Here is a 53,591-nt window from a genome sequence, read left to right as displayed (position 1 = left end):
GCGCTGGCGGCGGCGCGCTGCATCGACGCGGGCTTCCAGTGCGCGCTGATGGCGCCCACCGAAATCCTCGCGGCCCAGCATTTCGGCAAGCTCGTCGGCTGGCTCGACCCGCTGCTGGCCGAGCGCGGCCTGCGCGTGGCGTGGCTCACGGGCAGCCAGAAGAAGAAGGAGCGCGACGAGATGTCGGCGGCCGTGGAAAGCGGCCAGGCCGCGCTGGTCATCGGCACGCACGCGGTCATCTCGGAGAAGGTGCGCTTCAGGAAGCTGGCGCTGGCGATCATCGACGAGCAGCACCGCTTCGGCGTGGCGCAACGTCTCGCTTTGCGCGGCAAGGCCGGCGGCGACCTCGAGCCCCACCTGCTGATGATGAGCGCCACCCCCATCCCGCGCACGCTCGCCATGAGCTACTACGCCGACCTCGACGTGTCCACGCTCGACGAGCTGCCGCCGGGCCGCACGCCCATCGTCACCAAGCTGGTGGCCGACCACCGGCGCGACGAGGTCATCGACCGCATCCAGTCGCAGATCGGGCAGGGCCGGCAGGTGTACTGGGTGTGCCCGCTGATCGAGGAGAGCGAGGCGGTCGACCTGCGCAACGCCACCGAGACGCGCGACGAACTGGCCGGCACGCTGGGCGAGCCGGTGAAGGTCGGGCTGCTGCATTCGCGCATGCCCACGGCCGAGAAGCAGGCGGTGATGGCCGCGTTCACCGCCAACGAGATCCAGGTGCTGGTGAGCACCACCGTGATCGAGGTGGGCGTCGACGTGCCCAACGCCTCGCTGATGGTGATCGAGCATGCCGAGCGCTTCGGCCTGTCGCAGCTGCACCAGCTGCGCGGGCGAGTGGGGCGCGGCGCGGCGGCCTCGGCCTGCGTGCTGCTCTACGCGCCGGGCGACAGCGGGCGCGTGGGCGAGGCGGCGCGCGCGCGGCTGAAGGCGATGGCCGAGACCGGCGACGGCTTCGAGATCGCGCGGCGCGACCTCGAGATTCGCGGGCCCGGCGAATTTCTGGGCGCGCGCCAGTCGGGCGCGCCGCTGCTGCGCTTTGCCGACCTGGCCACCGACACCCTGCTGCTCGACTGGGCGCGCGAGCTGGCGCCGGTGATGCTGCAGAAGCACCCCGAGCTGGCGCAGCGGCACATCGACCGCTGGCTCGGCACCAAGGCCGAATACCTCAAGGCCTGAAGAGGCTCAGCCCGCCGACTGGCGGCAGGTCAAGTTCAGGCCGGCGGCAGGCCAAGTTCAACCCGCCGGCCGGCGCGTGAACGCCAGGATCAGCCCGAAGCCCACCATCATGCTGCCGCTCACCCGGTTGAACCAGCGCATCGCGCGGCTGCCGTCGGCCAGCCGGCGCATGCGCGCGCCGAGCATGGCGTACAGCGCGATCGCGACCACCTCGAACACCAGGAAGGTCAGGCCCAGCAGCAGGTAGCTCGACGCATACGCGCCCGGCACCACGAACTGCGGAAAGAAGGCGGTGAACACCAGGATGGCCTTCGGGTTGCCCGCCGCCACGGTGAACTCCTGGCGCACCAGCGCGCGCATGGACGGCACGGCCGAGGCCTCGCGCGATTGCACATCGGCCGTGGGCGCCGGCGCGCGCAGCAGCCGAACGCCGATCCACACCAGGTAGGCCGCGCCGATGTACTTGATGACGTCGAAGGCCATCTCCGAGGCCACCAGCACCGCGCCCATGCCCAGCCCGGCGATGGCGATCATGATGGCGAAGGCCACGATGCGCCCGCTGGCCGCGACCACGGCGGGCGACACGCCGTGCTTCGCGCCGTTGGTCACCGACAGCAGGTTGTTGGGGCCGAAGGCCATGTTGATGGCGAAGCAGGCCGGCAGGAAGAGCAGGTAGGCAGACAAGGTCATGGCGTATCCGTCAGCGGAGCAGTGCGGGGAGGAGGCATTATTTCAGCCGACACGCACCACAAGGCAAGCACCATGACCGCGCCACCGGCCCCGGCCTCCCTGAACCCTCCGACTTCCCCGACCTCGCCGAAGTCCCCGACCTTTCGAAAGGCCGTGCAGGCCGACCTCCCCGCCATCGCCGCGATGCTGGCCGACGACGTGCTCGGCGCCGCGCGCGAGAAGCCCGGCGACAGCGCGCTCTATGAAGCGGCCTGGCGGCAGATCGAGGCGCAGCACGGCAACGACGTGTGGGTGGCCGAGCTGCCCGAGGGCGTGGTCGGCTGCCTGCAGCTCATCGTGATTCCGGGGCTGGCCCGCCAGGGCGCGTTGCGCGCGCAGATCGAGGGCGTGCGCGTGGCGTCCACCCACCGCGGGCAGGACATCGGCGAGCAGATGATCGGCTTCGCCATCGAGGCCGCCCGGCGCGCGGGCTGCCGGCTGGTCCAGCTCACCACCGACAAGCGCCGCACCGACGCGCACCGCTTCTACGAGCGCCTGGGCTTCGAGGCCACGCACGAGGGCATGAAGCTCGAGCTGTCCTGATCAGTTGTCGAGGCCGTTCTCGGGCATCTGGCGCGCATACACGGCCAGCACGATGCGCTCGGAGTGAATGAGGTAGTCGTTCAGCGAGGCCGAGCCTTCGGCGAACTTGCCGGCCTCGATGAGCTCGAGCAGCTTGGTGTTCATGTCCACGTAGGGCGCGTGCAGGAACTCCGGGTCCTTCAGCAGGCCGAAGGCCAGCCGCAGCTCCACCAGGATGTGCGCGAACAGCACGTTCAGCCGCTCGCTGTCGGCCAGCTCCACGATGCCCTTGTGGAACTCCATGTTGGCCGTGCCCACGCCCAGCCAGTCGCCAGCGTCGCGGCACTTCAGCGCCGTTTCCACCGCCTCGCGCATGTGCTTCTTGGCCGGGTGCCGCGGGTAGGCCTGCGCCAGCGCCTGGCATTCGATGAGCCGGCGCACCCGGTAGATGTCGATGATCGACGCGATGCTCGGCACCGCCACGAACACGCCGCGGTTGGGTGCGTGCTTGAGCAGCCCCTCCTTGGTCAGCGTGCGGAACACCTCGCGCAGGGTGTTGCGCGAAATCTCGAAGCTGTCGGCCAGCGCGGCCTCCGACAGCCGCTGCCCGGGCGAGAACTCGCCCTTGACGATCTTCTGGCGGATCAGCTCGGCCACCCGGTCGTTGAGCGTCTGCGTGCCGGCGGCCGGCGAGGCGGGGGAAGTCGGGGAAGCCAGTGAATTCATGCCGGAAGTGAAAGGAAGGAAGAGCGGGTAACCGGGGGAACCGCGAGTTTGCAGCAGTTTCGTCCCGGTCCGCCGCAGCTTTCAGGCCATGGCCCCGATGCACCAAACGCAGCCGCGATCAGGGTTTTCATGGGGTCACCGTGGCACTGTTGTTGGGCACACTCACTACGATTGTTCAACAATCTCTAATTAATGAGTGATTCAAACAGTTTTGATTGCTCATTCATTGGCACGAGGTTTGCATCAAGCGGAAGGCCGGCGCTCCCGCGCAAGGTGTCTCTGACTCCATAACGAAAGACCAACATGACTCCTGACATCCCTCATTTGTGGCCGCTGATCGGCGTGGCCGTGATCATTGCGGGCTTCATCCTGCGCTTCAACCCGATGCTGGTGGTGATCGTCACGGCCATCGCGACGGCGGCGGCCGCGGGCTTCGGGCCGGTGGCCATCCTCACGGCCATCGGCAGCGGGTTCATCAAGACGCGCAACCTGCCGCTGATCATTCTTCTGCCGCTGGCCGTCATCGGCCTGCTCGAGCGCCACGGCCTGCGCCAGCACGCGCAGAACTGGATCAGCCGCATCAAGTCGGCCACCGCCGGACGCCTTCTCATCGTGTACCTGGCCGCGCGCGAGCTCACCGCCGCGGTGGGCCTCACCAGCCTGGGCGGCCACCCGCAAATGGTTCGCCCGCTGCTCGCGCCCATGGCCGAAGGCGCCACCGAGACCCGCTACGGCAAGCTGCCCGAGCGCATCCGCCACAAGCTGCGCGCCTATGCCGCGGCCACCGACAACGTGGGCCTGTTCTTCGGTGAAGACATCTTCGTGGCCTTCGGCGCCATCGTGCTGATGAGCACCTTCCTGCACGAGGCCGGCATCGACGTGGAGCCGCTGCACATCGCGCTGTGGGGCATTCCGACGGCCATCGCGGCCTTCATCATCCATTCGTGGCGCCTGCGCCGGCTCGACCAGTCGATCGCCCGCGAGATGGCCGGCGAGAAGGCCCAGGACGCCGTCGCCGCGCCCGTCGCCACCCAGGAAGGCCGCTGATCATGATTCTCTCGATCCAGCACCTGTACATCCTGGTCGGCCTGATCCTCGCGGTCACGGCCATCATGACGCTGACCGACAGGCAGCACCCCAAGCGCTACACCAGCGGGCTCTTCTGGGCGCTGTATGCGCTGGTGTTCCTCATCGGCGACAAGCTGCCGCCGGCCGTGGTCGGCGTGGGCGCCATCGCCATGGCCGTCATTGCCGGGCTGCGCGGCGTGGGCGCGGGCAAGCACCGCGAGCCGACCGCCACCGACTACGCCGCCAGCGCCAGGCGGCTGGGCAACAAGCTCTTCATGCCGGCCCTGGCGATTCCGCTGGTGACGGTGATCGGCACCGTGCTGATGAGCAAGGTGAAGATCGGCGACGCCTTCCTGCTCGATCCCAAGAACACCACGCTGGTGAGCCTGGGCGTGGGCTGCGTCATTGCGCTGGGGCTGGCCTGCTGGCTGACGCGCGAGACCCCCGTGCAGGGCCTGCGCGAATCGCGCCGCCTGACCGACGCGCTGGGCTGGGCCGTGGTGCTGCCGCAGATGCTGGGCATGCTGGGGCTGGTGTTTTCCGACGCGGGCGTGGGCAAGGCCGTGGCGTACATCACCACCAGCTACATCAACATGGACATCCGCTTCGTGGCGGTGGTGGTGTACGTGCTGGGCATGGCGCTGTTCACCATCATCATGGGCAACGGCTTCGCGGCCTTCCCGGTGATGACGGGCGGCGTGGGCGTGCCGGTGCTGGTGGGCGTGTACCACGGCGACCCGGCCGTGATGGCGGCCATCGGCATGTTCTCGGGCTACTGCGGCACGCTGATGACGCCGATGGCGGCCAACTTCAACATCGTGCCCGCGGCGCTGCTGGAGCTGCCCGACAAGAACGCGGTGATCAAGGTGCAGGTGCCGACCGCCGCCGCCTTGCTGGTGGTCAACATCTTCCTGCTGTACTTCCTGATGTTCCGTTGAGGTGCCTCGCATGACCCCTGCCGCCAAGACGCCCCGCGTGCTGCTCGCGGGCTTCGAGCCCTTCGAGAACGACCCGGTCAACCCCGCATGGGAAATTGCCCGCGCGCTCGACGGCTGGGCCTGCGAAGGCGCGGTGGTGCAGGCGCTGCAGCTGCCCTGCGTGTTCGGCCGCGCCATCGACACGCTCGATGCGGCGCTGGCGGGCCTCCTGGAGAAGAAGGCGCCGCTGCCGCTGGTGCTGTGCATCGGGGCGGCGGGCGGGCGCACCGAAATCTCGATGGAGCGCGCCGCGCTGAACGTCGACGACGCGCGCATCCCCGACAACGCGGGTTACCAGCCCATCGACACCGAGGTGGTGCCCGGCGGGCCGGCGGCCTACTTCTCGAGCCTGCCCATCAAGGCCATGGTGCGCGACATGCGCGCCGCCGGGCTGCCCGCGGCCGTGTCGAACAGCGCCGGCACCTTCGTGTGCAACCACATCTTCTATGCGCTGATGCACCGGCTGGCCACCCGGCCCGCGCTGGCGCGCACGCGCGGCGGCTTCGTGCACGTGCCGTACCTGCCCGAGCAGGCCGCGCCGAAACCGGGCGTGGCGAGCATGGCGCTGGCCGCGCAGGTGGAGGCGTTTCGCGTGGGCGTACGCACCGCGCTCACCGTGCGCGAGGACGTGCGCGAGACCGCCGGCCGGCTGCACTGAGCCGCACCGAACCCACATTGACACCAGGGCGCGCGCGACCCGACACCCACACCCACACCGACACCGCGCGCCGGAAAGACAAACGATGAACATCGACTTGAACAGCGACCTCGGCGAAAGCCTGGGCGTGTGGCGCATGGGCGACGACGCGGCCATGCTGTCGCTGGTGAGCAGCGCCAACGTGGCCTGCGGCTTCCACGCGGGCGACCCGGCCGGCATCCTGCGCACGCTGCGCCAGGCCAAGGCGCGCGGCGTGGCCATCGGCGCGCACGTGTCCTACCGCGACCTCGTGGGCTTCGGGCGGCGCAACATGGACGTGGAAAGCGCCGACCTGCGCGCCGACGTGATCTACCAGATCGGCGCGCTCAAGGGCCTGGCCGCCGCGGCCGGCACCACGGTGCGCTACGTGAAGCCGCACGGCGCGCTGTACAACACCATCGCCCACGACGAGCGCCAGGCGCGCGACGTGATCGCCGCCATGCAAGAGGCCGACCCCGCGCTGTGCCTGGTGGCGCTCGCGGGCTCGCCGCTGCTGGGCTGGGCGCGCGCCGAAGGCCTGCGGGCCGTGGCCGAGGCCTTCGCCGACCGCGCCTACACGCCCCAGGGCACGCTGGTGTCGCGGCGCGAGCCCGGCGCCGTGCTGCACGACGCCGACGAAGTGGCCGAGCGCATGCTGCGTTTGGCCGCCGACGGCGTGCTCACGGCCATCGACGGCAGCACGGTGCGCATCGAGGCCGAGTCGGTCTGCGTGCACGGCGACAGCCCCGGCGCGGTCGAGATGGCGCGCCAGGTGCGCGCGCGGCTGGAGCAGGCGGGCGTCACGATCCGTCCCTTCGCCGACAACCTCGAGAGCGCCGCCGCATGACGATGCGCTTCCTGCCGGTCAACCTGAATGCGCTGCTGGTCGAGCTCGACGACCTGCCGCAGACGCTGGCGCTGCTGGCCTCGCTGCGCGCCGAGCCCATCGCGGGCATCGAAGAACTGGTGCCCGCGGCGCGCACGCTGCTGGTCACGTTCCGCCCGGCGGCCATCGGCGCGGACGAACTCGTGAGGCAGATCGGCCAGCGCAGCCTCGACGCCCGCGAGACGCGCGTCGACAAGCGCATCGAGATTGCGGTGCGCTACGACGGCGAAGACCTGGCCGAGGTGGCCGGGCTGCTGGGCATCGCGCCCGAAGAAGTGGTGCGCCGCCACACGGGCAGCGACTACACGGTGGCCTTCACCGGCTTCGCGCCCGGCTTCGCCTACCTTTCCGGCGGCGACGCGAGCCTGAACGTGCCGCGCCGCCAGGTGCCGCGCACGCGCATCCCCGCCGGCGCGGTGGGCCTGGCGGGCAGCTTCAGCGGCGTCTATCCGCAGGCCAGCCCGGGCGGCTGGCAGATCATCGGCATCACGGATGCGCCGATGTGGGACCTGTCGCGCGAGGCGCCCGCGCTGCCCGCGCTCTTGCAGCCGGGCGACACGGTGCGCTTCGTGGACGTCACCGGGCAGCCGCGGGCGGTGCCCGCGCCCGCTGCCGTTCATGTTCCCCAGCCTGTGGTCGCCAACGGCGGCAGCGCCTTCGAAATCCGCGCCGCCGGCCTCCAGGCGCTGCTGCAGGACGGCGGCCGCCACGGCCAGGCGAAGCAGGGCGTGTCCGCCTCAGGCGCCATGGACCGGCGCTCGCTGCAAACGGCCAACCGGCTGGTGGGCAACCCGTCGGACACGGCCTGCCTGGAGATCGCCTACGGCGGCTTCCAGCTCGCCTGCCGCGGCGACGCGGTGGTGGCCCTTGCCGGTGCGGACGGCCCCGTCACGCTCACCCGCGCCGACGGCGCGGCCTGGCCGCTGCCGCGCTACCAGCCGATCGCGCTGGCCGACGGCGACGTGCTCGCGCTGGGCGAGCCGCGCGCCGGCATCCGCAGCTACCTGGCGGTGCGCGGCGGCTTCGACGTGGCGCCGGTGCTCGGCAGCCTCTCGACCGACACGCTGGCGCGCATCGGCCCGCCGGCCGTGGCCGCGGGCGACGTGCTGCCCGTGCGCGCGGTTGCCGCCGGCGCGCTGGTCGGCGCGCCGGAAACGCCGCCGGCGGACCTGCCCACGGTGCAGCAAGAGGTGGTGCTCGACATCGTGCTCGGCCCGCGCACCGACTGGTTCACGCCCGATGCGCTCGCGCTGCTGTGCAGCCAGTCGTGGGCGGTCACGCCGCAGTCGAACCGCGTGGGCATCCGGCTGGCGGGCGAGGTGCCGCTGGCGCGCGCCGTGAATGTCGTTCATGCCGAACTGCCGAGCGAGGGCACGGCCTGCGGCGCGCTGCAGGTGCCGCCCAGCGGGCAGCCCGTGCTGTTCCTGGCCGACCATCCGCTGACCGGCGGCTACCCGGTGATCGCCTCGGTCGCCACCCACCACCTGGACCGCGCGGGGCAGATCCCGGTGAACGCCCGCGTCCGCTTCAACCCCATCGCCGCACCGGGGCCCGCCGCCCCGGGCGCCTCCGGCATTTCGTGAAAGCCTTCCGATGAAAAAACTCCTGATCGCCAACCGCGGCGAAATCGCGGTGCGCATCGCACGCGCCTGCGCCGACCACGGCGTGCAGTCGGTCGCCGTGTACGCCGACGCCGACCTGAACGCGCTGCACGTGCGCATGGCCGACGAGGCCTACGGGCTCGAAGGCGACAAGCCCGCCGACACCTACCTCCATATCGCCAAGCTGCTCGCCGTGGCCCGGCGCAGCGGCGCCGACGCGGTGCACCCCGGCTACGGCTTTCTCTCGGAAAGCGCCGCGTTCGCGCAGGCCGTAATCGACGCCGGCCTCACCTGGGTCGGCCCCTCGCCCGCGGCCATCGCGATGCTGGGCGACAAGGTACAGGCCCGCAAGCTGGCGCTGAAGGTGGGCGCGCCGCTGGTGGCCGGCACGGCCGACCCGGTGGGCAGCGCGGCCGAGGTGCTCGCCTTTGCCGAGACGCACGGCCTGCCGGTCGCCATCAAGGCGGCCTTCGGCGGCGGCGGGCGCGGCATCAAGGTGGCGTGGCGGCTCGACGAGGTCGAGGGCCTTTACGAATCGGCGGTGCGCGAGGCCGTGACCGCCTTCGGCCGCGGCGAGTGCTATGTGGAGCAGTTCCTGGACCGCCCGCGCCACGTCGAGGCGCAGGTGCTGGCCGACACGCACGGCAACGTGGTCGTGGTCGGCACGCGCGACTGCTCGCTGCAGCGGCGCAACCAGAAGCTGGTCGAAGAGGCCCCGGCGCCCTTCCTGAGCGACGCGCAGCGCGCGCGCATCCACCAGTCGGCACGCGACATCTGCGCGGCGGCCGGCTACACGGGCGCGGGCACGGTCGAGTTCATGCTGAGCGCGAGCGGCGCCATCTCCTTCCTCGAGGTGAACACGCGGCTGCAGGTGGAACACCCCGTGACCGAGGAAACCACGGGCATCGACCTGGTGATCGAGCAGCTGCGCATCGCCGAAGGGCTGCCGCTGTCGATCACGCAGACGCCGGCGCCGCGCGGCCATGCCTTCGAGTTCCGCATCAACGCCGAGGACGTGGGGCGCGGCTTTCTGCCGGCGCCGGGGCCGGTGAAGGTGTTCGACGCGCCCTCGGGCCCGGGCGTGCGCGTGGACACGGGCGTGGACGCGGGCTCGCAGGTGCCGGGCACCTTCGACTCGCTGATGGCCAAGCTCATCGTCACCGGCGCCACGCGCGAGCAGGCGATGGCGCGCGCGCGCCGTGCGCTGAAGGAGTTCCGCATCGAAGGCCTGCCCACGGTGCTGCCGTTTCACCGCGCGGTGATGGCGCACCCGGACTTCGTCTCGGCCGATGCCTTCAAGGTGCACACGCGCTGGATCGAGACCGACTTCGCCAATGGCGAGGCCGCGGCCATGCGCCCGGACCCGCTGCCCGACACCGCGCTGCTGCGCACCGCGATCGAGGTGGACGGCAAGCGCATGGCGCTGGGCCTGCCGGCGGTGCTGCTGAGCGGGTTGTCAGCCGCCGCGGGAACGCCGGGCATCGCATCCGCTGATGCGCCGGCAGTCGACGCCGCCGCCGTGGCCGCGCCCGTGTCGGGCACGCTGCAGGGCTGGAAGGTGGCCGACGGCGACGAGGTGGCGCAGGGCGCCGTCGTCGCGGTGATGGAGGCCATGAAGATGGAAATGCAGGTGGTCGCGCACCGCGCGGGGCGCATCGCATTCTCGGTCGCGGCGGGCGGCTACGTGGCGGCCGGGGCCACGCTCGCGACCATCCGCTGAGGTCGGCTGATGTGAGCAGCCATCGGCATCGCTGCCGGTGGCACCGCACTCCCTCTTTCGACAACCGCGAAACGGTTAACTTTTGTTTCAAACCTGCGTATGATCTTCGGGTTTTTCCCTGCATTTCTGAGCAACACATCCATAGATCGCTTCAAGCATCGACAAGGCAACCAAGAAGGCAAGTCGAGGGGGGATGGCTCTCTGTGCAGTTTCTTCTGGTCGATGAATGCCGGTGTGCAAGATGCAAGACGCGTGGACGGATGGGGAGAGGGGCGGGGCCAAGGCCCCCATAGAGCCTGACAACGAGGGGGCGGCGCGCGACAGCGCCTTCTCCACGCTGACGCTCGACGCGCAAGGCCGCGTGCTGCGGGCCGACAGGCACTTTTTGCGCGCCTGGGGCTACACGCCCGAGGAGTTGCAGGGGCGCGATCTTCTGGACATCGGCCCCGGCGACGGGCTGGCCGACAACTGGGACGGCAACAGGGGCGACAACGGGGACGGCAACTGGGCCGGAATCTGGGCCGATGTGCTGCGCGGCGAGCAGCGCATCGTCGAGCGGCTGCGGCTGCACAAGGACGGCACGCGGCGCTGGATCCAGGCCTTCTACTCGGCCGTCGCCGACGCCCACGGCGTGGTGCGCCAGGTGGTGGAAACCTCGAGCGACATTTCTTCTCGCGTGCTCAAGGCCGCTGACGACCGCGGCCAGATCGAGGCCATCAACGTGTCGCAGGCGGTGGTGCAGTTCGCGCTCGACGGCACCGTGCTCGACGCCAACGCGCGCTTTCTCGACGCCATGGGCTACCGGCTGGACGAGGTGGCGGGGCGCCACCACCGCATGTTCGTCGACGCGGCCCATGCGCGCAGCGCCGAGTACGCCGCCTTCTGGGCCAGGCTGGCCAGCGGCAAGCACCATGCGGCGGAGTACCGGCGCCTGGGCAAGGACGGCCGCGAGGTCTGGCTGCAGGCCACCTACAACCCGATCTTCGACCCCGCGGGCCGCGTGCTGAAGGTGGTCAAGTACGCCACCGACACCACGCAGGAAAAGCTGCGCCAGGCCGACTTCCAGAGCCAGATCGTGGCCATCAACAAGTCGCAGGGCGTGATCACCTTCCGCGTGGACGGCACCATCCTGGGCGCCAACGCGAACTTTCTCGCCACCTTCGGCTATGCGCTGGAGGAGATGGTGGGCCGCCACCACCGCATGCTGATGGAGCCCGGCGTGGCCGACACCGAGGCCTATGCGCAGTTCTGGCAGACGCTGCGCTCGGGCAAGTTCGTATCGGGGCGGCACAAGCGCATCGGCAAGGACGGCCGCGAGCTGTGGCTGCAGGCCTCGTACAACCCGGTGTACGACCTGAACGGCAAGCTCACGCGCATCATCAAGTTCGCCAGCGACGTCACCTCCGACGTGGCGCTGGCCCAGGCCTTCGAGGACGCGCAGCGCCAGGCCCAGCACGACGCGGCCACCTCGCTGCCCAACCGCACGCGGCTGTCGGCCTTCATGGCCTCCGCGCTCACGCATCCGCAGGCGCGGCTGGTGGTGCTGTACCTGGACCTGGACCGCTTCAAGCCCATCAACGACACCTACGGCCACCCGGTGGGCGACAAGGTGCTGGGCGAGGTGGCCGACCGGCTGCGCCGCTCGCTCAAGAGCGACCAGCTGGCCGCGCGCATCGGCGGCGACGAGTTCGTGATTGCCGCGCCCAACCTCGCCGACGAGGAAATCGACGCCTACTGCCAGCAGCTGCTGGAGGCCATCGGCGCGCCCATTCGCAACGACGTGGGCGACCTGGAGGTGGGTGCTTCGATTGGCGTGGCGGTGTCGCCGGCCGACGGCACAACGCCCGACGAGCTGCTGCGCTCGGCCGACACCGCGCTCTACCGCTCCAAGCACAACGGGCGCAACACCTACTGCTTCTTCGCCAACGAGATGAACGACCGGGTCACGGCCAACCGCCGGCTGATCGAGGAGATGCGCCTGGGCATCGCGGCCGGCGAGTTCTACCTGGACTTTCAGCCGCGCTTCGACACGCGCACGCAGTCGATCCGCAGCGCCGAGGCGCTGGTGCGCTGGGCGCATCCGCAGCGCGGGCGCATCGGGCCGGACGACTTCATTCCGCTCGCCGAGAAAAGCGGCCTCATCCTGCCGCTGGGCGACTGGGTGCTGCAGACCGCCTGCGAGGCCGCGGTGCAGTGGCCGGAGATCGGCGTGTCGGTGAACGTGTCGCCGGTGCAGTTCCGCGACGGCCGGCTGGTGCAGCGCGTGAGGGACGCGTTGCGCAGCGCCGGCCTCGCGCCCGAGCGGCTGGAGATCGAGATCACCGAGGGCGTGCTGATGGACGACGCCGAGGGCGCCGGCCTGGTGCTGCGCGAGCTCAAGGCCATGGGCGTGAAGCTGGCCATCGACGACTTCGGCACCGGCTACGCGTCGCTGAGTTCGCTGCGCAGCTTTCCGTTCGACGTCATCAAGATCGACCGCCGCTTCATCGCCGACATCGAGCAGCGCGACGGCAGCCGCGACGTGGTGAAGGCCATCCTGGCACTGGGCAAGGCGCTGGGCCTGTCGGTGACGGCCGAGGGGGTGGAAACCGACGGGCAGCTGCAGACGCTGATCGAAGACCACTGCGCGGAGGTGCAGGGCTTCTTGCTGGGGCGGCCGATGACGGCGCCGATGCTGGTGGGGATGGTGGAAGAGGAGGAAGCCGTGGAAGACAGGGAAGCCGTGGGCTGACCGTGGGTTGGGCCGAGGGTTACGGCGCTTTGCAGGGCCTTCCGGCCCCGGCCCGGCCCGGTCGGGGGCCCCTTGCGCATAATTGACGCAAGCTATGACTCTCACCGAACTCAAATACATCGTCGCAGTAGCCCGCGAACGGCACTTCGGCAAGGCGGCCGAGGCCTGCTACGTTTCCCAGCCGACCCTCTCGGTCGCCATCAAGAAGCTGGAGGACGAGCTGGAGGTCAAGCTCTTCGAGCGCAGCGCCGGCGAAGTGACCGTCACGCCGCTGGGCGAGCAGATCGTGCAGCAGGCGCAAAGCGTGCTCGACCAGGCCGCCAGCATCAAGGAGATCGCCAAGCGCGGCAAGGACCCGCTGGCCGGCCCGCTGAACCTGGGCGTGATCTACACCATCGGGCCGTACCTGCTGCCCGACCTGGTGCGCCAGGTGATCTCGCGCACGCCGCAGATGCCGCTGGTGCTGCAGGAGAACTTCACCGTCAAGCTGCTGGAGATGCTGCGCGCCGGCGAGATCGACTGCGCCATCATGGCCGAGCCCTTTCCCGACACCGGCCTGGCCATGGCACCGCTGTACGACGAGCCCTTCATGGCCGCGCTGCCCACCAAGCACAAGTTCGCCGACCGCGAGTCGATCACGTCCGAGGAGCTGCAGAGCGAGACCATGCTGCTGCTGGGCACGGGCCACTGCTTTCGCGACCACGTGCTCGAGGTGTGCCCGGAGTTCGCGCGCTTCTCCAGCAATGCCGAAGGCATCCGCAAGAGCTTCGAGGGCTCGTCGCTGGAAACCATCAAGCACATGGTGGCCTCGGGCATGGGCGTGACGCTGGTGCCGCGGCTGTCGGTGCCGGCCGAGGCGCTCAAGCCCAAGGGCAAGGGCCGCGGCAGCTCCGAGCAGATGGTGCGCTACCTGCCCGTGCGCGACGCGCAGGACCGCGAGCCGCCCACGCGCCGCGTGGTGCTCGCGTGGCGGCGCACCTTCACGCGCTACGAGGCCATCGCGGCGCTGCGCAACGCCATCTATGCGTGCGAGCTGCCGGGCGTGAAGCGGCTGTCCTAGCACTTTGCGGGGTCGGCCTACGCGCCGTGCGTTTTGCATCGTTGATCGCTGGGATAGAGTCTCGCTGTTGCGAAGCCGCCTGCCGGCTTTCAGAATTCCGGTGTTCCCTCCAACTTGAAGAAAGAGCTCTCGCCATGGCCAAAGCCCCGAAGAAATCGTCGCCTGCTTCCTCCGCCGGCAAGGTGCCCAAGAAGGGCGGCGCGGTGGTCGCGCAGGAGTCCGGCAGCCGCAACGCGCCGATCATCAACATCGGCATCGAGCGCCAGGACCGCGCCGCCATCGCCGAAGGCCTGAGCCGCGTGCTGGCCGACACCTACACGCTGTACCTCACCACGCACAACTTCCACTGGAACGTGACGGGCCCGCACTTCAACTCGCTGCACGCGATGTTCATGGGCCAGTACACCGAGCTGTGGGGCGCCACCGACGTGCTGGCCGAGCGCATTCGCGCCCTGGGCCACTACGCGCCGGGCTCGTACGCCGAGTTCAGCAAGATCGCCACCGTGCCCGACGTGCCGCAGACCCCGCCCAAGGCGATGGAAATGGTGCGCATCCTGGTGAAGGGTCACGAGACGGTGTCGCGCATTGCGCGCGAATTCATTCCGGTGGCCGAGGAAGCCGGCGACGACCCCACGGCCGACATGCTCACCGCGCGCTGCACGGTGCACGACCAGACGGCGTGGATGCTGCGTTCGCTGCTCGAAGACTGAGCCGAGCGCCTTGCATCCCTGACACGAGCGGCACAATAGCCGCTCTTTTTTTGCCCCCCGCAATCCCGCGCCCGCCTTCAGTAGCCACCGCAATGCTCGCCCGCCGTTTCGCGCTGTACCTCGACCTGATCCGCTGGAACCGGCCCGCCGGTTGGCTGCTGCTGCTGTGGCCCACGCTGGGCGCGCTGTGGTTCGCGGCCGGCGGCTGGCCCGGCTGGCACCTGGTGGTGGTGTTCACGCTGGGCACCTTCCTCATGCGCAGCGCGGGCTGTTGCATCAACGACGTGGCCGACCGCGACTTCGACCGCCACGTGAAGCGCACCGCGCAGCGGCCCGTCACCAGCGGCGCCATCTCCGTCAAGGAGGCGCTGGGGCTCGGCGCGGTGCTGGCGCTGGTGGCCTTCGCCCTGGTGCTGACCACCAACCGGCTGACGGTGCTGTGGTCTTTCGCGGCACTGGCCATCACGCTGATCTATCCCTTCGCCAAGCGCTTCGTGTCGATTCCGCAGGCGGTGCTGGGCATTGCCTTCAGCTTCGGCATTCCGATGGCCTTCACGGCGGTGCAGTCGACGGTGCCGGTGCTGGTGGCGTGGCTGCTGGCGGGCAATTTGTTCTGGGTGCTGGCCTACGACACCGAGTACGCGATGGTCGACCGCGACGACGACCTGAAGATCGGCATGAAGACCTCGGCCATCACCTTCGGGCGCCTCGACGTGGCGGCGGTGATGACGAGCTACGCGATCTTCCTGGCGATCTGGGGCTGGGCCGGCGTCGCGCACGGGCTGGGCCTGCTGTTCTACGCGGGCATCGCCCTGGCGACGGCGCAGGCCGCGTGGCATTGGCGGCTGATTCGCGAGCGCACGCGCGAGGGCTGTTTCAAGGCCTTCCGGCTGAACCACTGGCTGGGCTTCACCGTGTTCGCCGGCATCGTCGCCGGCTACGTGGTGCGCTGAGGCGTCGGCGATGCTGGAACGGCTTCAGCAGAAGGTCGGCGAGGAGGGCTTCTCCGGGTGGCACCGCATCACGCAGGAGATGGTGCAGCGCTATTCGGACCTGTCGGGCGACGGCGAAGGCGAGTGGATCCACCTGGACCCCGAGCGCGCCGCGCGCGAAGCGGGCTACGGCGGCACCATCGTGCAGGGCTTTTTCCAGGTCTCGCACCTGATCCGCCTGACCGGCGAGGCGATGCGCACGCTGCTGCCCTTCGATTCGAACCACGCGCTGAACTACGGTTTCGACCGCCTGCGCTTCGTGCGGCCCATGCCGGTGGGCGCGCGCTTTCGGGCACGGGTGCGCATCATGGACGCCACGCCCAAGGCCGACGACAGCTTTCTGCTGAAGGAAGAAGTGCGCCTCGAGCTGGAGGACGGCACCGTCACGCTGGCCGCCGAATGGCTCTTCCTGCTCGGGCCGGGTGCGTTGCCGCCGGCCTGAAGCCGGTCGGCTGACGGCCGGGCCCGCCGATCAACCGCGGCCGAATTCCTCGCCCAGCTCGGCGGCGCGCTTCTGCGCGGCGCGGATCGCGGTCTTGAACTGCGCCTTCACGTCGGCCTGCTGCAGCGATGTGATGGCCGCGTAAGTGGTGCCGCCCTTGGAGGTGACTCGCTCGCGCAGCACCGACGGGGGCTCGGTGGCGCTGTGCGCCAGCGCCGAGGCGCCGGTGAAGGTGCCGATGGCCAGCTGCTGCGCCTGCTCCGGCGTGAGGCCCATCTCGACGCCGGCCTCGGTCATGGCCTCGATGAAATAGAAGACATAGGCCGGGCCCGAGCCCGACATGGCGGTGACGGCGTCCAGCGCAGGCTCGGCATCGACCCAGATCAGCTCGCCGGTCGGCGCCAGCAGCTGGCCGACAGTCGCGCGGTCGGTGCTTTCCACGCCGGGGCGCGCGTACAGGCCGGTCATGCCCTTGCCCACCAGGGCCGGCGTGTTGGGCATGGCGCGCACCACGCGCTCGGTGCCCAGCCAGCGGGCGATGCTGTCTGAAGGAATGCCCGCGGCCACGCTCAGGTGCAGGGCGTCCTGGGCAAATTCGCGCACGGGACGGGCGGCGTCCGCGAAGGTCTGGGGCTTGACCGCCCACACCACCACGCCGCAGCGCGACAGCGCCGGACCGGCCTCGGCCTGCGCCGTGATGCCGAACGAATGCGCCAGCTTCGCGCGGGCTTCCTCGAAGGGCTCGACCACCTCGAAGGACTCCGCCGGCGTGCCTTGCTGCACCAGGCCGCCGATGATGGCGCTGGCCATGTTGCCGCCGCCGATGAAGGCAACGGGCGGCAGCGGGGGGAGGGGCGCGGGGCCGGTGCGGGGGAGGAAGGTGACGGCGATGGTCATGGTTGGCGGTCGGTGCTGTCTGTGTATTCGAAGGCGACGAACTGGGTCACCTGAAGCGGGTTGAAATTGTCGTCGCTCACGACCACCAGCAGGCGCTTGCCGTCGGGCAGCGGCGGCCCCCAGCACATGCCTTCGGTGTTGTCGAGGCGGGACAGGCCCAGCGTGGCGAAGTCGGCCACCAGGGTCTTGGTCGCGGGGCGGTGGTTGCCGGGCGCCAGCGCATCGACGGCGAGCACGTCGCTGGCGGCGCGGGTGTCGATTTCGTACAGGCGCAGCGAATTGCCCTTGCCGGTGGCGTAGGCGCGCTCCAGCACCAGCATGCGGTCGGCGTCGAGCATGAGGATCTCGCTCACGCCGTTGTCGGCATAGGTGCCGGGCACCAGCGGGCGCAGCGGAATGGCGTCGGGCACGTAGGCGATCTGGCGGTCGGGCTGGCCGGTCTGCAGGTCGATGCGGGTGAAGCGGCAGGGGCCACCGGGCGCGCCGACGGTGGGCTCGGGGCCGTCCTGCATCAGCGCGTTTTCCATGCCCAGCCAGGCGAAACGGCCGTCGGGCGTGAGGGTGACGCCCTCGAAGGTCAGGTTGTCGCGCGGGCCGCGGCGCTGCGCCGGATCGGGCCGGAACATCGCCGGCATCGGGAATTCGCGCAGAAAGCGGCCGTCGCGGGTCGATTCGTACAGCGCGGGACCGAAGCCGCGGTCCACGTCGCCCTCGCTGGTCCAGAGCAGGGTGTTCGTCGCGGGGCGCAGCCGCAAGGCCTCGGGGTCGGGCACGGGCAGGCCGTCGACCGCGTGGCGCCGGTTCGGCCAGGGGCCGCCGCCGGGGCGTTGCAGCTGTACCACGCCGATCGGTTCGGGCTGGGTGGCCTCCGGGCGCGGCCAGCGGGCGATGTAGTAGCGCACCGGATCAAGATCTGACCGGTCGTCGCTGATGAGCAGGTACTCACCTCGGATCGGGTCGTAGTCGATGCCCGACAGGCCGCCTGCGGTGGTGCCTTCTATATGGAGGCGGTGAGACCAACGGCTTTCCGCGATCAGCCGCAGCCGGCCGGTGTCGGGTTTCGGCGTGGCGCTCCTGCAGGCGGCCAGGCCCAGCGCCAGCAGGCTGGCGGCGCCCGCCAGCAGGCGGCGGCGCTGGGGCGACAGGAGGGGCATCAGAGGGGGTTTCTCGGGCGAGTGCACGCCCCGAAGTCTAGTGCCAGCGGGAAATGGTGTAATGGGGTTGTTGACATCGCCATAAGTGCGTGCCACAATCGCGGGCTTCGCTTCCAAAAGGCGAAGCTTTCAGCCCAAAGCGGAAGCGCCCCGAGTGGTTCGGGGCGTGGACGACGGGACCAAGACTGACCGCGGTGTCTCCCTCCTGGAGGCACATCGGTACAAGTTGGGAATATCAAGAAATGATCCAAACTGAATCCCGGCTCGAAGTGGCCGACAACACAGGCGCGAAATCCGTCCTGTGTATCAAGGTGCTCGGTGGCTCCAAGCGGCGTTATGCCAGCGTGGGCGACGTCATCAAGGTGAGCATCAAGGAAGCCGCTCCGCGTGGTCGCGTCAAGAAGGGCGAGATCTACAGCGCAGTGGTGGTTCGCACCGCCAAGGGCATCCGCCGCGCTGACGGCTCGCTCGTCAAGTTCGACGGCAACGCCGCAGTGTTGCTCAACGCCAAGCTGGAGCCCATCGGCACCCGCATCTTCGGACCGGTCACGCGCGAACTGCGCACCGAGAAGTTCATGAAGATCGTGTCGCTGGCACCCGAAGTTCTCTAAGGACACAACGCCATGAACAAGATTCGCAAAGGCGACCAGGTCATCGTGTTGGCCGGTCGTGACAAGGGCAAGCGCGGCACCGTCTCGCTTCGCAAGGACGATTCGCACATCGTCATCGACGGCCTGAACCTCGTCAAGAAGCACACCAAGCCGAACCCCCTCAAGGGTACGACCGGTGGCATCGTCGAGAAGTCCATGCCCATTCACCAATCCAACGTGGCGATCTTCAATGCCGCGACCGGCAAGGCCGATCGCGTGGGCATCAAGATCACCCAGGGTGCTGACGGCAAGCGCGTGGCTGTTCGCGTCTTCAAGTCCAGCGGCGACGAAATCAAGTTCGCCTAAGAGGTACTCACATGGCACGTCTCCAACAACACTATCGCGAAAAGATCGCGAAAGACCTGACGGAAAAGTTCGGCTACAAGTCGCCGATGCAGGTCCCTCGCCTCACCAAGATCACCCTGAACATGGGTGTGGGTGAAGCAGTCGCCGACAAGAAGGTTCTCGACAACGCTGTCGCCGACCTGACCAAGATCGCCGGCCAAAAGCCCGTAGTCACCAAGTCGAAGAAGGCTATCGCCGGTTTCAAGATCCGCGAAAACCAGCCCATCGGCTGCATGGTCACGCTGCGTGGCGTGCAGATGTATGAGTTCCTGGACCGTTTCGTGACCATCGCGCTGCCGCGTGTTCGCGACTTCCGCGGCATCTCCGGCCGTGCGTTCGACGGCCGTGGCAACTACAACATCGGCGTCAAGGAACAGATCATTTTCCCTGAGATCGAATACGACAAGGTCGATGCCCTGCGCGGTCTCAATATCAGCATCACGACGACGGCCAAGACCGACGAAGAAGCCAAGGCGCTTCTCGCTGGTTTCCGTTTCCCGTTCAAGAACTGAGGCGAACCATGGCCAAACAATCTCTGATCCAGCGCGAACTCAAGCGCGACAAGCTGGTTGCCAAGTTCGCCGTGAAGCACGCTGAACTGAAGGCTGCTTCCAACGACCTGAAGAAGAGCGAAGAAGAGCGCGCTGCTGCACGCCTGGCGCTGCAGAAGCTGCCGCGCAACGCAAATCCGACGCGTCAACGCAACCGCTGCGAAATCACCGGTCGCCCGCGTGGCACCTTCCGTCAATTCGGTCTGGCTCGCGCCAAGATCCGTGAACTGGCTTTCGCTGGCGACATCCCCGGTGTCACCAAGGCCAGCTGGTAAGCCAGGCAGGAGCAAACAACATGAGCATGAGTGATCCCATTGCCGACCTGCTGACGCGTATCCGTAACGCGCAGATGGTGGCGAAGCCCACTGTGTCGATCCCGTCCTCCAAGGTGAAGGCCGCGATTGCACAAGTCCTGAAGGACGAAGGCTACATCGACGGCTTCGAAGTGAAGACCGATGCCGGCAAGTCCGAACTCGTCATCACGCTGAAGTACTACGCTGGCCGCCCGGTCATCGAACGTATCGAACGCGTGAGCCGCCCCGGCCTGCGCGTCTACAAGGCCAGCGCAGCCATCCCGCAAGTCCAGAACGGCCTCGGCGTTGCGATCGTCACGACCCCCCAAGGCGTGATGACCGACCGCAAGGCTCGCGCCACCGGTGTCGGCGGCGAAGTTCTGTGCTACGTCGCCTAACCGAGACATCGAGGAGTTACTGAAATGTCCCGAGTAGGAAAAATGCCGATCACCATCCCCGCAGGCGTGGATGTGTCGATCAAGGAAGACCAGATCAGCGTGAAGGGCACGGGCGGTTCGCTCGTCCTGCACCGCAATGCACTGGTCAACGTCGTCAGCAATGACGGCAAGCTGAACTTCGAGCCCGCCAACGATTCGCGTGAAGCGAATGCGATGAGCGGCACGATCCGTCAGCTGGTGAACAACATGGTGGTTGGCGTGACCAAGGGCTTCGAGAAGAAGCTGAACCTGGTCGGCGTCGGCTACAAGGCTGCAGCCTCCAACAACAAGTTGAACCTGCAAGTCGGTTACTCGCACCCGGTCAACATCGAGATGCCCCAAGGCATCACGGTGGCCACCGCGACCCCGACCGAAATCGTGATCAAGGGTGCTGACCGTCAGCGCGTTGGTCAAATCGCCGCTGAGATCCGCGCTGTTCGTCCGCCTGAGCCTTACAAGGGCAAGGGCATCCGTTATTCGGACGAGAAGATCGTGATCAAAGAGACCAAGAAGAAGTAAGGGGCAGCAAAATGATGTTGACCAAAAAAGCACAGCGTCTTCGCCGCTCGCGCCAGACCCGCATTCGCATCGCGACGCAGGGCGTGGCCCGTCTCACGGTGAACCGCACCAACCTGCACATCTACGCTACCGTCATCTCCGACGACGGCACCAAGGTGATTGCAACCGCATCGACGGCAGAAGCCGAAGTGCGTACCTCGCTCGGCGGTTCCGGCAAGGGCGGCAATGCCGCCGCAGCCACCGCCGTCGGCAAGCGCATCGCTGAAAAGGCGAAGGCAGCCGGCGTCGAGAAGGTCGCTTTCGACCGCGCTGGTTTCGCTTACCACGGCCGCGTCAAGGCGCTGGCCGAGGCCGCCCGCGAAGCCGGTCTGCAGTTCTAACCGGACACGAGATTCAAAATGGCAAAGATTCAAGCAAGAACGCAGAACGAAGGCCCTGAAGACGGTTTGCGCGAGAAGATGATCGCGATCAACCGCGTCACCAAGGTGGTGAAGGGTGGTCGTATCCTCGGTTTCGCAGCACTCACCGTGGTGGGTGACGGCGAAGGTCGCGTCGGCATGGGCAAGGGCAAGTCGAAGGAAGTGCCTGCTGCCGTGCAGAAGGCAATGGAAGAAGCCCGTCGCAACCTGGCCAAGATATCGATCAAGAACGGCACGCTGCATCACCGCGTGACGGGTCATCACGGCGCCGCTTCGGTCGTCATGATCCCCGCACCGAAGGGTACCGGCATCATCGCCGGCGGCCCGATGCGCGCTGTGTTCGAAGTCATGGGCATCACCGACATCGTCGCCAAGAGCCATGGTTCGTCGAACCCCTACAACATGGTTCGCGCCACGCTCGACGGGTTGAAGAACTCGACGACCGCGTCCGCGGTGGCTGCCAAGCGTGGTCTGACCGTCGAAGAAATCTTCGCTTAAGCGCAAGCCGAAAGAAGCATTCAAATGACGACGCAACAACAAACCCTCAAGGTGCAATTGGTCAAGAGCCCGATTGGCACCAAGGAATCGCATCGCGCGACCGTGCGTGGCCTCGGCCTGCGCAAGCTCAACAGCGTGAGCGAGCTGCAAGACACCCCGGCGGTGCGCGGCATGATCAACAAGATCAGTTATCTGGTCAAAGTTCTGTAAGAGAGACTGATATGGAACTCAATGGCATCAAGCCGGCAGCCGGCGCCAAGCACGCCAAGCGTCGCGTTGGCCGTGGTATCGGCTCTGGCATCGGCAAGACCGCAGGTCGCGGTCACAAGGGTCAGAAGTCGCGCGCAGGCGGTTTCCACAAGGTGGGCTTCGAAGGCGGTCAAATGCCTCTGCAGCGTCGCCTTCCGAAGCGTGGCTTCAAGTCGCATCTGCTGAAGTTCAACGCCGAAGTCACGCTGACTGCTCTCGAGCAGCTCGGCCTGGCCGAAGTGGACGTCCTGGCGCTGAAGCAAGCGGGCCTCGTGGGCCAGCTTGCCAAGGTCGTCAAGATCATCAAGACCGGTGAGCTCACCAAGGCCGTCAAGCTGACGGGCGTGGGCGCAACGGCTGGCGCCAAGGCTGCTATCGAAGCAGCCGGCGGCAGCTTCGCCTGATCACCCTCGGACTGAAAGAAGTTCTTCGTGGCAACTAACGCGGCAACGATCGCAAAGACAGGCAAGTTCGGCGACCTCCGTCGTCGGCTCGTGTTTTTGCTGCTCGCGCTCGTGGTCTACCGGGTCGGCGCGCACATTCCTGTGCCGGGTATCAACCCGGACCAGCTGGCAGCGTTGTTCCAGGGCCAGCAGGGCGGCATTCTGAGCCTGTTCAACATGTTCTCGGGCGGGGCGCTGTCGCGCTTCACCGTGTTCGCGTTGGGGATCATGCCGTACATCTCGGCGTCGATCATCATGCAGTTGATGACCTACGTGCTTCCGACCTTCGAGCAATTGAAGAAGGAAGGCGAGGCTGGTCGCCGCAAGATCACGCAGTACACGCGCTACGGCGCGCTCGGTCTGGCGCTGTTCCAGTCGTTCAGCATTGCAGTGGCGCTCGAGTCGTCGGCTGGCCTGGTCATCGCACCCGGTTTCGGCTTCCGCCTGACCGCCATGGTGAGCTTGACGGCCGGTTCGATGTTCCTGATGTGGCTCGGCGAGCAGATCACCGAACGCGGCCTGGGCAACGGCATCTCGATCCTGATCTTTGCAGGTATCGCGGCCGGTCTGCCCAACGCCATCGGCGGCCTGGCTTCGCTGGTGACGACCGGTGCGATGAACCCCATCATTGCGCTCTTCATCATCGCGGTCGTGGTGCTGGTCACCTACTTTGTGGTGTTCGTGGAACGCGGCCAGCGCAAGATCCTCGTGAACTATGCGCGGCGTCAGGTGGGCAACAAGGTCTACGGCGGCCAGTCGTCGCACCTGCCGCTGAAGCTGAACATGGCTGGCGTGATCCCGCCGATCTTCGCTTCGTCGATCATCCTGCTGCCCGCAACGGTGGTTGGCTGGTTCAGCACGGGTGACGGTGGTTTCCGCTGGATCAAGGATATCGCTGGCGCGCTGCGTCCGGGTGAGCCGATCTATGTGCTGCTGTATGCCGCTGCGATCGTTTTCTTCTGCTTCTTCTACACGGCACTCGTGTTCAACAGCAAGGAAACGGCCGACAACCTGAAGAAGAGTGGTGCATTCATTCCTGGCATTCGCCCGGGTGACCAGACCGCTCGCTATATCGACAAGATTCTGGTTCGCCTGACATTGGCCGGCGCGGTGTACATCACCTTCGTCTGCCTGCTGCCAGAGTTCCTGATCCTGAAGTACAACGTGCCGTTCTACTTCGGTGGTACCTCCCTGCTGATCATCGTGGTCGTCACGATGGACTTCATGGCCCAGGTGCAAAACTACATGATGTCCCAGCAGTACGAATCGCTGCTGAAGAAGGCTAACTTCAAGACATCGTAGGGCTGTGTTTCAGTATTGAGTCCGGGCGGTAGACCGCCACGTTAAACAGTTTTAGGAGAATGAAATGAGAGTTTCGGCTTCGGTCAAAACCATCTGCCGTAATTGCAAGGTCATCCGCCGTAAAGGTGTGGTGCGTGTGATTTGCACCGACCCGCGCCACAAGCAGCGCCAGGGTTGATTGAAGAGTATTAGAGGACGCACATGGCACGTATTGCTGGCATCAACATCCCGCCGCACAAGCACGCTGAAATCGGCCTGACCGCCATTTTCGGTATCGGTCGCACCCGCGCCCGTCAAATCTGCGAAGCGAGCGGCATCGAATATTCGAAGAAGATCAAGGATCTGACCGACGCCGATCTCGAAAAGATCCGCGACCAGATCGCTCTGTTCACCATCGAAGGCGATCTGCGTCGCGAAACGACGATGAACATCAAGCGTTTGATGGACATCGGTTGCTATCGCGGCTTCCGTCACCGTCGCGGCCTGCCGATGCGCGGCCAGCGCACGCGCACCAATGCCCGCACCCGCAAGGGTCCGCGCAAGGCTGCGCAGTCCCTGAAGAAATAAGGATAGACCAGCATGGCTAAAGCACCTGCAAACAACGCCGCACAGCGCGTTCGCAAGAAGGTTCGCAAGAACGTTGCGGACGGTATCGCCCACGTGCATGCCTCGTTCAACAACACCATCATCACGATCACCGATCGCCAGGGCAACGCCCTGTCGTGGGCTTCGTCGGGTGGCCAGGGCTTCAAGGGCTCGCGCAAGTCGACCCCGTTCGCTGCGCAGGTCGCTTCGGAAGTGGCCGGCCGTGCTGCTGTCGAACAAGGCATCAAGAACCTCGACGTCGAGATCAAGGGCCCCGGCCCCGGTCGCGAATCGTCGGTGCGCGCACTGGCTGCGCTCGGCATCCGGATCAATTCCATTGCCGACGTGACGCCCGTTCCGCACAACGGCTGCCGTCCCCAGAAGCGTCGCCGCATCTGATCGTCAGTCCGCAAGGCGCAGCCGGCTTTGAATAGCGGCTGCGCATTTGTTTTTTATCTAAGCCCACCGCCACTCGCGTCTCGCAAGTGGCTCCCGCAGGCAACTGCGGCAGATACACAAAGGAAGAATCGTGGCACGTTACCTCGGCCCCAAGGCCAAACTTTCCCGCCGTGAAGGCACCGACCTGTTCCTGAAGAGCGCCCGCCGCTCCATTCAAGACAAGGCCAAGTTCGACTCCAAGCCCGGCCAGCACGGTCGCACCTCGGGTCAGCGCACTTCCGACTACGGCCTGCAACTGCGTGAAAAGCAGAAGGTCAAGCGCATGTACGGCGTGCTGGAAAAGCAATTCCGCCGCTACTTCGAAGAAGCAGACCGTCGCCGTGGCAACACCGGCGCCAACCTGCTGTTCATTCTCGAATCGCGCCTGGACAACGTCGTCTACCGCATGGGCTTCGGCTCGACCCGCGCCGAAGCGCGCCAGCTCGTGTCGCACAAGGCGATCACGGTGAACGGTCAGTCGGTCAACATCCCGTCGTACCTGGTCAAGACCGGTGACGTGATTGCCGTGCGCGACAAGTCGAAGAAGCAGAACCGCATTGTTGAAGCGCTTCAACTCGCCCAGCAAGTCGGTATCCCGGCATGGGTCGATGTGAACGCCGACAAGGCTGAAGGCACGTTCAAGAAGGTGCCCGATCGCGACGAATTCGCAGCTGACATCAACGAATCGCTGATCGTCGAACTGTATTCGCGTTGATTTTTTCTACCCGCACCCGCCCTTCGGCGCGTGCGGAAGATTGTTATTGTTGTTCACGTTCCTGCTCCGCACTCTGCTGCGGATCAGGTGCTTCACCAGCCTTACCGGTGTAACGAGCCGGGGGTATTGAGAGGAAGTCTGCATGCAAACCACCCTGCTGAAACCCAAGACCATTCAGGTCGAGCAACTTGCCGCCAACAAGGCCAAGGTCACGCTCGAACCTTTCGAGCGCGGCTACGGCCACACGCTCGGCAACGCGCTGCGTCGCGTTCTGCTGTCGTCCATGGTGGGCTACTCGGCCACCGAAGTCACGATCGCTGGCGTTCTGCATGAGTACTCGTCGATCGACGGCGTGCAGGAAGATGTCGTCAACATCCTTCTGAACCTCAAGGGCGTGGTGTTCAAGCTCCACAACCGCGACGAAGTCACGCTGAGCCTGCGCAAGGACGGCGAAGGCCCGGTCCTGGCATCGGACATCCAGACCCCGCACGACGTCGAGATCATCAACCCCGACCACGTGATCGCGCACCTGTCGCAAGGCGGCAAGCTCGACATGCAGATCAAGGTTGAAAAGGGTCGCGGCTACGTGCCCGGCACGATGCGCCGCTACGCGGACGAGCCGACCAAGTCGATTGGCCGTATCGTTCTCGACGCGTCGTTCTCGCCTGTGAAGCGCGTGAGCTACACCGTCGAAAGTGCCCGTGTCGAACAGCGTACCGACCTGGACAAGCTGCTGGTCGAGATCGAGACCAACGGTGCGATCACCGCCGAAGACGCGGTGCGCGCATCGGCTAAAATCCTGGTCGAACAGCTCGCCGTGTTTGCGCAGCTCGAAGGCGGCGAACTCGCTGCATTCGATGCACCCGCACCGCGCAGCGCACAGCAATTCGATCCGATCCTGCTGCGCCCTGTCGACGAACTCGAACTGACGGTGCGTTCGGCCAACTGCCTGAAGGCCGAAAACATCTACTACATCGGTGACCTGATCCAGCGCACCGAGAACGAACTGCTCAAGACGCCTAACCTGGGTCGCAAGTCGCTCAACGAAATCAAGGAAGTCCTTGCTTCGCGCGGCCTGACGCTGGGCATGAAGCTCGAAAGCTGGCCGCCGGCCGGCCTCGACAAGCGTTGATTTGAATTTTTGAAATCGGCCCCCTGAAAAGGGCCAGTGCACCGGGCAGTACCTGATTACGGCTGCCTGTTTTTATAAAGTAAAGGAAAAGCACCATGCGTCACGGTCACGGACTCCGCAAACTCAACCGCACCAGCTCGCACCGCCTTGCGATGCTGCAAAACATGATGAATTCGCTCATCGAGCACGAAGTCATCAAGACCACGGTCCCCAAGGCCAAGGAACTGCGCCGCGTCATCGAACCGATGATCACGCTCGCCAAGAAGCCCACGCTGGCCAACAAGCGCCTGGCATTCGACCGCCTGCGCAGCCGCGACAGCGTGGTCAAGCTCTTCGGCGAACTCGGCCCGCGTTTTGCTGCGCGTCCGGGCGGCTACACCCGCATCCTGAAGATGGGTTTCCGCGTGGGCGACAACGCTCCGATGGCGCTCGTCGAACTCGTGGACCGTGCTGAAATTAAAGATGACGCAGCCGAGCAAAACGCTGCTGAATAAGCTATAATTTATACTTGCCGCGCGATGGAGCAGCCTGGTAGCTCGTTGGGCTCATAACCCAAAGGTCGCAAGTTCAAATCTTGCTCGCGCAACCAATTTAAAAGGCCCTTTGAATTTCAAAGGGCCTTTTTTCTTTGGGCGGTTAATGAATTGAAAAAGCCCTCGCAAAGAGGGCTTTTCTGTTTCTGAAAACTGCTCTTAACCGTGCCAGGCCGAGCAGCGAATCACGCTGCAGAAGTTGCCCCGGTGAAAGTGCGGCTCCTTGTCCGCGATCACGTCTGCCTTGACGTTGCCAAAAGTGGTCTCGGGCTTGTGGCGAATCCCGTCGTAGAAGGCCTGGATGATGTCTTCCTTGAAGTGCTCGCTGCGCGGATGCGCATGCACGACCCGCGTGCGCTCCTGCTCGCTGTAGTCCTTGTAGGTCAGCCCCAGTACGTCCATCTCGACGCCGGCAGTCACCAGCGCCACCACCGGGTGCATGTGTTGCGGAATCCCGGGCGTGGTGTGCAGCGCGATAGCCGCCCACACGAGGTCGATGTCCTGCTGCGAGATTCCATGGCCGCGCAAAAAATCGCGTGCCACGTTCGCACCGTCGACCTCGAAGCGCTCGTTCGCGCTGCTGTGCTGCTTCACCAAGCCCATGTCGTGGAACATTGCGCCGGCGTAGAGCAGCTCGGGGTCGAAGGTGAAGCCGCGGCGCTTGCCCGCGAGCGCGCCGAAGTAGTAGACCCGGCTCGAGTGGTGAAAGAGCAGCGGTGGCGCGGTGTCCCGAACCAGCTCAGTGATCTCGCTCGCGAGCTTGCTGTCGGGGATGCGAACCCCCTCGATATCGGTCGTCGTCGAAGCCATGTGGATTTCTCCTGTAAGTGTGAGCTCCACTTTAGGAGTCGGGTAGAGTGTCCTGAACCGCAGCAGCACGGCGAATCCAGACATTGCCGGGCCGAAGAAGACACACACACGCACCATGCGTAGCACCAAGACCATCGCCATCCTCGCCATGCCCGGTGTCCAGCTGCTGGACGTGTCGGGCCCGCTCGACGTGTTCGCCGAAGCCAACGTGCAAGCCCATGCACAGGCCTATCGGCTGAAAGTCATCGCGAGCCGTCGTGGTGCGATCCAGAGTTCATCGGGTGTGCGCCTGATGCCCGACGAGGTGATCGGCGACGAGTTCGACGAGCCCATCCACACGCTGCTCGTTGCCGGCACGCCGCATGCGGCCAGCACCGTGTGCGACCTCGGCGTGAGCGAATGGCTGCGCCGGCGCGCGCCCAAGGTGCGCCGCTTCGGCTCGGTCTGCAGTGGCGCCTTCGTGCTTGCGCAAGCCGGCTTGCTCGACGGCCGCCGCGTGACCACGCACTGGGCCGTGGCGGAGCAACTCGCGCAAGATTTTCCTTCCGTCACCGTCGATGCGGACGCCATCCACGTGCGCGACGGCCGCCTGCGCACCGCCGCGGGCGTGACCGCAGGCCTGGACCTCGCGCTCGCACTGGTGGAAGAAGACCTGGGCCGAGAGATCGCGATGAAGGTCGCCGCGCAACTCGTGATGTTCTTCAAGCGCCCGGGCGGGCAGATGCAGTTCAGCCGCAAGGGCGAGGCGGCACCGGCCGGCCGCTCCGCGCTGCAGGAGGTTCAACGCTGGGTCGCGGCCAACCCCGCGACGGACCACGGCGTCGCGAGCCTCGCGGCGCGCATGGGCCTCAGCGAGCGGCACTTCGCGCGGCTCTTCAGGCAGGAGGTGGGGGTCACACCCGCGGCATGGGTGGAAGACATTCGCGTGGCCGCCGCGCGCCGCCTGCTGGAGGCTGGGGACGCCGCACCCAAGCAGGTGGCCTCCCTGTGCGGCTTTGCCGATGCCGACACGCTGCGCCGCGCGTTCCAGCGCCAGGTCGGCATCACGCCGGCGGAATACCGCAAGCGCTTTGCGCACGCCATCGCCTGAGCGGCGACCGGCGGTGCCACGACAGCATCAATCCATCAATCGACCAACCAGCTGACCGGCCGACCGATCAGTCCGGAACGACCGCCGTCACCTCGATCTCGACCTTCGCGCGGTGCTCCACCAACGCCGCCACCTGCACGCAGGTCATGGCCGGAAAGTTGCGGCCCATCGCATCGCGGTAGACCGGGCCGAGCTCGGCCAGGCGGCGGGTGTATTCATCGCGGTCGGTCACGTACCAGGTCATGCGCACCATGTGCTCGGGGCCCGCACCGCCCGCGCGCAGCACCTCGGCGATGTTGCGCAGCGCCAGGCCGCACTGGTCGATGAAGTCGTCCGACTCGAACTGCTGCTGCGCGTTCCAGCCGATCTGGCCGCCGACGAACAGCGTGGTGCCGCGTGCGGCGACGCCGTTCGCATAGCCCTTGGGAGGCAACCAGCCCTCGGGCTGAAGAAGTTTGTGGATCATGGTGTGGTGTTCAGTTGTCTCAGTTTGAATCGCTGCAGCTTGCCGGTCTCGGTGCGCGGCAGCACCGGCACGAACTCGATCTCGCGCGGGTATTTGAAAGGCGCGATGGTGGCCTTCACGTGGTCCTGCAGCGCCTTCACGAGGGCTGCATCGCCCTCGTGGCCGGCCTTGAGCACGCAGAAGGCCTTCACGATCATGCCGCGGTCGGCGTCGGGCTTGCCGATGACGCCGCACTCGGCCACCGCCGGGTGCTTGAGCAGCGCGTCTTCGACCTCCGGTCCGCCGACGTTGTAGCCGGCGGTGATGATCATGTCGTCGGCGCGCGCCTGGTAGAAGAAGTAGCCGTCGTCGTCCTGCACGAACGAGTCGCCGGGGTAGTTCCAGCCGTTCTTCACATAGTCTGCCTGGCGTGCGTCGTCGAGGTAGCGGCAGCCCACCGGGCCTTGCAACGCCAGCTTGCCGACGGTGCCGCGCGGCACCTCGTTGCCTTCGTTGTCCACCACCTTCGCGGTGAAGCCGGGCACGGCCTTGCCGACCGCGCCGCGGCGCACTTCGGCGCCCGCCGCGGAAATGTAGATGTGGAACACCTCGGTGCCGCCGATGCCGTCGAGCATCTCGATGCCAGCGGCCTCCTTCCACAGCTGGCGCGTGGCGTCGGGCAAGGCCTCGCCCGCGCTCACGCTGATGCGCAGGCTCGGCATGCCATGCTGCTTCACGAACGGCGCCATCTGGCGATAGAACGTGGGCGCGGTGTAGCAGATGGTCGCGCCCACCTCGTTGATGAGCTTCACCAGCCCTTCGGGCGTGAACGGCGCATCGGCAAAGTAGATAGAAGCACCGGCCCACATCGGAAACACCAGCAAGCCACCCAGGCCGAAGGTGAAGGCCAGCGGCGGCGAGCCGATCACGATGTCGTCGCTGCGTGCGCGCAGCACATGGCGCGGCCAGGTCTCGCACATTGCGAGCACGTCGCGGTGCGTGGTCACAGGTGCCTTGGGCTTGCCCGTGGTGCCCGAGGTGAACGCCAGCAGCGCGATGTCGTCCGACGCGGTGGGGCAGGCCGTGAACACGCCGCTCTTGGTCGCCGCGCGCGCGGAGAGCGAGTCGGGCGCATCGGGCTTGTTGAACGCCACCATCGTGGCAAGCACCGGGTGCTCGCGCTGCGCGATGACGAGTTCTTCGAGCAGGCGGCCATCGCACAGCGCAGCCACGGGCCGCGACTTTTCGATGATCTCGCCCAGCTCCTTCGCACGCAGCAGCGGCATCGTCGCCACGGCGATGAGCCCGGCCTTCACCACCGCGAGCCACGACAGCGCCATCGCCACCGAGTTGCCGCCGCGCAGCAGCACGCGGTTGCCCGGCACCAGCCCGAGGTCTTCCGTCAGCACCTGCGCGATGCGGTTGACCTCGACGGCCGCTTGCGCGTACGTCAGCGTGCCTTGCGGCGAACGCAGCATCGGCTTGTCGCCGAAGCCCTTCGCCGCGGCCTTGTCGAGCAGCTCCTCGACCAGGTTCAGCTGGTCGGGCAGCTGCAGCTCGGGCAGCTCATAGCGAAAGACGGGCAGCTGCGCGGCAGGCGGCAGGCGGTCGTGAACGAAGCGGTCGACTTGGGCAGACACGGTATTTATCCCCGCAGAACGGATTTGCCAATGATCAGTTGTTGGACTTCCGTCGCGCCTTCGTAGATGCGCAGCGAACGGATGTCGCGGTAGAGGCTTTCAATCTTCGTGCCAACCTTCACGCCCAGGCCGCCGTGCATCTGCAGCGCCATGTCGATCACGCGGCTCGCGTTCTCGGTGGCGCACATCTTGGCCATGGCCGCGGCGGCAGACACATCGCCCACGGCGGGCGCGCCGCGCTGCTCGGCGTCGTCGCGCATCCATGCCGCGCGGTAGGTGAGCAGTGCGGCGCTGTCGATCAGCGCGGCCATCTCGCCGAGCTTGGCCTGCGTGAGCTGGAAGTCGGCAAGGGTCTGGCCGAACATGCGGCGGTTCTTCGCATGCGAGATGGCCTCTGCCAGTGCCCGGCGGCCCATGCCCAGTGCCGCTGCCGCAACCGACGCGCGAAAGATGTCGAGCGTGCGCATCGCCAGCTTGAAGCCGCCGTTGAGCTCGCCGAGCTGCGCGGTGCGCGGCACCACGCAGTTCTCGAAGCGCAGCGTGGCCAGCGGATGCGGCGCCATCACGTCGATGTGTTGCGAGGTGTCCAGGCCCGGCGTCGTCGCATCGACGATGAAGACGGTGATGCCGCGCGTGCCGCCGGTCGGATCGGTCTTCGCGAACACGCAATAGAAGTCGGCGATGCCGCCGTTGCTGATCCAGGTCTTCTCGCCGTTCAGCAGCCAGCCGTCGGCGGTGGCTTCGGCGCGCATGGCCATCGCAGCGACGTCGGAACCTGCGTCGGGCTCGCTCAGTGCGAAGGCCGCGATCTTCTCGCCCCTGCCGACGGCCGTGAGGTACCGCGATTGCTGCTCGGGCGTGCCAGCGAGCGTGATCGCGCCGCTGCCCAGCCCCTGCATGGCAAAGGCGAAGTCGGCCAGTGGCGAGTGGTAGCCGAGCGTTTCGCGCAGCAGCACGAGCGCGCGTGAATCGAGGCGCTCCAGCGCGCCACCTGCGCTGCCGGGCACGGCATAGCGCAGCCAGCCGCCGTCACCAAGGCGGCGCACCCATTCGCGGCAGGCCGCACGGTCGTCGTGCTCGTCGATCTCTTGCGCCGCGCACCAGGGCAGCAGGTCACGCGCGAGCGAGCGATGGGCCTCGTCGAAGAACGGCAGCGCGAGATGCGCCGTTGAAGGCGGTGCGGGGATCTTCGTCATCATCGCGTCAGTCCCCACCGAACACCGGCTTGCGCTTGGCCGCGAAGGCTTCGTACGCACGCTTGAAGTCTTCGGTCTGCATGCAGATGGCTTGCGCCTGCGCTTCGGATTCGATGGCCTGGTCGATGGTCATCGACCATTCCTGCGCGAGCATGGTCTTGGTCATGCCGTGCGCGAAGGTCGGGCCTTCGGCCAGGTCGCGCGCGACCTTGGTGGCGGCCTCGAGCAGCGCATCGCTTTCATGCAGCGCGTTGAAGAAGCCCCAGGCATGGCCTTCTTGCGCGGTCATGGCGCGGCCGGTGAACAGCAGCTCCGACGCACGCCCCTGGCCGATCACGCGCGGCAGCAGGGCGCACGCGCCCATGTCCGCACCGGCAAGGCCCACGCGCGTGAACAGGAACGCGGTGCGCGTGGCGGGCGAGCCGTAGCGCAGGTCGCAGGCCAGCGCGATCATTGCGCCGGCACCGGCGCACACGCCGTCGATGGCGCCAACGATGGGCTGCGGGCAGGCGCGAATGGCCTTCACCAGGTCGCCCGTCATGCGCGTGAACTCCAGCAGCTCGGGCATGCGCATGCCGGTGAGCGGGCCGATGATTTCGTGCACGTCGCCGCCCGAGCAGAAGTTGCCGCCCGCGCCGGTGACCACGATCACCTTCACGTCGGTCGCGTAGTTCAGCGCGCGGAACAGGTCGCGCAGCTCGGCGTACGAGTCGAAGGTGAGCGGGTTCTTGCGCTCGGGCCGGTTCAGCGTGATGGTGCCGATGCCGTTGTCGTAGCTCCATGCGAAGTGCTCGGCCTTGTAGGCTGCCTTCGCTTCGAATTGCGCGCGCATGGGATTGCCTGCGCCGATGTAGTGCTTCATTCGGTCTCCGCCATCGATTGGTTGTGTGAGTGTTGCTTGACCTTGCCGAGCAGCTTGTGCAGCTGCGCGATCTCCTTGGTGCTGAGGCCCGAGAAGGCCCCGACGATCCAGTCTTCGTGCTGTTGCGCCATGTCGTTGAAGAGCTTGCGTCCGCGCGGCGTGAGGCGCACGCGCCAGGCGCGCCGGTCGCCCTCGACGTTGATGCGCTCCACCAGCCCTTCGGTCACCAGCTGGTCGGTGATGCCGGTGACGTTGCCGCCCGTGACCATCATGCGGCGCGAGAGCTCGTTCATCTTCAGGCCGTCGGGCGAGCGCTCGAGTTGCGACATCAGGTCGAAGCGCGGCAGCGTGGTGGTGAACTGCGAGCGCAGTTCGTTGCGCACCTGCTTCTCGATCAGCTGGGTGCAGGTGAGCAGCCGCAGCCAGAGCCGCAAAGCTTCGGGGTGTTCGCTGTGCGCGCGCGCTTCGAGGTCCATGTCAATGCGTCTCCTCGCTGTTGGCTGCGGCGGCCGATGCGGTGGCCGCGGCGATCTGCTGTTGCTTGGCGATCTCGCGGTACATCTGGTCGCGCCCGCTCAGGTACTGCTTGGGCCAGTCCACATAACGGCTCTGCAGCTTGGCCGCTTCGTGCAGCGTCCATGCCGGGTCGGCCAGGTGCGGGCGCGCGATGGCGCACAGGTCGGCGCGGCCGGCCGCGATGATGCTGTTGGCCTGGTCGGCGTCGGTGATGGCGCCCACGGCAATGGTCGCGATGCCGACCTCGTTGCGGATGCGGTCGGAGAACGGCGTCTGGTACATGCGGCCGTACACCGGCTTGGCCGCGCGCGTGGTCTGGCCCGACGACACGTCGATGAAGTCGGCGCCGGCCTCCTTGAACAGGCGCGCGACCACGGTCGCGTCGGCGTCGGTGTTGCCGCCGGGGGCCCAGTCGTGCGCGGAGATGCGTACGCTCATCGGTTTGTCTTCCGGCCACGCGGCGCGCATGGCGCGGAACACTTCGAGCGGGTAGCGGCAGCGCGCCTCGATGTCGCCGCCGTATTCGTCGGTGCGCAGGTTGGTCAGCGGGCTGATGAAGGCCGACAGCAGGTAGCCGTGCGCGCAATGCAGCTCGAGCCAGTCGAAGCCTGCCTCCAGGGTGCGGCGGGTGGCGTCCACGAACTGCTCGCGCAGCGTGTCCATCTCGGCGCGCGTGATGGCCGCGGGCAACTGGTTCTGTTCGCCGTAGGGCACGGCGCTGGCGCCCAGCAGCGGCCAGTTGCCGTCTTCCAGCGGCTCGTCGGTGCCTTCCCAGCCCACGCGGGTGGAACCCTTGGGGCCGCTGTGGCCGAGCTGCATGGCGATCCTGGCGCTGGACTGCGTGTGTACGAAATCGACGATGCGCTTGAAGGCCGCTTGCTGCGCGTCGTTGTACAGGCCGGTGCAGGCCGGGGTGATGCGGCCTTCGGGCGTCGGGCTCGTCATTTCGACGAACACCATCGCGGCGCCGCCGAGCGCGCGCGCGCCCAGGTGCACCAGCAGGAAGTCTTGCGGCACGCCGTCGACCGCGCTGTAGGTGGCCATCGGCGACACCAGGATGCGGTTCTTGAGCGTGAGCCCGCGCACCTTGTAGGGCATGAGCATGGGCGGCATCGCCTTGCCGCCGGCCAGCCACTGTTCGTAGCCGCCGAGCCATTGCGTGTCGCGCACGCGCAGGTTCTCGTGGCTGATGCGCTGCGAGCGCGTGAGCAGCGAGTAAGCGAACTGCTCGATCTGCATGCCCGTGTAGCGCGGCACGTTCTCGAACCACTCGGTGGAGTTGCGCGCGGCGTTCTGGATCTTCAGCACCTCGACGCTGCGGCGCGCCTCGTAGCCTTCGAGCACATGGTCGAGCGTGCCGCCCTGCTCGAATTCATTGGCCAGGTCGATCGCGTCTTCCAGCGCCAGCTTGGTGCCCGAGCCGATGGAGAAGTGCGCCGTGTGCGCGGCGTCGCCCATCAGCACCACGGGCACCGAGCGGCCTTCCACATCGATGCGGTGCGTCCAGCGCTCGCACACCACGCGCGGAAAACGAATCCAGTTGGCCGAGCCGCGCAGGTGCGTGGCGTTGCTGATGAGCGAGTGGCCGCCCAGGTACTTGGAGAACAGCTTCTCGCAGAAGGCGATGGCCTCGGGCTGCTCCATCTGGTCGAGCCCGTGGGCCTTCCACACGGCCTCGGGCGTCTCCACGATGAAGGTCGAGGTCTGGTCGTCGAACTGGTAGGCGTGCGCCTGGAACCAGCCGTGCTCGGTCTGTTCGAAGGCGAAGGTGAAGGCATCGAAGGTCTGGTGCGTGCCCAGCCACACGAAGCGGCATTCGCGCAGGTCGACGTCGGGCTTGAACACCTCGGCGTAGCGCTGGCGGATGCGGCTGTTCAGGCCGTCGCTGGCAATGACCAGGTCGGCGTTGTACCTGGCGGCAATGGCCTGGTCGTCGGTGGCGTCGGTCTCGAAGACCAGGTCCACGCCCAGCTCGAGGCAACGCTCCTGCAGGATGTTCAGCAGCCGCTTGCGGCCGATGCCGCAGAAGCCGTGGCCGCCCGAGCGCACCTGGCCGCCCTTGAAGAACACCTGGATGTCGTCCCAGTGATGGAACTCGTTGCCGATGAGCGCGGCGGTGGGGCCGTCGGCGGCGCGCAGGTTGCCCAGCGTCTGGTCGCTCAGCACCACGCCCCAGCCGAAGGTGTCGAAGGGGCGGTTGCGCTCGACCACCGTGATCTGCAGCGCCGGGTTGCGCGCCTTCATCAACAGGGCGAAGTACAGGCCTGCCGGCCCGCCGCCGATGCACAGGATGCGTTGGAGGTCCGAGGCGGGGGCGGGTTTGACCGTGCTGAGGCTGTTCATGGTTGAATAGTTTAGGCATAAACAATCTGCTGTCAATGAGGATTGGTAACGGGGGCCGGCAAGGGGGCGGTACCCCGCGTCGGCAGGGCAACCCATGCACGAACTGTGAAAAATCAATACCATGGGCCCCATGCAAAACTTGATACCGAAGATCGAGTCGCAGCTGGCTTCGCTGCCTGTCCCCATCGCGCTGGAACTGCCGGATGGCCGGCGTGTTGCCCAGGCGGGGGCCCGCGTCACGCTGGCCTTCAAGGAGTGGACGGTGCTCGCCAAGCTGGCGGCCCGGCAGGTCGGGGCCATCGGGGAGGCCTACGTCGAGGGCAAGGTGCAGATCGAAGGCGCCATGCGCGACCTGATCGACGCCACCGTGGGTTTGCTGCCGGGCAACCCGGCCGAGACCGACACCAGCTGGTGGAGCCGCCTGCAGCATCGCGCCAAGTCGCGCGGCTCGCATTCGCTGCGCAAGGACGCCGCGCAGATCGAGTTCCACTACGACGTGTCCGACGACTTCTACGCGCTGTGGCTCGACCCGCGCCGCGTGTATTCATGCGCCTACTTCCGCACCCCCGAGCTCACGCTGGCCCAGGCGCAGGAAGCCAAGCTCGACCACATCTGCCGCAAGCTGATGCTCAAACCCGGCGAGCGGTACCTGGACATCGGCTCCGGCTGGGGCGGCCTGCTGCTGTGGGCGGCCGAGCACTACGGCGTGGACGCCACCGGCATCACGCTGTCGAAGAACCAGCACGCGCACGTGCAGCGGCTCATCGAGGAAAAGGGCCTGCAGGGCCGCGTGCGCGTGGAGCTGCGCGACTACCGCGAGCTGCCCGACGCCCAGCCCTTCGACAAGATCTCCTCCGTGGGCATGTTCGAGCACGTGGGCGCGGCCAACATGCCGACCTACTTCCGCAAGATCCACAAGCTGCTCAAGCCGGGCGGGCTGGTGCTCAACCACGGCATCACCTCGGGCGAGCTCAACTACCGGCAGCTGGGCGCCGGCATGGGCGACTTCATCGAGAAGTACATCTTTCCGGGCGGCGAGCTGCTGCACGTGACGCACGTGCTGCGCGAAACCGCCGCCGCGGGGCTGGAGATGGTCGACACCGAAAGCCTGCGCCCGCACTACGCGCGCACGCTGTGGGCCTGGTCGGACGCGCTGGAGGCGCAGCTGGGCGCGGCGCTGGAAGTGCTGCAGCGCAGCGGCGGGCGCCAGGGCGAGAACGCCGAGCGCGTGCTGCGCGCCTACCGCCTGTACCTGGCCGGATCGGCCATGAGTTTCGAGCAGGGATGGATCTCCTTGCACCAGATGTTGTCGACAAAGCCTGACGGCAACGTAGGGCGCGCAGGCGTCTTGCGGGGCGCGCAATCGGAGTACCCTTTTGCCCGTGACTACATCTACAAGTGAGTGAAAAACACCATGCTCTACCGTTTCCAGTCCCGGGCTTCCGCTGATTTCGTGATGCTCGAAGTGCATGCGCGCCAACTGCTCGACATCGTCGGCAAGTCGGTCGCGCCCCAAGGCATCATCACGGTCGACCAGATCCCCGGCGCCATCTCGGCGCTTGAGGCCGCGCTGGCCCGCGAGGGCAGCAACGCCCACAACCACGACGACTACGCCGTCGAAGGCCACGCCAACGACGCCGAGAAGCAGCATGTAGGACTGCACCAGCGTGCAGCCCCCCTGCTTCACATGCTCAAGGACTCCCTGGCCGAGAAGAAGGACGTGACCTGGAAGACCTGAGCTTCCGCTTCAGTCGACCTTCGCGCCGGAGTCCTTCACCACCTTCGCCCACTTCACGTGCTCGCTCGCAATGAGCTTGGTGAAGTCGGCGGGTGAGTTGCCGCTGGGCAGCGCGCCTTGCGCGAGCATCTTTTCCTTGATGGCCGGCGTGCCCAGCGACTTGGCCACTTCCTGCTGAATGCGGTTGACGATCTCGGGCGAGGTGCCGGCCGGCGCCAGCAGCCCGAACCACGAGCTCGCCTCGAAGCCCTTGAGCGTCGGGCCCCCCACCTCTTCCACCGTCGGAACGTCCGGCAGCGCAGGCGAACGCTGCGCGCTGGTCACGGCCAGCGCCGTGAGCTTGCCGGCCTTGATCTGCGCCATCGACGAGGGCAGGTTGTCGAACATCACGTCGGCGTTGCCGCCCACCATGTCCAGCAGCGCCGGGCCCGAGCCCTTGTACGGAATGTGCGCCATGAAGGTGCCCGTCATGCTCTTGAACAGCTCGCCCGCCAGGTGGATGGAGGTGCCGCTGCCGCTGGACGCCATGTTCAGCTTGCCGGGGTTGGCCTTGGCGTACTTGATGAAGTCCTGCACGTTGTGGATGTTCGCCGCCTTGGCCTTGTCGGCGTTCATTTCCATCACGTTGGGCACGGCGGCCACCAGCGTGATCGGCACGAAGTCCTTGATCGGGTCGAAGGGCAGCTTGGGGTACAGCGCGCGGTTGATGCCGTGCGTGCCCACCGTGCCCATGAGCAGCGTGTAGCCGTCGTTGGGGGCGCGCGCCACCAGCTCGGCGCCCACGTTGCCGCCGGCGCCCGCGCGGTTGTCCACGATGAACTGCTGGCCGAAGGCCTTCGAGAGTTCGGGCGCCACGGCGCGCGCCAGGATGTCGGTGGTGCCGCCAGCCGCGAAGGGCACGACGATGCGCACGGGCTTGGTCGGCCAGGTGGCCTGGGCCCACGAGGGCGCCGCCAGCACGGTGAGGGCGGTAGCGATGGAAGTGGCCAGCGCGGTGCGGCGGCTCGATGCGAATGAGGAAGAAGTCATGCGCGCGTTTGTACAGGGGCGCGCCGCGGGCGTCGCGAGTGAAAACCCCGTGAACCCGCGGGGCGGCAAGTCGGTGCGATAGCTCGGCGCGGTGCCGCGCGTCAGTCCACCTGCATGCGCTGCGCGAAGCGCTCGGCGCGAAAGCGCTCCAGCACGAAGTCGATGAACACGCGCGTCTTCGGCGGCAGCAGCTTCTTGCTCGGGTAGTAGAGCCACACCGCGCCCGTGTCCTGGTACCACTCGGGCAGCAACCGCACCAGCTCGCCGGTGCGCAGCCCGCGCTCCACGAAAGGCATCGGCAGCATCGCCACGCCCAGCCCCATCAGCGCGGCGTCCGCGATGGCCTGGGGGTCGTTGAAGATCGCGCGCGGGTGCGGCAGCTCGACGGTGGCTTGCTCGCCGCCGCTCCTGGCTTCCCGCAGCGTCCAGCTGCGCAGCCGGCCGGTGGGCGACGAGCGGCGCAGCAGCGTGTCGAGCAGGGTCAGCTCCGACGGGTGGCGCGGCTTCTTGCGCCCCTTCATGTACGCCGGCGAAGCCACCGCCACCACGTGGATGCGCGACAGCTCGCGCGCCACCAGGCCGGCCGACAGCTCGATGCCGCCGCCGATGGCCGCGTCGAAGCCTTCGCCCACCAGGTCGACCTGCTGGTTGTCGAAGTGCCAGTCCGGCAGGATGGCCGGGTAGCGCGCCAGGAAGTCACCCATCATCGGCAGCACATGCTCGCGTCCGAAGGCCTGGCCCATGCTCACCTTGAGCGTGCCGGCCGGGCGCCCGTCGTCGGTGTCGATGCCGGCCACCGCCTCATGCAGGGTGGCCAGCGCGCCGCCGACCTGCGCCAGGAAGCGCTCGCCGCCCTCGGTGAGCGTCAGGCGGCGCGTGCTGCGCTGGAACAGCCGCACGCCCAGCCGCGCCTCCAGCCGCGCCACGTTCTTGCTGACCGCAGCTGGCGTCAGCCCCAGCCGCCGCGCCGCCGCCGAGAAGCTGCCGCCCTCGGCGCTCTGCACGAAGGACTCCAGGTGATTGAGTGGTTCCATGGCCGGATTGTCTCGCGCATCTTCAACTTCCAGTTGAATTTGATTGCGCGGATTGATGGCTACCGGCAGGGGAATGAAAGGCGGAAACTGCGTCCATTCCTCCACTACATCGAACGGAAAACATCATGGCTTCCACCACTGCAACCACCTCTTCTTCGACATCGTCCGCCGTGCTGGCCGGCAAGGTCGCCTTCGTCACCGGCGGCTCGCGCGGCATCGGCGCGGCCATCGTCCGGCGCCTGGCGCGCGACGGCGCGGCCGTGGCCTTCAGCTACAGCAACGCCCAGGCCACCGCCGACGAACTGGCCCGCGCCATCGAGGCCGAAGGCGGCCGCGCGCTGGCGCTGAAGATCGACAGCGCCGACGCCGACGCGCTCAAGGCCGGCATCGACCAGGCCGCCAGGCACTTCGGCGGGCGCATCGACATCCTGGTGAACAACGCCGGCGTGCTGCACCTCGGCCCCATCGACCAGTTCACGCTGGCCGACTTCGACCGCACCCTGGCGGTGAACGTGCGCGCCGTGTTCGTCGCCATCCAGGCCGCGCTGTCGCACATGGGCACGGGCGGGCGCATCGTGAACATCAGCAGCACCAACGCCGAGCGCATGCCCTTCGCCGGCGGCGGCGTGTACGCCATGAGCAAGTCGGCGCTGACCGGCCTGGTGCAGGGCCTGGCGCGCGACCTGGGCCCGCGCGGCATCACCATCAACAACGTGCAGCCCGGCCCGGTCGACACCGACATGAACCCCGCCAACGGCCCGATGGCCTCGACCATGCACACCTTCATGGCCATCGACCGCCACGGCCACGCCGATGAAATCGCCGGCATGGTCGCCTACCTGGCCAGCCCGGAAGCGGCCTTCGTGACCGGCGCCGGCCTGAACATCGACGGCGGCTTCGCAGCCTGAAGCTGCGCCTTCCCCCCTTTGGGGGAAGGTTGGCTTGGCGGCAGGCAGCGCTCGCTCGGTGGCACGACGCTGCCGAGCGCCGAGCGCCGAGCGCCGAGGGCTTCAGGGCCGCCCTGACACCGACAGGATCAGCTTGTCCAGCGTCTTCCCCAGCCCGGCGAGTTCATCGGCATCGACGCCCGCGAACAGCGCCGCCTCGCGCTCCCGCCCCAGCGCACCCACCGTCTCGTGCAACGCCTTGCCGGCCGCCGTCAGGTAGAGCCGGCTGCGGCGCTGGTCGGTCGGGTCTTCGTGGCGCTGCACGCGCTTGTGGCGCTTCAGGCCGGCCAGCGCGCGGCTCACGGCCATCTTGTCCAGGCCGGTCTGGTCGGCCACCTGCGTGGCGGTCAGCCCCGGTTGCGCGCCCAGGACGGCCATGGCGCGCCACTCGTTCAGCGTGAGCTGGTGCTCTCGGCCCACGCGCTCGTGGAACGGCCGTGCCGTCAGGTTCACCACCCGCACCAGCTTGAAGAAGAGCGGGTCCATGCGAAAAAGCCCTGGCCGCTCAGCTCAGCTCAGCTCAGTTCAGCTCGCGAGCTTCTTCGCCGCCGCCACGATGGCCTCCACCCCCACGCGCGACTGCGCCTCCAGCACCGGCGCATAGCCCACCGGAATGCGCGGCGCGCCCAGCCGCGCCACGCGGCAGCCCGTGGCTTCGGCCGCGCTCGCCGCAATCTCCGCGCCGAAGCCCGCCGCCTGCACCGCCTCGTGCACCACCAGCAACCGGCCGGTGCGCCCGCACGACGACAGCACCGTCTCGCGGTCCCAGGGCCACAGCGTGCGCAGGTCGATCAGGTCGACCGCCACGCCTTCGGCCGCCAGCGCGTCGCAGGCGGCCGCGCAGGCCTGCATCTGCCGGCTCCAGCTCACCAGCGTGAGCGCGTTGCCTTCGCGCACGCGCGCCGCCTTGCCCAGCGGCACGTCGACGCCCTCGTCCACCTCGCCGCGCACGCCCCACAGCGTCTTGTGCTCGATGTAGACCACCGGGTCGCCGCACTGCAGCGCCGCGCGCAGCAGGCCGTGGTTGTCCTGCGGGGTCGACGGGCACACCACCACCATGCCCGGCAGGTGCGCGAACCAGGCCTCCAGCGACTGCGAATGCTGCGCCGCCGAGGCGTCCCAGATGCCGCCGGGCATGCGCGCCACCAGCGGCACGCGGCCCTGGCCGCCGAACATGAAGCGGTTCTTGGCCGCCTGGTTCACCAGCTCGTCCATGCCGCACAGCGCGAAGTCGACCACGCGCATCTCCACCACCGGGCGCAGCCCCGCCAGCGCCATGCCCACGCCGGCGCCCATGATCGCGGCCTCGCTGATCGGCGTGTCGATCACGCGCTCGGGGCCGAAGTGCTGCTGCAGCCCCTTGTACTGGCCGAAGATGCCGCCGCGGCCCACGTCTTCGCCCAGCACCACCACGCGCGGGTCGGCTTCCATCTCGCGCTGCAGGGCGAGCACGGCGGCTTCCGAATAGCTCAGGTCTTTTTTCATCGAGGTCTTCGCTTGCGTGGTTTCCGGGGTCAGTGCCATTGGCCCGCGCCGGTGGTCTGCACGTCGGTGAAGGCGGCGCCGGCGTCGGGCCAGGGCGCCGCGTCGGCGATGGCCAGCGCGGTGTCGACCTCGTCGCGCGCCGCGTTCTCGATGGCGTCCAGCGTTGTCGCGGCAACGCCCTGGGTCAGCAGCCGGTCGCGCGCCCGCGCGATCGGGTCGGTCTGCAGCGCCGCCGCCAGTTCGGCCGGGTCGCGGTACGCCGCGAGGTCGACCGACACATGCCCCTTCACCCGGTACGTGAGCGCGTGCAGCAGGCGCGGCCCGCTGCCGGCGCGCACCTCGGCCACCAGGCGGGCCGCGGCCTCGTGCACCGCGAACACGTCGTTGCCGTCGACCTGCGTGGCCGCGATGTCCATGGCCTCGGCGCGCGCCGAGGCGCCGTCGCCCGCCGTCATCGGGCCGCTGGCGGTGGTCGCGCTCCAGCGGTTGTCCTCGCAAACGAACAGCACGGGCAGCTGGTACACGCGCGCCCAGTTCAGCGCCTCGAGAAAGGGCCCGCGGTTGATGGCGCCATCGCCGAAGAAGCACACCGTGATGTCGTCCGACTGCTTCAGCAGCTTCTGCGCATGCGCCGCGCCCACCGCGATCGGCAGGCCCGCCGCCACCACGCCGTTGGCGCCGAGCATGCCGACCGAGAAGTCCGCGATGTGCATCGAGCCGCCCTTGCCGCCGTTGAAGCCGGTGGCCTTGCCGAACAGCTCGCACATCATCCGCGCGAGGTCCGCGCCCTTGGCCAGCGTGTGGCCGTGGCCGCGGTGGGTGGAGGTGAGGTAGTCGGCGGCGCGCAGGTGCGCGCACACGCCGGCAGGCACCGCCTCCTGCCCCGTGGAGAGGTGCAGCGGCCCGCGCACCTTGGCGGCGCCCGCCGCCTGCTGCCCATAGGCGCTCACGCCGCCCTGGCTGGCCGCCTCCGCGGCGTTCTCGAACGCGCGGATGCGAACCATGACGCGGTAGAGCGCTTCCGCGGCGTTGCCATGGGCGCTCTGCAGGTCGAGTGGGGTGGGGCGAGGGGTCGGGTCCATCTTGTCTCCAGGGCCCTTGGAATGGGCGCTCTGGAAAAAATCGTATCAAGCGAGACGGAATCGACGTACCGGGCTAACCCTTCGCATCGGCACGGCCTGACTGTGCCGCGCTGCGGGCCGTTCGACCCGCCTTTCTGGCTCCCTGGCTTGCCGCCTTCTTTCTTAGTTATTCTTCTTATTTAAGTTAGTAGTAGTAGATAAGGGTAAACCCCTGCTGTGGACAGTGTGCTTTTCTCGTTGCGTGACAACGAGTTGCGGCACCTGTACCACTGTGCGTACCTCTGCTTTCAGGGTTGTCTCGAAAAAGGAACAACTTCAGGGTGGCCGCTGCCACTGTGGATAACCGTGCCCTTGTGCCGGAACTGTCCCCAGAGTTTTCCCGGGCGTGCGAGGGCCTTGCGATGGAAGATATGATGCGTATACGTTTCATATATAAAAAATCTCCATGGGCATCGTCAAGATTTCAGACCTCATGCACGAGAACCTGCGTGTCGCAGGCAACGCGCTAAGCCGTTCCATCAACGCGCAGGCCGAGCACTGGATGCGCATCGGCATGCTGGCCGAGCTGCACCCCGCGCTCGACCACCGGGAGATCTGCCAGGTGCTGATCCGCGCCGAGCAGGCCGGCGGCTTCGACCTGGCGACCATCTCGGCATCGCTGTCGTCGCTGGCCGCGCCAGCGCTTTCAACGCCATCCGCAACCTCCGCGACGTCCGCGCCTTCGCCGCGCACCGCCCGCAAGGCCGGAGCCCCCGCGTGAGCGCGGGCACCACGGGCAGCGGCGGCGTCAAGCTCAGGTCGCCCGCCGAAATCGCCATGGCGCGCACGGCCGGCGGCCTTGCTGCCGAGGTGCTCGCCATGATCGGCGAACACGTCAAGCCAGGCGTTACCACCGAGGCGCTCGACCGCATCTGCCACGACCACATCGTGAAGGTGCAGGGCGCCATTCCGGCCAACATCGGCTACCACGGCTTTCCCAAGACCGTGTGCACCTCGGTCAACCACGTGATCTGCCACGGCATTCCGTCGGCCAAGGAAACGCTGAAGGCCGGCGACATCGTCAACATCGACGTGGCCGTCATCAAGGACGGCTGGTTCGGCGACTGCAGCCGCATGTACTTCGTGGGCGAGCCCAGCGCGCTGGCGCGCCGGCTGGTCGACACCACCTACGAGGCCATGCGCGCCGGCATCCGGCAGGTGCGCCCGGGCGCCACGCTGGGCGACGTGGGCTACGCCATTCAGAAGGTGGCGCACCGCGAGAACTTCACCGTCGTGCGCGAGTACTGCGGCCACGGCATCGGGCAGGTCTACCACGACGAGCCGCAGGTGCTGCACTACGGCCAGCCCGGCCAGGGCCTGCGGCTGGAGGCGGGCATGGTCTTCACCATCGAGCCGATGGTCAACGCCGGGCGGCGCGAGACCAAGGAAATGGCCGACGGCTGGACCGTGGTCACGCGCGACCGCTCGCTGTCGGCGCAGTGGGAGCACATGGTCGCGGTGACGCCCACGGGCTTCGAGCTGCTCACGCCCTGGCCCGAAGGCACGGGGCACTACCCAGCCATCGTCTGAGCGCGCTGGCGGCCTGAATCCCTAGGAACGCCCGGCACGCCGGGCATGCCGGGCGCCGTGCCGACTGCGGTCGGTGCCCCCGGCAGCAGGCTGCTCGGCGTCACGCCGAACGCGTTCCGGAACGCCCGCGAGAAGTGCGACAGGTCGTTGAAGCCGCACTGCAGCGCCGCCTGCGACACCTGGTGCACACGGCCCTCTTCGAGCACGCGAAAGGCGGCATCGAGCCGCCGCTTCCACACGTGGTGCATGACGGTGGTGCCGTGCGTGGCGAACACCCGCGCCAGCGTGCGCGGCGACAGGTGCACCGCCGCCGCGATGCCGTCGCTGTCGAGTTCGCTGTCGTCGAGGTGGGCGTCGATGTACTGGCTGGCGCGCTGGTAGGCCGAGCCGTAGCGCGAGCCCTGGGCGCCGTCGGTGCCCTGGCCGTCCTGCATTTCCATGGCCGCGCTCAGCGTGTCGAGAAAGGCGCCCGCCAGCCGCGCGCCGGCGGCGCCCGGGATGCAGCTGGCGGAATAGTCGAAGGCTTCCTCCGCCATGCGCATCAGCAGCGTGGCCATCGAGCGGCCTTCGGCAATGCGCACCGTGGCCATCGATTCGGCCCGCGCGAAGCGCGACAGCAGCTGCTGGCGCGGCATGCGCACCAGCAGCGCCGAGGCCGGCGCCAGGTGGTGCACGAAGGGGCGCGCCGCGTCGTACAGCACGATGTCCCCGGGGCGCACCTGCACCTCGCGCCCGCCTTGCTGCAGCAGGGCCGAGCCTTCCTGCATCAGCACCGCGACCAGGTCTTCCTCGGGCGCCACGCGCACGTGGTGGGGCGTGCGGTCGAAGGTGTGCGGCTGCGAGCTCATGCGGCACAGCGTGAGGTTGCCCAGCGTGTGGCCCGTGAGCGAGCCTTGGAAGTCGCCCGCATGGCTGAACTTGCCGGCTGCCGGAATCAGGCGCTTGCAGACCGATTCCGCCCAGTAGTCGAGCCGGCGGGGCCCGGAAACATCCGCTGTCGAATAGTTGAAGTGCATGGGTGCCTCACGAGAAAACATGGGCCCTGAGCCGGACGCTGGCTGCTGCGGGTGCGACCTGTTGCAGCAGCAAAAAATGTACCAATGGCAGGGGCCACGGCGGCTCGATTGGAGCCTTGCGGGCGGGCGCTGTCGACAGGGAATTCCCTTCGCCCGAGCTGCCGTGCCAACGATTGCCGCGGCGGTCGGTGCCGGGGGCCTATCGCGTCCCCGAACGCCTGCGCGTCGCCCGCGTCCGACGCCAGCGACAGCCAAACCTGCATACCCGTGCAGGACAACGCCGCGTCCCGCGTTTGAGCCCTCCGGCGGGCAAATGCCTGTGGCATCGTCGCTCCCCTATCGCGCCAAATCGCTGGCGCGCACCGACACCGCACAGTTCAGCAGCAGGAGCACACCATGATCAAGATCGGCATCGTCGACGACCACGCCGTCGTCCGCACAGGCCTCAAGGCGTTCTTCTCCACCTTCGTCGATTTCCGCGTGGTCGGCGAAGCCGCCACCGGCCGCGAGGCCATCGACCTGGTGCGCACCGCCGACATCGACGTGCTCGTCATGGACCTCTCGATGCCGGGGCAGAGCGGCATCGACGCGCTGGCCATGGTGCGCGCCAAGGCGCCTGACCTGGGCGTGCTCATCCTGAGCGGCTACCCCGAGGAGCACTACGCGGTGAACCTGATCCGCCAGGGCGCGTCGGGCTACCTGAACAAGGAGTGCGAGCCCGAAGAAATCGCCAAGGCCATCCGCACCGTGGCGCTGGGCCGCCGCTACATCTCGCCCTCGGTGGCCGAGCTGCTGGCCGGCCAGCTGGAGCGCAAGGACAACGCGCCGCCGCACAAGCACCTGTCGGAGCGCGAGTTCCAGGTGTTCCTGAAGCTGGCCAAGGGCGAGTCGGTGGGCGCCATCGGCGAGGCGCTGTCGCTGTCGGTGAAGACCATCAGCACCTACCGCACGCGCCTGATGGAAAAGATGAACCTGTCCACCAACAGCGACCTGACGTACTACGCGATCAAGACGCAGCTGATCGACTGACCGGCGGCCCGCACACCCATGCGCTTCGCGTCCTGACGTGCGCCACCGAGGGACGCTCAAGGCAGTCGTCTGGACCTTCGTCCTGACGCTGGCCGCCACGCTGCTGGTGCTGAACTTCACCAGCGGCGAGAAGAAGCTCGACGAGCAGGTCAAGCGCGAGTACGCGCTGCACGACGCCCAGTACCAGCGCGCGCTGGGCGTGATGCTCGGGCCGCCCATCACCGGCGGCAACCGCTTCGAGGCGCTGCAGAACGGCGACCGCATCTTTCCGCCCATGCTCGCGGCCATTCGCGGCGCCAGGCAGAGCATCACCTTCGAGACCTACATCTACTGGTCGGGCGACATCGGCCGCACCTTTGCCGACGCGCTTTCCGAGCGGGCGCGCGCGGGCGTGAAGGTGCACGTGCTGCTCGACTGGGTGGGCAGCGCCAAGGTCGACGGCGACTTCATCCGCGAGATGGAAGCCGCCGGCGTGGAGATCCGCAAGTTCCACAAGCCCAGCTGGTACGACATCGCCCGCATGAACAACCGCACCCACCGCAAGCTGCTGGTGGTCGACGGGCGCACCGGCTTCACCGGCGGCGTGGGCATCGCGCCCGAATGGACCGGCCACGCGCAGGACGCGGACCACTGGCGCGACTCGCACTACAAGGTCGAAGGCCCGGTGGTGGCGCAGATGCAGGCCGTGTTCATGGACAACTGGGTGAAGGTGTCGGGCGACGTGCTGCACGGCGAGCTCTACTTTCCGCCCATTCCTTCCATGGGCGACGGCCGCGCCCAGGTGTTCAGCAGCTCGCCCTCGGGCGGCAGCGAGAGCATGCACCTGATGTACCTGCTGTCGATTGCGGCGGCCAGCAAGACCATCGACCTGTCGAGCGCCTATTTCGTGCCCGACGACCTCACCGTGGGCGCGCTGGTGGCGGCCATGAAGCGCGGCGTGCGGCTGCGCATCATCACGCCGGGCCCGATCATCGATTCGCAGACCGTGCGCGGCGCCTCGCGCGCGGCCTGGGGCCCGCTGCTGGAAGCCGGCGCCGAGATCAGCGAATACCAGCCGACCATGTTCCATTGCAAGGTCTTCACGGTCGACGGGCTGCTGGTGTCGGTGGGCTCCACCAACTTCGACAACCGCTCGTTCCGCCTGAACGACGAGGCCAACCTGAACATCTACGACGAGGCCTTCGCCGCCGAGCAGACGGTGCAGTTCGAGGCCGACCTGCGGCAGTCGAAGCGCCTCACGTACGAGGCCTGGAAGGACCGCCCCCTGCACGAGAAGGCGATGGAGCACCTGGCGGCGCTGCTGTCGTCGCAGCTCTAGCTGGCGGAGCCGCCTGGCTGCCTGAGCGGTCTAGCTGCCGGAACGGTCTAGCTGCTCCGCGGCCGGCAGGCCGCTCGCACGATGCGCGCGGTCGGGTTGGGCTTCATGTCGCGGAACGCCACGGGCTTGGGTGCGTCGGCGTAGTCTGCAATGTGGTGCGGCTCGCCCTGCCACAGCGGCTCGATGTAGAAGCGCGCGGCCACGTAGCTGGCGCGGCGCGACTGGCAGTCGAACACCACGCGCGATTCGTAGGAGCGGTAGGCAATGCCGTCCCAGTTGAAGCGCGGGCCCGAGCGGTTCACGCGCAGGTTCATTTCCTTGGAGCTTTCCGCGAGCACCACCTTGTCGGGGTCGACCTGCACGGTGTCCGCCCCCTTGTCCAGGGGATCGCCCACCACCGTGAACCAGCCGGGCTGCGCGTGCGCCACGCAGCCGACCATGCCGATCGCCATCAACCAGTGCCTCACAACCGTGACTCCCCAAAAAGCCAAAAAAAGGCCGGCGGGAAAAATCCGGGCCGGTCGCTGAAACACGAATTTACAGCCAACGTGGCGCGGCGCCTGTCGGACTGCACCCAAGGCCCCGTGTCGAACAGGTGGTTTGAAACGCAAGTGATCGGCAAACTACGGGCGTGACGACCCACTCTTCTCTGTCCTCTTCTCTGTCCTCTTCTCTTTCCATTTCCGTGGCGCCCGGCGTCGCCGTGTCCGCGCTCGCGGTGTCGCCGTCCGCGCCCGATGCCTGCCTGGTGCTCGCGCACGGCGCCGGCGCGGGCATGGCGCACCCCTTCATGCAGGCCGTGGCCGAGGGCCTCGCGCAGCGGCGCATCGCCACGCTGCGCTACCAGTTTCCCTACATGGAACAGGGCAAGAAGCGCACGGACGCGCCCGCGCTGGCGCATGCCACGGTGCGCGCGGCGGTGGCTTGCGCGGCGGCGCGCTTCGATGGGGTGCGGCTCTTCGCAGGCGGCAAGTCCTTCGGCGGCCGCATGACGTCGCAGGCCCAGGCGCTGGCGCCCTTGCCCGGCGTGCAAGGGCTGGTGTTCCTGGGTTTTCCGCTTCACCCGGCGGGCGCGCCCGCGGCAGCCGCCACGCGCGCCGCGCACCTGCAGGAGGTCGACGTGCCGATGCTCTTCGTGCACGGCCCGCGCGACGCGCTGGCCGAACCCGCCGAATTCGATGCCACCACGCAGGCGCTGGGCCCGCTGGCCACCGTGCTGGACATCGACGGCGCGGACCACTCGTTCCACGTGCTCAAGCGCTCCGGGCGCAGCGACGAGGAAGCGCTGGACGAACTGCTCGACGGCATCGCCGTGTGGACGCAGGCCTGGGCCATCGGCTGAGGCGAATGCCCTGGAGGGTGGCGGAACGAGGTCGTCCTCGAGGTCGTCCTTCGCCTACGCCCGGTTGCCCGATGGGACGACGCCGCGGCGCCGCGAAGCTTCGGACCATGGGTCTTCGGTCAGCCGCAAAGCGCCAATGCAACACAACACGGCATCACAGCGCGGCTGACGCCTCCAACCCGGTCCTGTCGCACAGACAGGCAATGAAAGGACACCTTCCATGGCTTACAACGACATCACCAACGACACCCTCGCCACCGGTCCCGTGCTCGCCAACGGCGACGTGGTCGACGTGCTGAACGACCTGCTGGAAAACTCCCGCGACGGTGAATACGGCTTTCGCGCCTGCGCCGACGAAGTGAAGAGCCCGGCCGCCAAGCAGCTCTTCGCCAGCCGCGCCGAGCAATGCAAGAAGGCCGAGGCCGAACTCATCGCGCTCATCACCGCCTATGGCGGTACGCCGGCCGACGGTGGCACCGCCAGCGGCGCGCTGCACCGCGGCTGGGTGCATGTGAAGGGCTCGCTGGGCGTGAACAGCGAACTGTCGATCCTCGAATCGTGCGAACGTGGCGAAGACACTGCGGTGGCCCGTTATCGCAAGGCCCTGAAGCAGAGCCTGCCGGCCGACGTGCGCAGCGTGATCTCGCTGCAGGCCGAAGGCGCGCAACGCAACCACGACCAGATCCGCGACCTGCGCAATGCTGCGCGTGCACGCGACTAAGTGAATGCGAAGACCGCCAGGCCCGCGAGCCTGGCGGTCGCAGCGTTCAGGAGAAGGCCGGGACCCCCCGGCCTTTTTCACGTGCGAGCGCCGCGCGTTCGCCGGGGTAGCGCACGCGCTGCAGTTCCTCGAAGCCCTTCTGCGTCACCGCGAGCACCTGCACCACGCGCAGGCCGGGCATCTTCGCGATGTCGGCGGCCGACGGCACCAGCGCGAGCACCAGGCCCGCGGCGCGCAGCTTCAACACCGCATCGACGTCCTTCGACGAGGACATCACCAGGGGCAGCCGCGAGGCGGCAATCTGCTGGAGCATTTCGGTGGACATGGTGGCTTCCTTCTTTTGTGTTGGGGGACAGCAGCGCGGGGCGCATGGACAGGTGCGGGCCACGGTACCGGACGACACGAAACATACCGGCGCCACTTCGGCCTGCGCGTAGGACCTTGCGCATCCGCGCGCAGGCCGAGCGCGCGCCACGCGGCGAGTGCGCACCGCAAGCAAGCGCGCTTGCGGGAATTCCCCGATGCCCAGCGCCGCGCCGCGATGGGATAGTTAGTTCGCCCTTCAAACTAACTAATTTCTTACACCGTTGACCGCTGCGGGGCGCACCAACATTGGAGAGACATCGATGCAACTGAAACACACCCTGGCCGCCATGGCCTTCGGCCTCACCGCCGTGGGCGCGATGGCGCAGACCGTGGTCGGCGTGAGCTGGTCCAACTTTCAGGAAGAGCGCTGGAAGACCGACGAGGCCGCCATCAAGGCCCAGCTGGAGAAGCTCGGCGCCAAGTACATCAGTGCCGATGCGGGCGGCTCGCCCGAGAAGCAGCTCGGCGACATCGAGGGCCTGATGTCCAAGGGCGCCAAGGCGCTCATCGTGCTGGCGATGGACAAGGACGCCATTCTTCCCGCCGTGACCAAGGCCACGCGCCAGAAGGTGCCCGTGGTGGCGTACGACCGGCTCATCGAGGCGCCGGGCGTGTTCTACATCACCTTCGACAACGTCGAGGTCGGCCGCATGGAAGCGCGCGAGGTGCTCAAGGTCAAGCCCAAGGGCAACTACGTGATCATCAAGGGCTCGCCCAGCGACCCCAACGCCGACTTCCTGCGCGCGGGCCAGCAAGAGGTTCTGGCCGACGCGGTGAAGAAGGGCGACATCAAGATCGTGGGCGACGAATACACCGAAGGCTGGAAGCCCGAGGTCGCGCAGAAGAACATGGAGCAGATCCTCACCAAGAACGGCAACAAGGTCGACGCGGTGGTGGCGGCCAACGACGGCACGGCCGGCGGCGCGGTGGCCGCGCTCACGGCCAAGGGCCTGCGCGGCATTCCGGTGTCGGGGCAGGACGCGGACTTTGCCGCGCTCAACCGCATCGCGCTGGGCACGCAGACCGCGACCATCTTCAAGGACTCGCGCGAGCTCGGCCGCGAAGCCGCCATCGCGGCCGTCGCCATGTCGCAGGGCAAGCCGGTCGACAAGGCCGCGACCTGGGCCAGCGGCCCGAAGAAGGTCTCGCTGCAATCGCGCCTGCTCACGCCCGTGCCCGTCACGCGCGACAACCTCGACGTGGTGGTCAAGGCCGGCTGGATCAAGAAAGACGAGCTCTGCAAGGGCGTGAGCGGCGCGAGCGCGCCCGCGGCCTGCAAGTAACGCAACCCGGCGCGCCGCCTCGTTCAAGCAACGCAACGGCGCGCCCTCCATTCCCGCAACACGGCATCCGGCCGGCCCGCAAGGCGCCCGGCGGGTGGCCGGTTGCGCACCTGTAGTCCAGAGGGGTTAGACAAATGAGCGATCCAACACCGGGGTGGTGGCGCCGCACGGGCATCGACCTGCGGCTCATCTTGATGTGCGTGCTGCTGGTCGCCATGGCCGTGGCGTTCAGCGTGATGTCGGGCGGCGTGTTTCTCTCGCCCGAGAACCTCTACAACGTGGCCCAGCAGACGGCCGTGGTGGGCATCGTCTCGACGGTGATGGTGCTGGTGATCGTGGCGCGCCACATCGACCTGTCGGTGGGCTCGGTGATGGGCTTCGTGGGCGTGCTCATCGCGTACCTGCAGTACACCTCGGGCTGGTCGTGGCCCACGGCCTGCCTCGCGGGGCTGGCGGTGGCGCTGCTGGTGTCCATCTACCAGGGCTGGCTCACGGCGGTGCTCGGCGTGCCTTCGTTCGTGGTCACGCTGGGCGGGCTGATGTCGTTTCGCGGCGCGGCCTTCCTGGTGGCCGACGGCAAGACGCAGCCGGTGAACGACGAGTTCTTCCAGCGCCTGGGCGGCGGCTACGACGGTGGCATCGGCGTGACCGCGAGCTGGGTGATTGCGGGGCTGGTCACGCTGGTGCTGTTCGCGCGCATGTTCCAGAAGCGCGCGGCGCGCGCGCGCCACGAAATGCCCAACGAGCCGCTGTGGCTGGAGCTGCTGCTCACGGCCGTGCCGGCGGCGGTGGTGATTGCCTTCGCGGCGGTCATGAACCACTACAAGATCGATTCGAAGGACGCACCGCAGGGCATTCCGATCCCGGTGCTGATCTGGGCGGTGGTGGCCATCGTGCTGTCGTTCATCGTGCACCGCACGCGCTTCGGCCGCTATGTGTTCGCGATGGGCGGCAACCCGGATGCGGCGGCGCTGGTGGGCATTCCGGTGAAGCGCGTCACGCTGATGCTGTTCGCGTTGCTGGCGGTGCTGGTGACCATCGCGGCCATCGTGTCGATCGCGCGGCTCAACGCGGGCACCAACTCGCTGGGCACGGGCATGGAGCTGTACGTGATTGCGGCGGCCGTCATCGGCGGCACGGCGCTGGCGGGCGGCAGCGGCTCGATCTTCGGTTCGGTGCTGGGGGCGCTCATCATGCAATCGCTGGACAGCGGCATGCTGCTGCTGGACGTGCCCATCGGCAAGCGCATGGTCATCATCGGCCAGGTGCTGATCGTGGCGGTGGTGTTCGACGTGCTGTACCGGCGCAAGTTCGGGGAGAACTGAGGCATGCACGGTTGTTCTTCTTCTTTTGGTTCTGTGTTCGAGGTGCGCTGTTCAGGGCGGTCTCGCGCCGACGCGGTACCTCTTTTCTCGAATGTCCCCCGGCCTTCGGCCTCCTCCTTTTACCGGGACTTCTCCAATCCGCAAGCGGCGGTGCGAGTTTGGTTTTTCAATAGGCGGTATTGGCTGCGTCAAGGTGAGGGCCAAGCTGCAATAGAACCAG

The 53,591-nt window shown here is 67.5% G+C and carries 61 protein-coding genes and 1 tRNA gene (1 of these 62 running past the window's edge); 43 read left to right on the top strand and 19 right to left on the bottom strand.

From position 1 onward, the window contains the following. On the top strand, positions 1–1,185 hold the 3' portion of the coding sequence (gene recG, locus QTI51_RS29770) for an ATP-dependent DNA helicase RecG (RefSeq protein ID WP_116910498.1). It extends 948 nt beyond the left edge of the window; 1,185 of the gene's 2,133 nt are visible here — the last part of the coding sequence; the start codon falls outside the window, past its left edge; its stop codon occupies positions 1,183–1,185. 57 nt (positions 1,186–1,242) lie between these two features. Here the strand turns inward: recG and QTI51_RS29765 are convergent, their stop codons facing one another. Further along, complete coding sequence (locus tag QTI51_RS29765; protein WP_116910299.1) at positions 1,243–1,875, bottom strand: LysE family translocator; 633 nt, start codon at positions 1,873–1,875, stop codon at positions 1,243–1,245. 183 nt (positions 1,876–2,058) lie between these two features. Between QTI51_RS29765 and QTI51_RS29760 the strand changes: the two genes are divergently transcribed. Continuing rightward, positions 2,059–2,457 carry a GNAT family N-acetyltransferase gene (locus QTI51_RS29760; protein ID WP_286517121.1) on the top strand — a complete coding sequence of 133 codons (399 nt, stop codon included), beginning with the start codon at positions 2,059–2,061 and terminating at the stop codon, positions 2,455–2,457. Here QTI51_RS29760 and QTI51_RS29755 read toward each other — a convergent pair whose 3' ends face one another. After that, the gene (locus QTI51_RS29755; RefSeq protein ID WP_116910297.1) at positions 2,458–3,162 is read right to left on the bottom strand and encodes a GntR family transcriptional regulator; all 705 of its coding nucleotides are present in this window, start codon (positions 3,160–3,162) and stop codon (positions 2,458–2,460) included. A 303-nt stretch (positions 3,163–3,465) separates the two neighbouring features. On the opposite strand from QTI51_RS29755, the gene QTI51_RS29750 reads away from it, so the two are divergent. The 11 genes from QTI51_RS29750 (at position 3,466) to QTI51_RS29700 (ending at position 16,025) form a co-directional block, all read left to right on the top strand. Continuing rightward, entirely contained in the window at positions 3,466–4,209 is a 744-nt protein-coding gene (locus tag QTI51_RS29750; protein WP_116910296.1) for a DUF969 domain-containing protein, read from the top strand. 2 nt (positions 4,210–4,211) lie between these two features. Beyond that, the gene (locus QTI51_RS29745; protein ID WP_116910295.1) at positions 4,212–5,168 is read left to right on the top strand and encodes a DUF979 domain-containing protein; all 957 of its coding nucleotides are present in this window, start codon (positions 4,212–4,214) and stop codon (positions 5,166–5,168) included. Between the two features lie 10 nt (positions 5,169–5,178). Continuing rightward, the gene (pcp, locus tag QTI51_RS29740) at positions 5,179–5,865 is read left to right on the top strand and encodes a pyroglutamyl-peptidase I (RefSeq protein WP_116910294.1); all 687 of its coding nucleotides are present in this window, start codon (positions 5,179–5,181) and stop codon (positions 5,863–5,865) included. Positions 5,866–5,950: 85 nt separating this feature from the next. Continuing rightward, positions 5,951–6,730: a LamB/YcsF family protein gene (locus QTI51_RS29735; RefSeq protein WP_116910293.1), complete on the top strand. Its 780-nt coding sequence runs from the start codon at positions 5,951–5,953 to the stop codon at positions 6,728–6,730. A 2-nt stretch (positions 6,731–6,732) separates the two neighbouring features. After that, positions 6,733–8,352, top strand: a complete 1,620-nt coding sequence (locus tag QTI51_RS29730; protein ID WP_116910292.1) for a 5-oxoprolinase subunit B/C family protein — start codon at positions 6,733–6,735, stop codon at positions 8,350–8,352. Between the two features lie 10 nt (positions 8,353–8,362). Beyond that, complete coding sequence (locus QTI51_RS29725; protein WP_116910291.1) at positions 8,363–10,090, top strand: acetyl/propionyl/methylcrotonyl-CoA carboxylase subunit alpha; 1,728 nt, start codon at positions 8,363–8,365, stop codon at positions 10,088–10,090. Positions 10,091–10,331: 241 nt separating this feature from the next. Continuing rightward, complete coding sequence (locus QTI51_RS29720; RefSeq protein WP_165840359.1) at positions 10,332–12,821, top strand: sensor domain-containing protein; 2,490 nt, start codon at positions 10,332–10,334, stop codon at positions 12,819–12,821. Positions 12,822–12,915: 94 nt separating this feature from the next. Then, on the top strand, positions 12,916–13,881 hold the full coding sequence (locus tag QTI51_RS29715) for a LysR substrate-binding domain-containing protein (protein ID WP_116910289.1): 966 nt from the start codon (positions 12,916–12,918) through the stop codon (positions 13,879–13,881). Positions 13,882–14,015: 134 nt separating this feature from the next. Next, positions 14,016–14,591, top strand: a complete 576-nt coding sequence (locus QTI51_RS29710) for a Dps family protein (protein ID WP_116910288.1) — start codon at positions 14,016–14,018, stop codon at positions 14,589–14,591. 92 nt (positions 14,592–14,683) lie between these two features. Beyond that, a complete protein-coding gene (gene ubiA, locus QTI51_RS29705) occupies positions 14,684–15,544 on the top strand; it encodes a 4-hydroxybenzoate octaprenyltransferase (RefSeq protein WP_116910287.1) in 861 nt (286 codons plus the stop codon). A 10-nt stretch (positions 15,545–15,554) separates the two neighbouring features. Next, positions 15,555–16,025: a MaoC/PaaZ C-terminal domain-containing protein gene (locus tag QTI51_RS29700; RefSeq protein ID WP_116910286.1), complete on the top strand. Its 471-nt coding sequence runs from the start codon at positions 15,555–15,557 to the stop codon at positions 16,023–16,025. Between the two features lie 30 nt (positions 16,026–16,055). Here the strand turns inward: QTI51_RS29700 and proC are convergent, their stop codons facing one another. Both proC and QTI51_RS29690 read right to left on the bottom strand, forming a co-directional pair. Beyond that, positions 16,056–16,922: a pyrroline-5-carboxylate reductase gene (gene proC, locus QTI51_RS29695; protein ID WP_116910285.1), complete on the bottom strand. Its 867-nt coding sequence runs from the start codon at positions 16,920–16,922 to the stop codon at positions 16,056–16,058. Then, entirely contained in the window at positions 16,919–18,076 is a 1,158-nt protein-coding gene (locus QTI51_RS29690; RefSeq protein WP_116910284.1) for an esterase-like activity of phytase family protein, read from the bottom strand. Before QTI51_RS29690 ends, proC begins: the two co-directional genes overlap by 4 nt. A gap of 242 nt (positions 18,077–18,318) precedes the next feature. Between QTI51_RS29690 and rplN the strand changes: the two genes are divergently transcribed. From rplN to QTI51_RS29600, 18 genes are all read left to right on the top strand, one after another. Beyond that, on the top strand, positions 18,319–18,687 hold the full coding sequence (gene rplN, locus QTI51_RS29685) for a 50S ribosomal protein L14 (protein WP_009124801.1): 369 nt from the start codon (positions 18,319–18,321) through the stop codon (positions 18,685–18,687). A gap of 12 nt (positions 18,688–18,699) precedes the next feature. Then, entirely contained in the window at positions 18,700–19,032 is a 333-nt protein-coding gene (gene rplX / locus QTI51_RS29680) for a 50S ribosomal protein L24 (RefSeq protein WP_116910283.1), read from the top strand. A gap of 11 nt (positions 19,033–19,043) precedes the next feature. Next, the gene (rplE, locus tag QTI51_RS29675) at positions 19,044–19,583 is read left to right on the top strand and encodes a 50S ribosomal protein L5 (protein WP_013544114.1); all 540 of its coding nucleotides are present in this window, start codon (positions 19,044–19,046) and stop codon (positions 19,581–19,583) included. 8 nt (positions 19,584–19,591) lie between these two features. Beyond that, positions 19,592–19,897 carry a 30S ribosomal protein S14 gene (gene rpsN / locus QTI51_RS29670; protein ID WP_116910282.1) on the top strand — a complete coding sequence of 102 codons (306 nt, stop codon included), beginning with the start codon at positions 19,592–19,594 and terminating at the stop codon, positions 19,895–19,897. Positions 19,898–19,917: 20 nt separating this feature from the next. Further along, a complete protein-coding gene (gene rpsH / locus QTI51_RS29665; RefSeq protein ID WP_056516708.1) occupies positions 19,918–20,313 on the top strand; it encodes a 30S ribosomal protein S8 in 396 nt (131 codons plus the stop codon). Between the two features lie 24 nt (positions 20,314–20,337). After that, positions 20,338–20,871, top strand: coding sequence for a 50S ribosomal protein L6 (gene rplF / locus QTI51_RS29660; RefSeq protein ID WP_116910281.1), 534 nt, complete (start codon positions 20,338–20,340; stop codon positions 20,869–20,871). Positions 20,872–20,885: 14 nt separating this feature from the next. Beyond that, the gene (gene rplR / locus QTI51_RS29655; RefSeq protein WP_042672913.1) at positions 20,886–21,251 is read left to right on the top strand and encodes a 50S ribosomal protein L18; all 366 of its coding nucleotides are present in this window, start codon (positions 20,886–20,888) and stop codon (positions 21,249–21,251) included. 18 nt (positions 21,252–21,269) lie between these two features. Beyond that, complete coding sequence (rpsE, locus tag QTI51_RS29650) at positions 21,270–21,788, top strand: 30S ribosomal protein S5 (protein WP_013544109.1); 519 nt, start codon at positions 21,270–21,272, stop codon at positions 21,786–21,788. A 24-nt stretch (positions 21,789–21,812) separates the two neighbouring features. Then, positions 21,813–21,998, top strand: a complete 186-nt coding sequence (rpmD, locus tag QTI51_RS29645) for a 50S ribosomal protein L30 (protein WP_009124818.1) — start codon at positions 21,813–21,815, stop codon at positions 21,996–21,998. Positions 21,999–22,009: 11 nt separating this feature from the next. Next, a complete protein-coding gene (gene rplO / locus QTI51_RS29640; RefSeq protein WP_101491466.1) occupies positions 22,010–22,441 on the top strand; it encodes a 50S ribosomal protein L15 in 432 nt (143 codons plus the stop codon). A 27-nt stretch (positions 22,442–22,468) separates the two neighbouring features. Then, positions 22,469–23,782, top strand: coding sequence for a preprotein translocase subunit SecY (gene secY / locus QTI51_RS29635; protein ID WP_116910280.1), 1,314 nt, complete (start codon positions 22,469–22,471; stop codon positions 23,780–23,782). 64 nt (positions 23,783–23,846) lie between these two features. Then, entirely contained in the window at positions 23,847–23,960 is a 114-nt protein-coding gene (gene rpmJ / locus QTI51_RS29630) for a 50S ribosomal protein L36 (RefSeq protein WP_013544106.1), read from the top strand. A 23-nt stretch (positions 23,961–23,983) separates the two neighbouring features. Beyond that, entirely contained in the window at positions 23,984–24,349 is a 366-nt protein-coding gene (rpsM, locus tag QTI51_RS29625; RefSeq protein ID WP_013544105.1) for a 30S ribosomal protein S13, read from the top strand. A gap of 12 nt (positions 24,350–24,361) precedes the next feature. Next, a complete protein-coding gene (rpsK, locus tag QTI51_RS29620; RefSeq protein WP_009124825.1) occupies positions 24,362–24,766 on the top strand; it encodes a 30S ribosomal protein S11 in 405 nt (134 codons plus the stop codon). Between the two features lie 130 nt (positions 24,767–24,896). Further along, positions 24,897–25,520, top strand: a complete 624-nt coding sequence (gene rpsD / locus QTI51_RS29615; RefSeq protein ID WP_009124826.1) for a 30S ribosomal protein S4 — start codon at positions 24,897–24,899, stop codon at positions 25,518–25,520. 142 nt (positions 25,521–25,662) lie between these two features. Continuing rightward, the gene (locus QTI51_RS29610) at positions 25,663–26,652 is read left to right on the top strand and encodes a DNA-directed RNA polymerase subunit alpha (protein ID WP_009124827.1); all 990 of its coding nucleotides are present in this window, start codon (positions 25,663–25,665) and stop codon (positions 26,650–26,652) included. A 95-nt stretch (positions 26,653–26,747) separates the two neighbouring features. Continuing rightward, positions 26,748–27,146, top strand: a complete 399-nt coding sequence (gene rplQ / locus QTI51_RS29605; protein WP_116910279.1) for a 50S ribosomal protein L17 — start codon at positions 26,748–26,750, stop codon at positions 27,144–27,146. Positions 27,147–27,164: 18 nt separating this feature from the next. Then, positions 27,165–27,241, top strand: a tRNA-Met gene (locus tag QTI51_RS29600). Positions 27,242–27,344: 103 nt separating this feature from the next. Here QTI51_RS29600 and QTI51_RS29595 read toward each other — a convergent pair. Beyond that, entirely contained in the window at positions 27,345–27,995 is a 651-nt protein-coding gene (locus QTI51_RS29595; protein WP_116910278.1) for an HD domain-containing protein, read from the bottom strand. A 115-nt stretch (positions 27,996–28,110) separates the two neighbouring features. Between QTI51_RS29595 and QTI51_RS29590 the strand changes: the two genes are divergently transcribed. Next, complete coding sequence (locus QTI51_RS29590; RefSeq protein WP_116910277.1) at positions 28,111–29,085, top strand: GlxA family transcriptional regulator; 975 nt, start codon at positions 28,111–28,113, stop codon at positions 29,083–29,085. Between the two features lie 67 nt (positions 29,086–29,152). Here QTI51_RS29590 and QTI51_RS29585 read toward each other — a convergent pair whose 3' ends face one another. The 6 genes from QTI51_RS29585 to QTI51_RS29560 are packed head-to-tail and all read right to left on the bottom strand — an operon-like array spanning position 29,153 to position 36,087. Further along, positions 29,153–29,551, bottom strand: coding sequence for a RidA family protein (locus QTI51_RS29585; RefSeq protein WP_116910276.1), 399 nt, complete (start codon positions 29,549–29,551; stop codon positions 29,153–29,155). Then, positions 29,548–31,170 (bottom strand): AMP-binding protein, encoded by a 1,623-nt coding sequence (locus tag QTI51_RS29580; RefSeq protein WP_116910275.1) that lies wholly within the window; start codon positions 31,168–31,170, stop codon positions 29,548–29,550. Before QTI51_RS29580 ends, QTI51_RS29585 begins: the two co-directional genes overlap by 4 nt. 5 nt (positions 31,171–31,175) lie before the next feature. Then, complete coding sequence (locus QTI51_RS29575; protein ID WP_116910274.1) at positions 31,176–32,369, bottom strand: acyl-CoA dehydrogenase family protein; 1,194 nt, start codon at positions 32,367–32,369, stop codon at positions 31,176–31,178. Between the two features lie 4 nt (positions 32,370–32,373). Continuing rightward, positions 32,374–33,228, bottom strand: a complete 855-nt coding sequence (locus QTI51_RS29570; RefSeq protein ID WP_116910273.1) for an enoyl-CoA hydratase family protein — start codon at positions 33,226–33,228, stop codon at positions 32,374–32,376. Then, positions 33,225–33,704 carry a MarR family winged helix-turn-helix transcriptional regulator gene (locus tag QTI51_RS29565; RefSeq protein WP_116910272.1) on the bottom strand — a complete coding sequence of 160 codons (480 nt, stop codon included), beginning with the start codon at positions 33,702–33,704 and terminating at the stop codon, positions 33,225–33,227. The genes QTI51_RS29570 and QTI51_RS29565 overlap by 4 nt, the downstream gene beginning before the upstream one ends. A 1-nt stretch (position 33,705) precedes the next feature. Further along, positions 33,706–36,087 (bottom strand): bifunctional salicylyl-CoA 5-hydroxylase/oxidoreductase, encoded by a 2,382-nt coding sequence (locus tag QTI51_RS29560; RefSeq protein WP_116910271.1) that lies wholly within the window; start codon positions 36,085–36,087, stop codon positions 33,706–33,708. 130 nt (positions 36,088–36,217) lie between these two features. Between QTI51_RS29560 and QTI51_RS29555 the strand changes: the two genes are divergently transcribed. Both QTI51_RS29555 and QTI51_RS29550 read left to right on the top strand, forming a co-directional pair. Further along, positions 36,218–37,489 carry a class I SAM-dependent methyltransferase gene (locus QTI51_RS29555; RefSeq protein WP_116910496.1) on the top strand — a complete coding sequence of 424 codons (1,272 nt, stop codon included), beginning with the start codon at positions 36,218–36,220 and terminating at the stop codon, positions 37,487–37,489. Between the two features lie 12 nt (positions 37,490–37,501). Further along, positions 37,502–37,825, top strand: coding sequence for a DUF1840 domain-containing protein (locus QTI51_RS29550; protein WP_116910497.1), 324 nt, complete (start codon positions 37,502–37,504; stop codon positions 37,823–37,825). A 9-nt stretch (positions 37,826–37,834) separates the two neighbouring features. Here QTI51_RS29550 and QTI51_RS29545 read toward each other — a convergent pair whose 3' ends face one another. Both QTI51_RS29545 and QTI51_RS29540 read right to left on the bottom strand, forming a co-directional pair. Continuing rightward, complete coding sequence (locus tag QTI51_RS29545) at positions 37,835–38,854, bottom strand: Bug family tripartite tricarboxylate transporter substrate binding protein (protein WP_116910270.1); 1,020 nt, start codon at positions 38,852–38,854, stop codon at positions 37,835–37,837. A 101-nt stretch (positions 38,855–38,955) separates the two neighbouring features. Next, a complete protein-coding gene (locus tag QTI51_RS29540; protein ID WP_286517098.1) occupies positions 38,956–39,888 on the bottom strand; it encodes a LysR family transcriptional regulator in 933 nt (310 codons plus the stop codon). A gap of 125 nt (positions 39,889–40,013) precedes the next feature. Between QTI51_RS29540 and QTI51_RS29535 the strand changes: the two genes are divergently transcribed. Continuing rightward, on the top strand, positions 40,014–40,796 hold the full coding sequence (locus QTI51_RS29535) for an SDR family oxidoreductase (protein WP_286517097.1): 783 nt from the start codon (positions 40,014–40,016) through the stop codon (positions 40,794–40,796). Positions 40,797–40,898: 102 nt separating this feature from the next. On the opposite strand, the gene QTI51_RS29530 is transcribed toward QTI51_RS29535, so the two are convergent. Genes QTI51_RS29530 through QTI51_RS29520 form a run of 3 tightly spaced genes read right to left on the bottom strand, consistent with a single transcriptional unit; the run spans position 40,899 to position 43,324 of the window. Beyond that, positions 40,899–41,321: a MarR family winged helix-turn-helix transcriptional regulator gene (locus QTI51_RS29530; RefSeq protein WP_116910267.1), complete on the bottom strand. Its 423-nt coding sequence runs from the start codon at positions 41,319–41,321 to the stop codon at positions 40,899–40,901. Between the two features lie 39 nt (positions 41,322–41,360). Further along, positions 41,361–42,359, bottom strand: coding sequence for an alpha-ketoacid dehydrogenase subunit beta (locus QTI51_RS29525; protein ID WP_503011554.1), 999 nt, complete (start codon positions 42,357–42,359; stop codon positions 41,361–41,363). Next, the gene (locus tag QTI51_RS29520) at positions 42,350–43,324 is read right to left on the bottom strand and encodes a thiamine pyrophosphate-dependent dehydrogenase E1 component subunit alpha (RefSeq protein ID WP_116910494.1); all 975 of its coding nucleotides are present in this window, start codon (positions 43,322–43,324) and stop codon (positions 42,350–42,352) included. Before QTI51_RS29520 ends, QTI51_RS29525 begins: the two co-directional genes overlap by 10 nt. 523 nt (positions 43,325–43,847) lie before the next feature. Between QTI51_RS29520 and QTI51_RS29515 the strand changes: the two genes are divergently transcribed. Both QTI51_RS29515 and map read left to right on the top strand, forming a co-directional pair. Further along, positions 43,848–44,162, top strand: coding sequence for a ParD-like family protein (locus QTI51_RS29515; RefSeq protein WP_286517096.1), 315 nt, complete (start codon positions 43,848–43,850; stop codon positions 44,160–44,162). After that, a complete protein-coding gene (map, locus tag QTI51_RS29510) occupies positions 44,159–44,971 on the top strand; it encodes a type I methionyl aminopeptidase (protein WP_286517095.1) in 813 nt (270 codons plus the stop codon). Before QTI51_RS29515 ends, map begins: the two co-directional genes overlap by 4 nt. Here map and QTI51_RS29505 read toward each other — a convergent pair. Then, positions 44,953–45,987 carry an AraC-like ligand-binding domain-containing protein gene (locus QTI51_RS29505; RefSeq protein WP_165840358.1) on the bottom strand — a complete coding sequence of 345 codons (1,035 nt, stop codon included), beginning with the start codon at positions 45,985–45,987 and terminating at the stop codon, positions 44,953–44,955. The genes map and QTI51_RS29505 overlap by 19 nt on opposite strands. A gap of 396 nt (positions 45,988–46,383) precedes the next feature. Here QTI51_RS29505 and QTI51_RS29500 point away from each other — a divergent pair, with 396 nt between their 5' ends. Together QTI51_RS29500 and QTI51_RS29495 are read left to right on the top strand one after the other, a co-directional pair. Next, positions 46,384–47,016 (top strand): response regulator, encoded by a 633-nt coding sequence (locus QTI51_RS29500; protein ID WP_116910264.1) that lies wholly within the window; start codon positions 46,384–46,386, stop codon positions 47,014–47,016. Positions 47,017–47,053: 37 nt separating this feature from the next. Continuing rightward, positions 47,054–48,334, top strand: coding sequence for a phospholipase D-like domain-containing protein (locus QTI51_RS29495; protein WP_116910263.1), 1,281 nt, complete (start codon positions 47,054–47,056; stop codon positions 48,332–48,334). Positions 48,335–48,381: 47 nt separating this feature from the next. Here QTI51_RS29495 and QTI51_RS29490 read toward each other — a convergent pair whose 3' ends face one another. After that, on the bottom strand, positions 48,382–48,786 hold the full coding sequence (locus QTI51_RS29490) for a surface-adhesin E family protein (protein ID WP_116910262.1): 405 nt from the start codon (positions 48,784–48,786) through the stop codon (positions 48,382–48,384). 233 nt (positions 48,787–49,019) lie between these two features. Between QTI51_RS29490 and QTI51_RS29485 the strand changes: the two genes are divergently transcribed. Together QTI51_RS29485 and QTI51_RS29480 are read left to right on the top strand one after the other, a co-directional pair. Further along, on the top strand, positions 49,020–49,676 hold the full coding sequence (locus QTI51_RS29485; protein ID WP_286517094.1) for an alpha/beta hydrolase family protein: 657 nt from the start codon (positions 49,020–49,022) through the stop codon (positions 49,674–49,676). A gap of 220 nt (positions 49,677–49,896) precedes the next feature. Beyond that, positions 49,897–50,397, top strand: coding sequence for a ferritin-like domain-containing protein (locus QTI51_RS29480; RefSeq protein WP_116910261.1), 501 nt, complete (start codon positions 49,897–49,899; stop codon positions 50,395–50,397). A 46-nt stretch (positions 50,398–50,443) separates the two neighbouring features. Here the strand turns inward: QTI51_RS29480 and QTI51_RS29475 are convergent, their stop codons facing one another. Further along, positions 50,444–50,722 carry a hypothetical protein gene (locus QTI51_RS29475; RefSeq protein WP_116910260.1) on the bottom strand — a complete coding sequence of 93 codons (279 nt, stop codon included), beginning with the start codon at positions 50,720–50,722 and terminating at the stop codon, positions 50,444–50,446. Between the two features lie 301 nt (positions 50,723–51,023). Here QTI51_RS29475 and xylF point away from each other — a divergent pair, with 301 nt between their 5' ends. Together xylF and QTI51_RS29465 are read left to right on the top strand one after the other, a co-directional pair. Then, positions 51,024–52,046 (top strand): D-xylose ABC transporter substrate-binding protein, encoded by a 1,023-nt coding sequence (gene xylF, locus QTI51_RS29470; protein ID WP_116910259.1) that lies wholly within the window; start codon positions 51,024–51,026, stop codon positions 52,044–52,046. A gap of 134 nt (positions 52,047–52,180) precedes the next feature. Further along, on the top strand, positions 52,181–53,371 hold the full coding sequence (locus QTI51_RS29465) for a sugar ABC transporter permease (protein ID WP_116910258.1): 1,191 nt from the start codon (positions 52,181–52,183) through the stop codon (positions 53,369–53,371). The last annotated feature ends 220 nt before the right edge of the window (positions 53,372–53,591 follow it).

It is taken from the genome of Variovorax sp. J22G73 (assembly GCF_030317035.1).
GTDB lineage: Bacteria > Pseudomonadota > Gammaproteobacteria > Burkholderiales > Burkholderiaceae_C > Variovorax.
Note: the sequence above shows the minus strand (reverse complement) of the source record. Positions and strands in the feature narration are given on the sequence as shown.

Excerpts from the sequence above, each read along its gene's own strand:
- QTI51_RS29765 (WP_116910299.1), bottom strand. The coding sequence starts at position 1,875 with ATGACCTTGTCTGCCTACCTGCTCTTCCTGCCGGCCTGCTTCGCCATC.
- QTI51_RS29760 (WP_286517121.1), top strand. The coding sequence starts at position 2,059 with ATGCTGGCCGACGACGTGCTCGGCGCCGCGCGCGAGAAGCCCGGCGAC.
- QTI51_RS29755 (WP_116910297.1), bottom strand. The coding sequence starts at position 3,162 with ATGAATTCACTGGCTTCCCCGACTTCCCCCGCCTCGCCGGCCGCCGGC.
- QTI51_RS29750 (WP_116910296.1), top strand. The coding sequence starts at position 3,466 with ATGACTCCTGACATCCCTCATTTGTGGCCGCTGATCGGCGTGGCCGTG.
- QTI51_RS29745 (WP_116910295.1), top strand. The coding sequence starts at position 4,212 with ATGATTCTCTCGATCCAGCACCTGTACATCCTGGTCGGCCTGATCCTC.
- pcp (WP_116910294.1), top strand. The coding sequence starts at position 5,179 with ATGACCCCTGCCGCCAAGACGCCCCGCGTGCTGCTCGCGGGCTTCGAG.
- QTI51_RS29735 (WP_116910293.1), top strand. The coding sequence starts at position 5,951 with ATGAACATCGACTTGAACAGCGACCTCGGCGAAAGCCTGGGCGTGTGG.
- QTI51_RS29730 (WP_116910292.1), top strand. The coding sequence starts at position 6,733 with ATGCGCTTCCTGCCGGTCAACCTGAATGCGCTGCTGGTCGAGCTCGAC.
- QTI51_RS29725 (WP_116910291.1), top strand. The coding sequence starts at position 8,363 with ATGAAAAAACTCCTGATCGCCAACCGCGGCGAAATCGCGGTGCGCATC.
- QTI51_RS29720 (WP_165840359.1), top strand. The coding sequence starts at position 10,332 with ATGCAAGACGCGTGGACGGATGGGGAGAGGGGCGGGGCCAAGGCCCCC.
- QTI51_RS29715 (WP_116910289.1), top strand. The coding sequence starts at position 12,916 with ATGACTCTCACCGAACTCAAATACATCGTCGCAGTAGCCCGCGAACGG.
- QTI51_RS29710 (WP_116910288.1), top strand. The coding sequence starts at position 14,016 with ATGGCCAAAGCCCCGAAGAAATCGTCGCCTGCTTCCTCCGCCGGCAAG.
- ubiA (WP_116910287.1), top strand. The coding sequence starts at position 14,684 with ATGCTCGCCCGCCGTTTCGCGCTGTACCTCGACCTGATCCGCTGGAAC.
- QTI51_RS29700 (WP_116910286.1), top strand. The coding sequence starts at position 15,555 with ATGCTGGAACGGCTTCAGCAGAAGGTCGGCGAGGAGGGCTTCTCCGGG.
- proC (WP_116910285.1), bottom strand. The coding sequence starts at position 16,922 with ATGACCATCGCCGTCACCTTCCTCCCCCGCACCGGCCCCGCGCCCCTC.
- QTI51_RS29690 (WP_116910284.1), bottom strand. The coding sequence starts at position 18,076 with ATGCCCCTCCTGTCGCCCCAGCGCCGCCGCCTGCTGGCGGGCGCCGCC.
- rplN (WP_009124801.1), top strand. The coding sequence starts at position 18,319 with ATGATCCAAACTGAATCCCGGCTCGAAGTGGCCGACAACACAGGCGCG.
- rplX (WP_116910283.1), top strand. The coding sequence starts at position 18,700 with ATGAACAAGATTCGCAAAGGCGACCAGGTCATCGTGTTGGCCGGTCGT.
- rplE (WP_013544114.1), top strand. The coding sequence starts at position 19,044 with ATGGCACGTCTCCAACAACACTATCGCGAAAAGATCGCGAAAGACCTG.
- rpsN (WP_116910282.1), top strand. The coding sequence starts at position 19,592 with ATGGCCAAACAATCTCTGATCCAGCGCGAACTCAAGCGCGACAAGCTG.
- rpsH (WP_056516708.1), top strand. The coding sequence starts at position 19,918 with ATGAGCATGAGTGATCCCATTGCCGACCTGCTGACGCGTATCCGTAAC.
- rplF (WP_116910281.1), top strand. The coding sequence starts at position 20,338 with ATGTCCCGAGTAGGAAAAATGCCGATCACCATCCCCGCAGGCGTGGAT.
- rplR (WP_042672913.1), top strand. The coding sequence starts at position 20,886 with ATGTTGACCAAAAAAGCACAGCGTCTTCGCCGCTCGCGCCAGACCCGC.
- rpsE (WP_013544109.1), top strand. The coding sequence starts at position 21,270 with ATGGCAAAGATTCAAGCAAGAACGCAGAACGAAGGCCCTGAAGACGGT.
- rpmD (WP_009124818.1), top strand. The coding sequence starts at position 21,813 with ATGACGACGCAACAACAAACCCTCAAGGTGCAATTGGTCAAGAGCCCG.
- rplO (WP_101491466.1), top strand. The coding sequence starts at position 22,010 with ATGGAACTCAATGGCATCAAGCCGGCAGCCGGCGCCAAGCACGCCAAG.
- rpmJ (WP_013544106.1), top strand. The coding sequence starts at position 23,847 with ATGAGAGTTTCGGCTTCGGTCAAAACCATCTGCCGTAATTGCAAGGTC.
- rpsM (WP_013544105.1), top strand. The coding sequence starts at position 23,984 with ATGGCACGTATTGCTGGCATCAACATCCCGCCGCACAAGCACGCTGAA.
- rpsK (WP_009124825.1), top strand. The coding sequence starts at position 24,362 with ATGGCTAAAGCACCTGCAAACAACGCCGCACAGCGCGTTCGCAAGAAG.
- QTI51_RS29610 (WP_009124827.1), top strand. The coding sequence starts at position 25,663 with ATGCAAACCACCCTGCTGAAACCCAAGACCATTCAGGTCGAGCAACTT.
- rplQ (WP_116910279.1), top strand. The coding sequence starts at position 26,748 with ATGCGTCACGGTCACGGACTCCGCAAACTCAACCGCACCAGCTCGCAC.
- QTI51_RS29595 (WP_116910278.1), bottom strand. The coding sequence starts at position 27,995 with ATGGCTTCGACGACGACCGATATCGAGGGGGTTCGCATCCCCGACAGC.
- QTI51_RS29590 (WP_116910277.1), top strand. The coding sequence starts at position 28,111 with ATGCGTAGCACCAAGACCATCGCCATCCTCGCCATGCCCGGTGTCCAG.
- QTI51_RS29585 (WP_116910276.1), bottom strand. The coding sequence starts at position 29,551 with ATGATCCACAAACTTCTTCAGCCCGAGGGCTGGTTGCCTCCCAAGGGC.
- QTI51_RS29575 (WP_116910274.1), bottom strand. The coding sequence starts at position 32,369 with ATGATGACGAAGATCCCCGCACCGCCTTCAACGGCGCATCTCGCGCTG.
- QTI51_RS29570 (WP_116910273.1), bottom strand. The coding sequence starts at position 33,228 with ATGAAGCACTACATCGGCGCAGGCAATCCCATGCGCGCGCAATTCGAA.
- QTI51_RS29565 (WP_116910272.1), bottom strand. The coding sequence starts at position 33,704 with ATGGACCTCGAAGCGCGCGCGCACAGCGAACACCCCGAAGCTTTGCGG.
- QTI51_RS29560 (WP_116910271.1), bottom strand. The coding sequence starts at position 36,087 with ATGAACAGCCTCAGCACGGTCAAACCCGCCCCCGCCTCGGACCTCCAA.
- QTI51_RS29555 (WP_116910496.1), top strand. The coding sequence starts at position 36,218 with ATGCAAAACTTGATACCGAAGATCGAGTCGCAGCTGGCTTCGCTGCCT.
- QTI51_RS29550 (WP_116910497.1), top strand. The coding sequence starts at position 37,502 with ATGCTCTACCGTTTCCAGTCCCGGGCTTCCGCTGATTTCGTGATGCTC.
- QTI51_RS29545 (WP_116910270.1), bottom strand. The coding sequence starts at position 38,854 with ATGACTTCTTCCTCATTCGCATCGAGCCGCCGCACCGCGCTGGCCACT.
- QTI51_RS29540 (WP_286517098.1), bottom strand. The coding sequence starts at position 39,888 with ATGGAACCACTCAATCACCTGGAGTCCTTCGTGCAGAGCGCCGAGGGC.
- QTI51_RS29535 (WP_286517097.1), top strand. The coding sequence starts at position 40,014 with ATGGCTTCCACCACTGCAACCACCTCTTCTTCGACATCGTCCGCCGTG.
- QTI51_RS29530 (WP_116910267.1), bottom strand. The coding sequence starts at position 41,321 with ATGGACCCGCTCTTCTTCAAGCTGGTGCGGGTGGTGAACCTGACGGCA.
- QTI51_RS29525 (WP_503011554.1), bottom strand. The coding sequence starts at position 42,359 with ATGGCACTGACCCCGGAAACCACGCAAGCGAAGACCTCGATGAAAAAA.
- QTI51_RS29520 (WP_116910494.1), bottom strand. The coding sequence starts at position 43,324 with ATGGTTCGCATCCGCGCGTTCGAGAACGCCGCGGAGGCGGCCAGCCAG.
- QTI51_RS29515 (WP_286517096.1), top strand. The coding sequence starts at position 43,848 with ATGGGCATCGTCAAGATTTCAGACCTCATGCACGAGAACCTGCGTGTC.
- QTI51_RS29505 (WP_165840358.1), bottom strand. The coding sequence starts at position 45,987 with ATGCACTTCAACTATTCGACAGCGGATGTTTCCGGGCCCCGCCGGCTC.
- QTI51_RS29500 (WP_116910264.1), top strand. The coding sequence starts at position 46,384 with ATGATCAAGATCGGCATCGTCGACGACCACGCCGTCGTCCGCACAGGC.
- QTI51_RS29490 (WP_116910262.1), bottom strand. The coding sequence starts at position 48,786 with ATGGCGATCGGCATGGTCGGCTGCGTGGCGCACGCGCAGCCCGGCTGG.
- QTI51_RS29480 (WP_116910261.1), top strand. The coding sequence starts at position 49,897 with ATGGCTTACAACGACATCACCAACGACACCCTCGCCACCGGTCCCGTG.
- QTI51_RS29475 (WP_116910260.1), bottom strand. The coding sequence starts at position 50,722 with ATGTCCACCGAAATGCTCCAGCAGATTGCCGCCTCGCGGCTGCCCCTG.
- xylF (WP_116910259.1), top strand. The coding sequence starts at position 51,024 with ATGCAACTGAAACACACCCTGGCCGCCATGGCCTTCGGCCTCACCGCC.
- QTI51_RS29465 (WP_116910258.1), top strand. The coding sequence starts at position 52,181 with ATGAGCGATCCAACACCGGGGTGGTGGCGCCGCACGGGCATCGACCTG.